Origin of the sequence: Nocardia sp. NPDC051990, assembly GCF_040680755.1 — a bacterium.
Taxonomy (GTDB): Bacteria; Actinomycetota; Actinomycetes; order Mycobacteriales; family Mycobacteriaceae; genus Nocardia.
The window spans coordinates 1-56,799 of record NZ_JBFAXH010000005.1 but is presented as its reverse complement, the minus strand read 5'-3'; the positions used below and the strand labels follow the sequence as shown (position 1 = coordinate 56,799).

Here is a 56,799-nt window from a genome sequence, read left to right as displayed (position 1 = left end):
CCACCTCCACCGCCGAATACCGCACCGTTCCCGGCGCGACGGTGGTAACCATGCCGGGCGTCGGCCACTCACCCCAGGTCGAGGATCCCGCCCGAACCGCCGAAATCCTGATGTCCTTCACCGGCATCCACGTCTACTGAGCCGGACCGAGCGCCGTGACCGTGCTGGCGAGAACCGCGGCGCATCCGCCGTGGTCGAACTCGAGGCCATGGCGCGGAAAGGACGATGAGAGTGTCGTGGCTCGGTCGCACCCGCTCGACAGATATCTCACCGGAAAAGGCCGAGCGCTGCCGAACAACCTGACCAAGGGCCCCAGCCCTCAGCGGCGAGTACCTGCTCGGCGACAGCTATCTGCTGCTCACGGGTGGCTTTGTCGGCAGTCGGCCCATATGCGGCACCGCCATATGCAGCCCATGTGCCCGGCGTGAACTGCAGGCCGCCCTGAAACCCGTTGCCGGTGTTGATATTCCAATTACCGCCCGACTCACACGCGGCAAGGCTGTCCCATTCCTGATCGGTAGCGGCGGAAGCTTGGCCAACGTATGCCATGCTGGCCCCACCGATGATCGCGCTGGTGGCGACGATCTTTTTGAGTGGCGTACCCAAAGCGCTCATATCACAGTTCCTTTCGAGTCAGCAAACCTGTAAAGGTGTCCAAGCATGAAAGGTGATCACTGGATCTTCGAGCCCGTTCGAGTGTGTGCTGGGCGCGGTGAGCTGAAGTGAAAGTCCTCGATATCGTGTCCACATCGAAATACAAATCCATGTCGTGCGTGAATCCATTTGCAGCCATCGGTCGATCGAAAAGCTGCGGCGACCGGCCAGATGAATGGCGGTGTGCACGCGCGGTAATGCCATTTATCGAGCGTTTCCACGACAGCATTCGGCAACTGACGTGAGTCGAACGGGAATTCGACGGTCGCCATCGCACATGCCTACGCCGGACACACCGCCCGCGGCACGGCATAAGTAAATGCCACGTTTACCTATATCACCCCGAGCATCGTCGAGATCGCCGGAGCGCTTCCGCCGCTGACCGGTGAACCGCACCCGCTGTCTCGGGACCCTCGACATCCGCCGGCCCCGAGACAACGGCGACGCAAGGCGAGCACATGCGGTCAGTTTTGTATCTATGGACACGAACTCATCGCGTGTTCGCTGCAGATTCTGTCTCAGTAGATGCATTTCGGCACAAACCCGTTACGAACTCCCCCCCGTTGCGCTGCCAATACAGCTTTCCGACACCGCATTTCACCGACTCGTAGACACCCCCGACGTCGAGAAGGCGATTGTGGTCAATGACGCTCTGGGCCTTCTGATCCCACCGCATACCGCGCCCCATGGCATAGCCCTAGCTAACCCACCGAATCCAGCCGACTCATATACTGAACCGACCTGCCCACCACTGGCACATACCGGCTTGGTGACATCGTGGCGCGGATGGGCAAGCCTGGCAGCCTGGAGAACGCCGAGCAGGAGCTGCGAGTGTCGAAGTGGCTCAACGGGTCCGGCATCCCAACGGTTGAAGCGGTATCGGAACTGCCTCAACCGATCGTTGTCGACGACCGCCCCGTCACCTGGTGGCATCTCAGTCCGGACCATCGGCCGGCCACCCCTGCCGAACTGGGAGCAATGCTGCGCGCGCTTCATTCCTTGGCGTCGTCGACCGATTTCGAGCTGCCGAGTTACGGCCCGTTCGGTGATCTTCGCGAGCGGTTAGCGGCCGTGGGCGCGGCGGACGAAAATGACCGAATGCGGCTACTGGCCCGGTACTACGAACTACGCCAGCAGTATGACAGGCTGCCGGAACCGTTGCGGCTCTCGGTGATTCATGGTGATGCTTGGCAAGGCAATCTGGTCGTGCGCCATCGGGTATCCCAACAGTGCTGGACCTCGATAAGGTGTCGCTTGGCCGACCGGAATGGGATCTCATCCAACTCGCCGTTGACTGTACGGACTTCGCGCGAGTTCCCGAGGCCGACCACCAGTCCCATGGCGGTGGGAGGCACTCTAGAGCGAAATCTGTTCCTGCCATCGTTCGCGACCGCGAACAACACCATTGCTATGGGCTAATCGATCTCGTTCAAGTGCACAATGACGTTGACGTGGCCCTGGTCATCGCGTCGGGCAACAGCATGCCCGGACCTTTCGACGCCGTCCAGCTTCAGCGAGATGGGGCCACCCGCGCCGAGAAAGTTGCGCCACCACCTCTTCTGGTCGGGCATACCGACCGCGATGGTGACCTCGTCGCCAGAGCGTCGAAAGCCCACCGGCGTGCTGATGGTGCGTCCAGAACGTCGGCCGACGTAAGTGATCTCGGTGATCGCCCGGCCCACCCGAGGCCCGATCCATGGCGCCTTGGTCAACGCCATCACGCCCGCGTTGAATCCGCGCGCAACAGGCCCCAGCACCGCTTTGAGCTCCATCACATCTCCTGATCGCCGAACGGGGTATCAACCACAAAACTAGCGGACTGCCGTGCGTTCGGCGGGGCAGCGATGGCGGCACGAACTCCCGAGGTTCGGTCAGCAGTGGGCCGGTTTCGGCGGCCACTTCCGCGGCTTGGAACAACCGCAGCTGCATGTGGGCCATGCGTTCAGGTGGGCCGGTCGCGATCTGTTCGGCGAGTCACTGTTCGTCATCGGCGATGATTCGCTCGATGTGGAGGACACGTAGGCAGAGGCCCGACTATTGCTGATCTCTGGAACTCGTCGCCCCTATGGCAGCGTCCGTCAATAGTCGAGGGCATGTTCCGGTTGACAGACGTGCATGGGAGACGGCAGATACCGGACGACGGCGTCCAGGAGCGGGGCGATGTCGTCACTCCACGGCGCCGCATCACACAGGACGGGCACAACGTCGCCTAGGCGCGTGAGGCCGCGGATGCGCTCGTGCAACTGCTCGGGTGCGATCTCTCGCAGGCCGAGGGCAGCGTCCGTATCTGCCGCGTCCCGTTCGATCACCGTGGCCACGAGGTTGCGATACCACTGCTCGGCGACCTTCCAATGGCTGCCGTAGAACTCGACGGCCATCGGTTCTAGCGCCCACATCGGGACCAGATCGATGACGCCTTCGAACTCGGTGCCGATGCCGATAGGAATCTGCAGCGTCAACGGCACCGCCCCGCGCGTCTCGGTGATCGTGCGGACGCAGCGGTCGAAGTCGGCAGCGCGATGATCGAGTCCGGTCACCAGACATAGCCGTGCGACCTGATGGTCGTCGGCAAGCCGCAGTATCGTCCCGAGTCGCGGGGTGCTCTGCACGGCAGCGCTCACGACCGCGATCATCCCGTCGGCTACCCGGATGGACCGCTCGAGTTCCGCGATGGGCGCGTCGCTCGACAGCTCGGCGATATGGATAGTGTGATCGACGCAGCCCGTCACCCAATGGACGGTGGCCGCCGCGCTGGACCCGGTCCCGGCGAAACGGCGGAACAGGCGGTGGACGACCCGTGTCGTCTCGTCGGGGTCCCCGATGATCGTGACGTTGCGGATCGACTGCGGGTCAATGGCTTTGGTGCCCATCGGCGTTGTGGTACTCCAGGTCGACTCGAGGGTCTCGTCGCGTCCTCGATCCGCACTCACCGTACCTCCGCGCGTACATCGCCGGAGCGAATTTCCGCCCCAAAATAGAACGTGTTCCTATAGCGTCGGGTCTGTGCAGAAAGAACAACGCCCCGCGGTGGCAGATTGGTTCACTGCGGACGACGACGCGGTACGTCTCGTGGGAAGTCGCTGCAATGTCTGCGGCACACCGTATTTCCCGCGGAACACGCTGGCTTGTCGCAACCCGCAGTGTGCGAGTCCGAAGGACGGCTCCGAGCTGGTCGAGTACCTGTTCTCCACGCGTGGCCGGATCTGGTCATACGCGGACGCCCGGTACAAGCCGCCCCCGCCCTATGTCTCGCCCGATCCGTTCGAGCCGTATGTCGTCGCGGCGGTGGAGCTCGAGGTCGAGCAGATGGTGATTCTCGGACAGGTCGTGCGCGGCCTCACGGTGGACGACCTGGCCATCGGCATGTCGGTCGAACTGACCCTCGGCGTGCTGTACGAGGACGAGGAAGCGGAGCACACGGTGTGGATGTGGAGGCCGGTCGATGCCTGACCCGAATAATCGCGACATTGCCGTCCTCGGTGCGGGCATGCACCAGTGGGGCAAGTGGGGGCGCAATTTCGTCGAATACGGGCTGGTCGCGGCGCGCGCGGCGCTGGCCGATGCCGGGGTGGACCACCTCGACGTCGGCTACATCGCCGGTGCGGACACGATCCGCAACGGATACCCCGGTTTCGTCTCTGGTGCGACATTCGCCCAGGCGTTGGGCTGGTCGGGTGCGCGGATCTCGAGCAGCTACGCCGCCTGCGCCTCCGGTGCGCAGGCCATCGCCAATGCGCGCGCCCAGATCCTGGCCGGGTTGACCGATGTAGCGCTGGTGATCGGCGCGGATGCCGCCCCGAAAGGCTTCTTCCAGCCGGTCGGCGGTGAACGCCGCGACGATCCGGACTGGTTGCGCTTCCACCTGCTCGGCGCCACCAACCCCATCTATTTCGCGCTCTATGCCCGTCGCCGGATGGCGCTGCACGGTGCCACGCTCGACGATTTCGCCGCGGTCAAGGTGAAGAACGCCAAGCACGGCCTGAACAACCCGTACGCCCGCTATCGCAAGGAGGTTTCGGCCGAGGAGGTCGCGGCCTCGGCGATCGTCTCGGACCCGCTGCGGCTGCTCGACATCTGCGCGACCAGTGACGGCGGTGCGGCACTGGTGCTGACGTCGATGGAGTACGCCCGCCGCCACGGCGTCACCGACCCGGTCCGTATCCGGGCGCTGTCGACGGTCACGCCGACATTCCCGAAAACCGTCCTCGACCTGCCCGATTTCGCGACGGACTCCGCCGTGGCCGTCGAACCTCCGCCGCACGCGTTCCGTTCCGCCATCGCGCACGCCGCATACGAGGAGGCCGGGCTCGGGCCCTCCGACCTGTCCTTCGCGGAGGTCTACGACCTCTCGACCGCTCTGGAGTTGGACTGGTATGAGGACATCGGGCTCTGCGACACCGGCGGCGCCGAGGAACTATTGCGCAGCGGCGCAACAACTTTGGGTGGACGTGTGCCGGTCAACCCCAGTGGTGGGCTGGCCTGCTTCGGTGAGGCGATCCCCGCGCAGGCGATCGCTCAGATCTGCGAGCTCACCTGGCAATTGCGCGGCCAGGCCGACGGCCGCCAAGTGGAGAACGCCCGTGCAGGCATCGCGGTGAATCAGGGCCTCTTCGGTCATGGCTCGGCAATCATCGCCACCCGCTGAACCGAGGCCGATGCACGCTGCGCGGACAGTACCGCAGGCACTACTGGTCCGGTCGTCTGTACCGCCCAACCCTTATGGACGCGAACTCATTGCGTGCTCGCGGCGGTTGCTATGTCAGTAGACGTAGACCACCGCGTTTTCGCCGCCGGTGCAGGTGACCAATTGGCCGTCCGGGATGCAGTTCATGGTGTAGGTCCGGCCGGTGACTGGACTGGTTGCTACTACTGAGCGCGATGAGCGGGAGACGTTTGTGGCGGCGGATTCGGCGTAGGCCTTGCGGACGGCTTCAGCGAAACCGCAACTAGTGACCGCGGATCCGGTGGCGGATTGGGTGAAGCTGCCTGCGACGGGTTGGCCGTTCGCGCAGTTCGTCGCGCCGGCGGGCAGGGTGACCGAGGTGGGGGCGGCCTTGGTGGTGGAGGTCGACTGCGGGGCGGTCGCGCGGCCGGTGGTACCGGTCGCGGCCGTTGTGGTCACCTGCGCGCCCGCTTGAACATCCGCGGATTTGCCAGAACCGAGCATTTGCCAGCCGATGGCACCGCCGACCGCCAGCACCACGATGACGAAGACGGCGACCATGATCGGCAAGAGGACCGATCGACCCTGATCCGCGGCGGAATCGTGTGCGTAGTAATCGTCTTCGTAGTCGGTCTCGGCATACTGCGGCGAGTACTCGGCCGATTGTGCTGACCGGTAGGGGTCGGGCACCGCATGGGCGGGACCACGCGGCGGCTCGAACGGCGGCGTGCCGGAGAAAGGTTGCGGTAACGGGACGCGTCGCGTTTCCGCAGCGGGTGAATCCTGTTGCGCGCCATACTTTTCCGGATACCCGGCGTCTGGATGATGCGACTCCGGATACCGCCGGGTCTGCTCGGCCCGCGACGCCTCCGGATGCTGCTGCACCGCATCGGGGTACTGCGGTTGTTCCGGATAACGCCGGGTCGGCGGCGCCGCCGGATCACCCGGGTACCGCGGTGACGGCAAGTGCTGCGGAACCTCCGGCGGCGACTCCTCGTACAGATGCGCATCCGGGAACGGTCGCACCGGCCGACCGGTCCGAGGCGTCCCAGGCGGCGGACCGGCGGGCTGCTGTGGCGGCAAGGGCGTGAACTGTAGATCGGCGGCTGAGACCACCGTCGGCCCCGTCGGATGGATCACCGCCGGAATCGTGCCCGTCGACTCCGCTGGCGACGCCGCACTGCGGTGCACCACAGCCTGATCCGACGGCGGGCGCGATGGATCGGGCGGGCGCACAATCAATGTCGGCATATTCGCGGCCGGCGCGGTGCCGAGGGCGGCTCTGGCCGCGCGCGCCAGGTCGCTCGCGGTCGGGAAGCGATCAGCGGCCTCCTTGGCCATACCGCGGGCGATCACCTCGTCCAGCGCCGCGGGAATTCCCGGTCGCTGCGCGCTCGGTCGCGGCGGCGGCTCGGTGAGATGCGCCCTGATCAGCACACTCATGCCCCCGGCAGGGAACGGTGTTACCCCGGTGAGGCATTCGTGCAGTACACAGGTGAGCGAGTAGATGTCGGCGCGACCGGTCACCGGTCCGGAACCGAATCGCTCCGGCGCCATGTAGGTGTAGGAGCCGATGGCCATGCCCGCCTGGGTCATCGCGCTGTCGCCCTCGGTGTGGGCGATGCCGAAGTCGACCAGATAGGCGAAATCCGCTTCGGTGACCAGGATATTTGCCGGTTTCACATCGCGGTGTACGAGACCGTCGGCGTGCGCGGCGTCCAGGGCGGCGGCGATCTGCTCGATGATGCCGATCGCACGCTCGGCGCTCATCGGCCCCTGATTGCGGAGGATCTCGCGCAGATCGGTACCGGGCACCAGCCGCATGTCGATGAACAGCACACCGTCGATCACGCCCCAATCGTGGATCGGGATGATGTGTGGTTCGGCCAGCCGGGCGGCCGCCTGCGATTCGCGACGGAAGCGCACCTGGTAGCTGGGATCCCTGGCGAGTTCCTCCGACAGCAGTTTGACCGCGACCACGCGGTCCTTCACCGTGTCGTACGCCTCGTAGACCTCGCCCATCCCCCCTTTGCCGAGCAGCGACCTGAGCTCATACGGCCCGAACCGACTACCGAATCTCCATCCAGGTCCGTCCACCCCGTCATTCCTCCACATCCCGGGCACGATCGCCCATCACCAGCTCCGGTATGCGCGATCCGGCCGCCCGATTGTCCTGGTGCGACCACCCCGTGGTCAAACGCAAACACAATCGCGGCGGCTCGGTCCCGCAGCTCCAGTTTGCCGAATATTTGTCCGACATGACTCTTGCCGGTGATGGATTCCTCACCACCAGCAGAAGACCCTGTTATCACACGCCCGCCCCACCACACCGTTGCGCCGCAGCCGTACGGCACGTGATTACAGTGGCGCTGCGTCCCACCATGCAGTAAGTGCATCCTGGGCCGAAGGTGTCGGCGGCACGGTTTGCACCGCGCCGACGGTGCCGTGGTTGCTCACGTACACCAGGAAATTCGAGCGGACCGGATCGGCTTCGAAACTCACCGCCAGTTTAGCGGTGTGATAGAGGGGCTGGAGGGAGCCGGGTGGGTCGTCCACGACCCAGCGATGGGTGTTCATCGCGACGCCGCTCTTCTTACCGGCCGTCGCGACATTGGCAGGTAATGCCTGCACGGCGGCTCGGGCGTCAGCGGCGGAGGCGTATTCGAGGATGGTGTAGCTCATCTTCGTGGTGGTCTGGGTTTCGCGATGGCATTTCCATGCGGTGATCCATGCGCTGGATTTCAAGGGTTCGTCGTCGATCCCCAGCGGCTCACCGGCCTTTGATGCCATGCAGCGCGCGTCCTGATAGGCCTCGCCGAAGTCGTCCTTGCCCTGCGGCACCAGACTCGGAAACAGCCTGCGGCTCGTGGCCAGCGCATCGGACGGAGCGGCCACCGCGGTCGAGGTGACGGGTGGCGGTATGGCTGCATCGTGCGGGCCTTCCGAATCCCACCCCACAACCACTAGCGTCCCCACTACAGCGATCACCGCGACCACGATGCCGACGGCGATCCAGCCGACCAGCACCGCTGTCCTCCGCCCATGGTCCGGCCTCCGCTGCGGGGCAACGGTATTCGGCCCGAATGAGGGCAGCGCACTAGGCGGCGGCGATTGCGTCGACCGGCCTGGTATCGGTGGCCCCTGAGCCGGTTGGCCCGGAATCGGCGAGCCCGGCGCCGGTGGTGCCTGCATCGGTTGGCCCTGCGCGGGCGCCCCCTGCTGCGGCGCAGCCGGATAGGCCGCAGCCTGGGGTGGTCCCTGCATCGCCGGTGCACCCGACTGTGCTGCTTGCGCCGGATAACCCGCAGCCTGCGCCGCCAGCGGCTGCTGTGGATAACCCTGCGGCGGCGCGCCATATCCAGCCGGTCCGGCCGCCTGCGCGGCCTGCGCGAAGGCGGCCTGATCCGCGAATGCACCGAATCCCGGTGCGGGCGGCTCGGATCCAACGGCCGGTCCCGGATACACCAGGGGGAAGCCGGGATTCACCTGCACGGCGGCAGCCGGCGGCGCGGTCAATGCCTTGCGGGCCGCCGCGGCGAATTCGACACAGGTCACGTACCGATGCTCGGGATGTTTGGCCATCGCCTTGGCCAGCACCCCGTCCAGCGCGGGATTCAGCCCCTGCCGCCGGGCCGCCAATGGCGCGGCGACATGCTGTAGATGCCCACGGATGATGTCGTTCGGATCGGGCGCGTCGAATGGCGCCATCCCGGTGAACAGCCAGTACAGCGCGCACGCCAGCGAATACTGATCGGTGCGGTTGTCCAGTTTGGCGCCGGTCATCTGCTCCGGCGAGGCATAGGACAGGGTCGCGCTGAACATCCCGGTCTGGGTCAGGTGGGTGGAGTCCTCGCGCAGCCGGGCGATGCCGAAGTCGGTCAGGAAGACCCGCTCGCCCTGTCCGCCGCTGGACCGGGCCAGCAGGAAGTTGGCGGGCTTCACGTCCCGATGCAGTATGCCGATGCCGTGCGCGTAGTCCAGTGCCGCCGCGACCCCCTCGATGATCTGCACCGCCCGCTCCGGCGGCAGCGTCATCGGGTCGACGGTCGCCGCGTCGACGCCGTCGATGTACTGCATGGAGATCCAGAGCTGATTGTCCTCGGAACCGCGGTCGTAGATGGCGACGATATTCGGATGGTCCAGATGCGCCGCTAGATCGGCCTCCCGCTCGAAGCGGGCACGCACTTCGGCATCGGTGAACAGCTCCCGATTCAGCAGCTTCAGCGCAGTGTGCTTACCGAGGCGGGGGTGTCTGGCCAGGTACACCGAGCCCATACCCCCCTGGCCGAGCAGCCGCTGCACAGTGAACCCGGCGAATACCTCACCGCTGTTCAGCAACGCGACCCCCTTCAAGTGACTGCGGCCCTCGGACATCGGTCGTCCGAGCGCGTAAACAGAGTTGTGAGCCTACCGGGTAGCCCTTTGGCCACGCCGTTTCGAATTCTCCGGGAAAATCGGCGAAACTATCATCAGGGCGTTAGTACCGTGTCAGCTCCTGGCATGATCCGGTGCTGATCGCACGACGTCCGGTCACCGACCGGGCGGATGTGACGAGGATGTTTTTCGCACCGCCGACGGAACACCGGGTGTCAGGTTGTGGTGGTGGGAGAACGCGGCGGTGAGGTCTACAAGAACGATGGTGAATTTTCGGGTGGCGCTGCGCAGCGCGGCACTCACGGTTTTGGTCACACTCACCTCCTGTTCCCTCCTTCCAAGCACCCACGACGCGCCCGCGGAACCGACGCTACCTGTCGAACGGCCCGGATCCTGGCATCCCGGCTGGTCGATCTCGCGGCCCGATTCCCTGGCCGCCGATTTCACCCAGCTGCAGCCGAATCTGCCGGGGCAGGTCGGGATGGCGATCATGCCGGTCGGCGGCGGCCGAATGACCATCTTCGGCGACTGGACCAGCGGTATCGCCTGGTCCACCATCAAGGTGCCGCTGGCCATCGCGGCGCTGCGGCACGACCCGATCGGTGTCGTCGACTACGCGCACGAGGCGATCACCGTCTCGGATAACGATGCGGCCGAAGCACTCTGGGAGTCGCTCGGTGACGGCGAAGAGGCGGCGCGGGCCGTCCAAGAGGTCCTCGACGAGGCCGGCGACGCGCTGACCAATACGCACGGACCGAAAACCAGCATGGAATCCCTCGCATTCGGCGCGACCGAATGGACGCTGGCCAATCAGGTGCGCTTCGCATCGCAGCTGCCGTGCCTGCCCGAGACCAGCACCGTGATCGGTCTGATGGAACAGATCACGCCGGAACAGCGCTGGGGCCTCGGCAATATCGAGGGCACCGAATTCAAGGGTGGCTGGGGCCCCGACGACGAAACCGGCGTCTACACGGTCCGCCAGTTCGGCATCGTGCCGACTCGGTCCGGCGGCGTCGCGGTCGCGCTTGCGGCACAGGCCGATTCGGGCACGTTCGAGGATGCGACCGCACTGCTCGACCGGCTGGCCCGGCTGCTCTCGCGACACCTCGACGATCTCAACGGCGGTAAGTGCCAGCCGCCGCCACGCTAACCCGGGGTGACCAGACCGGATTCGTAGGCGAGCACGACGGCCTGTGCGCGGTCGCGCAGATTCAACTTCGAAAACACCTTGGAGACATGGGTTTTCACGGTCTGCTCGGCGACGAACAGCGCGTTGGCGATTTCGGTATTGGACATGCCCTTGGCAATCAACTCCAGCACCTCGCGTTCGCGCGGCGTCAATGACGCCAGCGCCGGTGTGGGTTTGACGCGGCTCGTGGTACGGCGGCGGGTCACATCGGCGATCAGGCGACGGGTGACCGTCGGGGCCAGCAGTGCCTGCCCGTCGGCGACCACGCGCACCGCACGCACCAGTTCCTCGGCGGGCGCGTCCTTGAGCAGGAATCCGCTAGCGCCGACGCTCAGCGCCTCGTACACGTAATCATCGATGTCGAAGGTAGTCAGCATGAGCACTCGCACCGGTGGGTCGAAGCCGGCGGCGAGGATGGCGCGCGCGGCGTCGAGTCCGTTCATCTCCGGCATGCGCACGTCCATCAGCACCACATCCGGGCGCAGCCGCTTGGCCTCGGCGACGGCGACCTTGCCGTCCGGCGCGTCACCGACCACGCTGATATCGGATTGGGCGGCGAGCAGGGCGCCGAAACCCTGACGCACCATGGCCTGGTCGTCGGCGATCAGAACAGTAATTGCCACCAGCACACCCTAATTGGGTGGCGAACGAGGCCGCAGCCCGGCCGCACCGCACTCGGACACTCGGACCACTCAGACCTCGGTACCGGACCCGATCCCGGCCGTAGATATGGACCCGAGGTCGGATGAGCTGATGGGCAACCGGGCCCGGACCTCGAAGCCGCCGTCCGCACGTGGGCCCGCCGATACCTCGCCGCCGACCGCGAGCGCCCGAGCCCGCATGCCGGCGAGGCCGTGACCGCCATTGCCGACCGGACGGGCGACAGTGGCACTCAGCGCATTGCCGACTGTCAAGTGCAGCGCGTCGGTGTCGACGACAATCGATACCTGCACCGGCGCACCCGGAGCGTGCCGCGAGGCGTTGGACAGCGACTCCTGGACGATTCGGTACAGCGCGAGGCCAGCCGAATCCGGGACCGGGTCCAGCAGTCCGTCGATGGTCCAGTCGATGCGGACACCGGCGCGGCGGGCGCCCTCGAACAGGCCGAGCACATCGGCGGCCTTCGGTTGTGGTGCGTGTTCGGGCAGTTGACCGTCACTGCGCAGTACGCCGAGCATGCCGCGGATCTCGTTCAATGCCTCGCGGGCGGTCGCACCGATGGATTCGAATTCCGCGCGGGCTGCGGGAGTCACCTCCTCGACCCGATAGGGCGCGGTCTGGGCCTGCACCACCACGAGGGACATGTGGTGGGCGATGACATCGTGCAGGTCACGGGCAATGCGGGCCTTCTCCTCCAGAATGGCCCGCCGGGCCCGCTCCAGTTCGTTCTCCTCCTCCTGGACCAGCAACTGTTTGCGCGACTGCGCCAGCCAGCGCACCAGCAGCGCGAACAGCACGACCGCGGCGAAGGCGAGGGGCCAGGCCCACGCGGCGCTGGTAACAGCGCCATCGCTGGTCATCGTGGTGGCCAGCAGCAGCGAGGTCGCACCCCAGGCGACCACGATGATCGGGACCGCCGCGCGCAGAGCCACCGCGAACAGCAGCGCGAACAGGCACAGGATGTGCACGACCTGGATCGGGATCTCATTACCCGACTGATGCGGGATGGCCAGGGCGATGGGCAGCGCCGAGCCCGCTGATATCGCCCAGCCCAGCGCCGGGTTGAGCCGGATCAGCAGGATCGGGAATGCGGCGAGTGCGGCGATGAACGGCTGCACCGCGACCGGTACGTCATGGGTGAGGTGCAGGGTCGGCCACGCGACGGCATAGAAAATCACCGCGATCAGCACGGTGAACGCGTCGAACCACATCCGCGCGTTCATTCCCGTGGTCCAGCTACGACGTTTTTCGGGCATGGCTACAACAGTAGGAAGCGCAGCGGTCGGGGTCCTCACACCCACGGGTGACTTCCGCTCCAATACCGCAGTGGGAGGACTCGCGCGCCCTCCCCCGGCGGCATGGGCCGGGAAACCGGTCCGCGGCGTGAGGTGGCGCAGCGGGATGGATTCCTAGCGTCGAGCACCATGAGCACACCGACCATCGATGCCGGCGCCCGAGCCCGATCCATCCCACGACGTTGTGCCGCGTTGACGGCGACCGCGCTGACCACCATGGCGGCCACCATCATGCTGGCACCCATGGCGCATGCCGGCACCGTCGACCAGCCGGTGGAGAATGCTTCGGCCGGTGCCGCCGTGGTCGAGCTGACCTCGGGTGGGCCGGGGTCGGCCGCCGTGATTCCCGCCGATTTCGCCCAGCGGTTCGGTTATCGTCCCGCCGTTGTCGATGGGCTGCTGGCGAATCCCAAGGGGGACTGCTCGTCGCCGGTGACCTTGCCGAGTGAATTCGAAACCGCTTGTAAAGCACACGATTTGGGGTACGACCTGCTGCGCTATGCGGGCGAGAATCGGCAGCCGCTCGGCGGGTGGGCCAGGCAGGCGCTGGATGCGACGCTGGCCGTGCATATGCACGAGGCGTGCGCGGCTCGCGAGGACGGATTCTCGCGGGCTCGGTGCCATGCGATGGCGAGTGTTGCCAATACGTTCATCGATCTGAATTCGCGACGGCAGGACTATGGGGTGCCGGTGGTCGAACCGGCGCTCGAGGCAGCGGGTTCCGGGCGCGTTGGGTGGCTGGGTTGGGTCGTCGGCGTTGGTGCGATCGGACTGGGCGCGGCCGGGTTCCTGCCGTCGGTCAGGCGGCGGCTCGATGCGGGGGCGCGACGTCGGTGTCCGGCATCGGTGTCGAAGGTTTCGAGTGGCGCTCTGGAGGTTCAGGTATGAGCACGTTGACCACGACCAGATCGGTGTCGGCCCAGGACAATTCCGGCACATCGTCCGATCCGAGTTTTTCATCTGGTCGCGGGAATCAATGGAAGACGCTCGTCACCAAAGGGTTTCACCGCGCCGCGCATCCTCGGATCGGTACGACGCTCGGAATCGGCCTCGGCACTCTGATATCCCTTGCTCCCGGCCTACTTCCGCGCACACCGAGTGCGCAGGCCGTGTTGACCGGGCTGCTTGCCGCTGCCGCGTTGGCCGGTGCGGGATTCCTTCGATTCGCGTTGCTGCGCTGGGATTTCGATATCAACCGTCGGTGGGATCGATTCCGCACACCTTTGCTCGGTTCGACTGTGCTCGTGGTCGTCGGCATGGTCGCGCAGGCAACCCATTGGCAGAACCGGTTGCGTATGGCGATGGATACGGTGCTGATCGGTCCTGATTATTGGCTGCGCTGGGCGCTCGTATCCGTTGTGATCGTCGCCGTACTGACCGGAGTGGTCCGCGTGGCCGGGTGGTTCGCGCGGAAGCTGGGTTCGGTGCGCAGTATCGCGGTGGGTGTCGTGGCGGCGTCGGTGCTCTACCTCGTCGGGATACCCGCGGCCGTCGACTGGCGGCAGAGTGCCTATGCAGCTGCCAATGCGACGATCGATCCCGAACTGGTGCAACCGGTTTCCTACATTCGGTCCGGAAGCGCCGAATCCGCGATCAGCTGGCCGTCGCTGGGCGCCCAGGGCCGCAAGTTCGTTACCGGATCACCCACCGGACCGATCCGGGTGTATGTCGGACTCGACTCCGCGACCGACATCGATTCCCGTGTGGCCCTCGCCATTCGAGAGCTGGAACGGTCCGGCGGATTCGAACGATCGAATATCGTGCTCGCGGTGCCGACCGGGTCCGGATGGATCGATCCGGATGCGGTTCGCGGCTTCTCCGAACGCTTCGGCACCGATGTCGCTCTCGTCGGGATGCAGTACTCCTACGCCCCCAGTTGGGTGACCTTCGTCTTCGGACGCGACACCGCGGTCGCCTATGCGCGAGCGCTGTTCAATGCCGTGGAGCGCCGCATCGGTACGCTCGACCACAAGCCCGAGCTCTATGTCTATGGTCAGAGCCTCGGCGCGCTCGGCGGCAGCTCGATATTCGCCGACGATGCCGACCAGGACCGCCGGACCTGTGCGGCACTCTGGGCGGGTCCGCCGGCCGGTCAGGTGCATCGGGCGGGGGCGACGGTATTGGCCAACAGCTCGGATCCGGTGGTGCACTGGTCGCCGTCGCTGCTGTGGCGCGCGCCCGAACTCCGCGATGTCCGGGTCGACGCCCCTGTGCCGCAATGGCTTCCGGTGGTCAGCTTCCTGCAGACCAGCGCCGATCTGCTCGCCGCGCTGAACGCGCCGCCGGGCCACGGCCACCGCTACGGCACCGATCAGGGCACCGCCATGGGCACCTGCTGAACGGCGATTTTGCTGCTGAGAGGCTTGATCAGCTATAGAACATGTTCTAATTTGCTAACCATGCCCTTTGTCATCGATGCCACCGTCGAGATCGACGCCCCCGCCGAACTGGTGTGGCAGGTGATCACCGATCTCCCCCGCTACGGCGAGTGGAACCCCTTCTGCATCGAATGCCGCAGCACCCTCGTCCCCGGCGAACCGATCGATATGCTGGTCGCGCTCTCCGGCTCCAAGCCACGCCGCCAGCGCGAATGGATGGTCTCGCATACCCCGGGCACCGAACTCAGCTACTCGATGAAGCCGGTCCCCCTCGGCGCCCTGCACAGCCTGCGTACGCACCGCGTCACCCCGCTCGGCCCCGACCGCACCCGCTACGAATCCCACTTCGAACTCGACGGCTGGCTGCACCCGCTGGTAGTGGCCGCCCTCGGCAAAAACCTCCAGCGCGGGTTCGCGGGTATGACCGAAGGCATCCAGAAGCAAGCCGAATCCCTCGGCGCCCACTGACCGCGAGCCGCGCTGGTCCGGAAACCTGCGCGGCTGCCGCACACGATGCGAGCACGTCGCACAGTAACATGCCGCCCGACGCGCCGATTCCTATACGCGACGAGGCACACGGTCAGGCCCCGAGGTGAGCCAGGGCGGCTTCGAGGGTGGCGTCGGCGTAGGAGTCGGTCAGGCCGGGCAGGCCCAGCGACCAGCGGGATTGGATGGGACCGAGGAGCAGATCGATGGCGAAGTCCGGATCGAGGTCGGGGCGGAGCTGTCCGGCTCGGACGGCAGCGGACAGGCGTTCGGCAATGGCGGCCCGCTGTGGCAGCAGCAGTCGCTCACGGTAGACGACGGCGAGTTCCCGGTCCTGTTGGATCTCGATGTACATCGCGCGCAGGAAGGCCTCGAAGCTCGGATCGGTGAGTTCGGCGATCGCACCGCGGAGCAATTCGCGCAGGTCCGCGCGGATGTCGCCGGTATCAGGAAGGACGAGACCGTCCGGCCCCGAATCGAGCTCGAGCATCGCGTCGAAGACGACCGCGCCCTTCGATGGCCACCAACGATAGATCGTCTGCTTGCCGACGCCGGCGCGGGATGCGATGGCCTCGACGCTCAACTTCGGGTAGGGCAACTCACGAATCAGTTCGGTGGCGGCACCGAGAATTGCGGCACGGGCACGTTCGCTACGCCGGGCTGCGCTGGGTGTTTCGGGCATGACGAGACCCTACCAAAAACGAGACGCAACGTCTCGTCTTGACATGGCCGGATTCGATTGGCATCCTCATCGAACGAGACGGAGCGTCTCGCGACGAAAGGATCGACAATGACCAGAACCTGGTTCATCACCGGCGCGAACCGCGGGCTGGGGCGGGCGTTCACACTCGCCGCACTCGCCTGCGGCGACCGCGTTGTCGCGACCGCTCGCGATCCACAGTCGATGGCCGATATCGACGACAACCGATTGACAGTGCTGCCCTTGGATGTTCGCGACCGTGACCGCGCGATCGCCACGGTGCACGAGGCATTCGCGATCGCGGGCAGCATCGAGGTGATCGTGAACAATGCCGGATACGGTTTGGTCGGCGCGGTCGAGGAACTGACCGAAGCCGAGATCCGAGCCCAGATGGATACCAATTTCTATGGTGCGCTGTGGATTTCGCAGGCCGCGGTGCCGCACTTACGCAAGCAGGGCTCGGGGCACATCGTGCAGATCTCCACCGTCGGCGCGGTCGGCAGCCTGCCGCTGTTCAGCATGTACAACGCAAGTAAATGGGCGCTAGAGGGTTTCAGTGCATCACTTGCGGATGAGCTGCGCCCCTTCGGAATTCACGTCACGCTGGCACAGCTCGGCGGGTTCGACACCGATTGGGCGAAGTCGAGCATGAAGTTCGCGACGGCACTGCCGGCATACGACGAACTGCGCACCGGCATCCTGGGCAGGCCGGACTACCCGGACCCGACCGCCGCACCGCCGGTGACCGAGGCCGAGCCCGAGTGGGTGGAAGCGGCCCCGGAAGTCGCCGCGGCGGAGCTGATCGCGCTGGTGAATATGCCGAACCCACCGGTGCGCAAGGTAATCGGACCCGGTGCACATCAAATGGTCGCGATGGCATTGGATCAGCGGCGCCAGGACTACCTCAGTGATCCGGAGTTCGTCTGGCCCACATAGGGATGTCCTGAGCGCCCCTTCCCGCATGACGGGGATGGGCGCTCAGGCCAACACTTCTCAGGCGATCGGCCCGCGCGCGGCCTCGTACGCCGCACCGACGCGGTACAGCCGATCATCGGCGAGCGCGGGAGCCATGATCTGCAGACCCACCGGCATCCCGTCGTCCTTGCTCAATCCGGACGGCACCGACATCGCCGCATGCCCCGCCAGATTCGTGGGCAGCGTGCACAGATCGGACAGGTACATCGCCAGCGGATCGTCGACCTTCTCTCCCAGCTTCCACGGGGTGAACGGGCTGGTCGGAGAGACCAGGACATCGACCTGCTCATAGGCCTTGTCGAAGTCGCGGGCGATCAGCGTGCGCACCTTGAGCGCCTGACCGTAGTAGGCGTCGTAGTACCCGGCCGACAGCGCGTAGGTGCCGATCATGATGCGGCGCTTGACTTCCGGGCCGAATCCGGCGGCACGGGTCGCGGCCATGACCTGCTCCGCGCTATGGCTACCGTCGTCGTCGACGCGCAGTCCGTAGCGCATGGCGTCGAAGCGTGCCAGGTTGGAAGACACCTCGCTCGGCAGGATCAAATAGTAGGAGGCGAGCGCGTATTCGAAGTGCGGACAAGACACTTCGACGACCTCGGCACCCAAATCCTTCAGCACGCCGACAGCCGCATCGAAGGATGCGATGACGCCCGGCTGATAGCTATCGGAGCGCAGTTCCTTCACCACACCGACTTTCACGCCGCGTAGATCACCCTTGGCGCCCTCGCGCGCAGCGGCGACCACCGGCGGCACCGGCACATTACGGGAGGTGGAATCGCGTGGGTCGTATCCGGCGATCACCTCGTGCAGCAGCGCGGTATCGAGTACGGTGCGACCACACGGTCCGCCTTGATCCAGCGAGGACGCGCACGCGACCAGACCGAACCGGGAGACGGTGCCGTAGGTCGGCTTGGTGCCAACGGTCGCGGTCACCGCGGCGGGCTGCCGAATCGAGCCGCCGGTGTCGGTACCGATCGCCAGCGGCGCCTGATGCGAAGCCAGCGCGGCCGCCGAGCCACCGCCCGAACCACCCGGAATCCTGGTGGTATCCCACGGATTCCGGGTCGGGCCGAAGGCCGAGTTCTCGGTGGAAGAGCCCATCGCGAACTCGTCCATATTGGTCTTGCCGAGAATCGGGATGCCCGCGGCCCGCAACCGGGTGGTCAATGTCGCGTCGTACGGCGCGACCCAGCCATCGAGAATCTTCGAGGCACAGGTAGTCGGCATATCCGTGGTCGTGAAAACGTCCTTGAGCGCCAACGGAACTCCGGCCAGCGGCGAGGCGGGCGCATCGCCCGCAGCGAGCGCGGCATCCACCGCGGCGGCCGCGCCGAGCGCCTCGTTCCCGGCCACGTGCAGGAAGGCGTGGTACTCACCGTCGACGGCGGCGATCCGATCCAGATGCGCCTGGGTGACCTCCACCGAGGTCACCTCGCGGCTGTGGATCTTCGCCGCCAATTCGGCGGCCGACAGCGCGGTCAGGTCGGGCTCACCCGTCGCCCGACCGCCACCCCCCAGGGAATCGCTACGCGATGCTGAACTCATTCGCCCTCTCCCAGAATCTGCGGAACCAGGAACCGCTGGTCCTCGACCGCCGGAGCACCCGAGAGCGCCTCCTCCGGGGTGAGGCACGGGATGACCCGATCCGGACGCGTCACATTGGTCGCCGGATTCGGCGAAGCGGTCGCCGGCACATCGGCGGCGGCGACCTCGGAGATGGTCCGCACGTGACTCAGGATCGAATCCAACTGACCGGCGAACTGATCCAGTTCGGCTTCGGACAGAGCGAGCCTGGACAGCCGGGCGAGGTGTGCAACCTCGTCGCGGGAGATGGCGGGCACCGCGGACCCCTTTCGGCATGATTGAGCTTGGTGAACGGCCACCGAACAGCCTAGCGACTCCCCACCACGCACCTTGCACAGGAGCCACGAGGGCGACGACACACCCCGCCCGCTAGCGCGACACGCCGCGCCTACGCAAATTTGCTCTGTGATATTCGTCACTGACCGACCTTCGAGTCGATAACCGGGACTCGGGGGTGTAAGTATTGCGTGACCCGGGTATCCGTTCATAGCCTCGGCCGTCAAGGAAAGGAACGCGCGTGTCTTACCTGCTCCGCGTGCAACTTCCGGATCGACCGGGAAGTCTCGGTGCGCTCGCGCTCGCACTGGGCTCCGTCGGCGCGGACATCCTCTCTCTCGACGTGGTCGAGCGGGGTGCGGGATTCGCCGTCGACGATCTAGTCGTCGAAGTGTCGCAGGGTGCGTTACCGGACACCTTGATCACCGCCGCCGAATCAATCGGCGATGTGCACGTGGACTCCATCCGCCCGTACTCCGGCGTGCTGGATACCCATCGTGAACTCGAACTGATCGATCAGGTCGCCAGCGCACGCGACGATCGGATGCAGGTGCTCGTGGATGGAGTGCCGAGAGTGCTGCGGGTCGGCTGGAGCACCATCATGAATTTGGGGCCGCAGGGCGCCTATCGCGTCGTCGGCAGCCAGAGTGCACCACAGACGCAGGCGGGCTCGGCACCGTGGATGCCGCTGGAGAAGCCCGCCGTCCTGGACCCCGAGGGCGATTGGGTGCCGCAGATCTGGCGCGATATGGACACCAAACTGGCCGCCGCGCCGCTCGGCAATGCCAGCAAGGTGCTGCTGCTCGGACGACCCGGCGGCCCCGACTTCCGGCCATCGGAGGTCGCGCGGCTCGGCTATCTCGCCGGGATCGTCGCAACCGTATTGGGCTGAGACCGATCAGTCGGTGAGATCCAGCCGGAGAACCGACAGCCACTCGCCCACCTCGGTCCGCCAATCCCGTTCCGGCGCAGGGACGAAACCGAATCGGTCATAGATCCGCCGAGCGTCGACCATGGCGGGCATCGTGGTGAGCACTACTGCGGCAAAGGATTCGGCGCGTGCGGTCTCTATGACGGTGCGCACCAACGCCGTTCCCGCACCGAGCCCGCGCGCCGACTTCGATACAGCGAGCATACGGAACTCCAACTCCCCCGGTCGGGCGATCTCGGCATACGGCGTGCCGGGCCGGGCCACCGCCAGCGAGCCGACCACCCGATCGTCGTGCACGGCGACCAGCACCTGCGCCGCACCCGCGCGATGGGTGATATCGGCGAGTTGGGTGACATACGGGCTGCCAGGGCGAACATAGCCCTCGCCGACGTAGACCTCGACCGTCAAGTCACCGACCGCGTCGTATTCCTCTGGGCGAGCGTTCCGAACGACGACCTGGGAGTCCTGCAAAGCCATACCGGCATCTTCCCACCGCCCGAGCGGCCACTCCGCAACACCCGGTCGGTCGACCGACCGACGCGACTCGGCGCAGGGCCGCCGACTCGACGCACGCTCGCCACCGAGACGGTCAGTCGGGTTGCTGCCCGGCGGGATGTCGTAGGTGGCGGCCTCGAGGCACAGACTCCGGTCACTCGATCCATGGCCCGGCGCACGGCAGGGAACTCGGCGTGGACACTGCCCCTGCGATCGTGTGCGGACATCGCGGCCGGTCAGGACCCGAGGCCCGGACGCGCGCCCGGATGCGAGACCTGCCAGCGTTCCGGCCTACCGGAGGGGTAGACGACCGGAATCAGATCCCCGATGGCGGGCCAGTTGTTCACGTCCCACACCATGCGGCCGTACACCACAGTGCCGGGCACCGACGGACCGGCCAGATTGCCAGTGATGGTCACGTACTGCTCGTCCGTCGCGTCGGGCCGGGGGCTCACCCCGGTGACATACAGCGTCCCCGTCTCCGGATTCGCCAGCCGGACGCCACTGCGCCCACGCAGGTAGAGCATGACCATCGCCACCAGCGCGCCGACCATGATCACCAACATCCCGAACTGCACCATGGCACCCATGCTATTGGTCCAGGCCCGCATACCGCGGCGCCGCTCGGCACGGCAGCGACCACGGCCCAGGTGGCCGATGCCGCGGACTACAGCGCGGCGAGCTCGCTTGTGCCGTGCTCAGTGCGGCGGATCTGCCAGACGGCGGTGCGGGTGCGCTGCGAGCGGCCGTTCGTCCGATCGATCAGTGAGCGGCTATTCGTGGTGAAGATCAGTTGCGCGCCACGGGAGTTGGTCTCGGGATTCTGAAACAGCTGGATCAGCCGATCGGTCTCCTCGACCGGCAGGTGCGCGCCGATATCGTCGATCGCGAGTACCCGGCCGGAGTCCAGCGCGTCCAGCATGGTCGGCAGTAAGCGCAGCATGGAGAGGGTGGCGGCGGATTCGTCGGTGATTTCGAATGCGGAGTCGATCCCGGCGTGCACCAGACCGAGACCGACACCGCGACGCTCGACCATCCGGGTGTAGAGGGCATCGCGTGCCGCCTTCAGAGTGCTCAGCTCGCGTTCGAGCATGACCTCGGTGATGCCGCTTTCTCGCAGCAACTGGTCGGCATGTCCGGGCGAGGTCGCACACAAGTCCACCTGTTCGGCCGTCCCCGCGATATCGGCATCGAGTTCGCGCAGATAGTCCGCGTACATCGGATCCGGGTCGGCGATCAGCAGATCGGTAATGCCGAGTTCGGCGGTGCGCAGCAGCATGAGCAGCCGCACCGCATGGTCCGGTGCCGCCGACAGATGACTGCCGAGGCGATGCGCGACGGCCGTCGCATCCGTCGCGCCGTGCTGCACGTCGAGCATCGCGGAGAACCACCGATATGCGGGCACCAGCGCCTCGGCGTACATCTGCCCAGCGAGACTGAGCAGCAACGCATTCGGCCGCACCAGCGGCATCAGTGCCGCGATACCGTAGCGCGCGGCCTCGAACATCGGACCGATCTTGATCTGTTCACCGTTGCGCTCGAACACAATTCGCTTGCGTGAGCGCGGATGTGTGTGGAGCCATTCGGCCGTCACATCCGCATTGTCCAGGCGGAACCCATAGGTGTACGGCACCCCCTCCGCGACGAAGTTCGCCACGAATTCCGAAGGGCGATCCGGGAATCCGCGGTGCGGCGCGCGCAGCGGTCCCGCGTAGGGATCCCAGCCGGTCACCGAATTCAGCACCGCATCGCGCATCTGCGCCAGCCCATCGATCAGGCTCGTCTTGCCCGCGGCACTCGCACCGTGCACCGCTGTCACCGGTACCGCGACCGGTCCGCTCCCCCGGCTCAAACGCAAGTCCTGCCGTTCGGCCATCGATCTGTGATTCGTCACCTGAAAACTGCGCAGCATCCCGCCATCCTGTCGGTTCGCCCGCCCGACCGCGACACCGCACCCGCGTCACCGGCCGAAACAGGCACCGCCCGTGGGCTTCCGGCGGACAAATGCGCACGTCACGCGATACCATGCAGGCGCCGCGGCTATCCGCTGGCATCTGCCGGAAATGTTTTGATGAGGGATGGTTCACCGATGGAATCAACGATTCGTCGTCTAGTGGCCCGCAGCTTCGTAGCGGCCGCGCTCGTACTCGGCCCGCTGGTCGTACTCGGCCCGCCGCAGGCCGCCGCCGAGGCGCCCTGTCCGGACGGTACCGCCCGGATCTTCTTCCACGACGAGACCAACACCTGCCAGAGTGGCGGCACCTACAGCTTCGACGGCAAGCCCGCGCTGGTGAAGGTGTGCTCGGTGGGCCGGGTCCAGGTCATCGTCGACACCACCATCCAGAAGAGCCGGACCAAGACCAGGACCGCCCATCTCGATCTCAGCAATGGTCAGTGCGGCCGGATCGAGGTCGGCGGCCAACTCGACTCCACCGTGAGCATCAGCCCCTCCTAGCGCAGGGACCGAACAACAATGCGCTGTCGCCGAACTCGTGCCAGAGATAACCGGTACCGAGGGCGGTGGCATACGCCTCGTGGACGGTGGCCTCACCCGCGACCGCGACGAGTAGATCCAGATGCGATGCGCCGGGTGCGTGCCAGCCGGTAATGATGCCGTCGACCACCCGGGCCGGATGTCGTGTTCCGAGGACCAGTTCGGTCCACCCCCGGGCCGGATGCACGATGCCGTGCTGATCGGCGGTGGTCTCCAACGCTCGCGTCACGGTGGTGCCGACCGCGATGATGCGCCCACCCGCCGCCTTCGTGTCGTTCACCAGACGCGCGGTCGTCGCCGGAACCGCGAACCGCTCCGGGCTCGGGGGTTCGCCCGCCTCCGGCGAGGAGATCCCGGTGTGCAGGGTGATCGGTGCGATCGCGACGCCCGAGGTCACCAGATCGAGCACCAGTCTTTGGGTGAACGGGCGTGCCGCACTTGGCATTTCGGCGCTGCCGGGAATTCGACCGAAGACTGTCGTGTAGTACGACGGCGACCAGCGTTGTGGCACATACGAATATCCGCTGCCACCAGCATCCGGACCTCGTCGCGAGCCAGGCCACGCGCTTCCGGTGGGGCGGTGGCATTGCGCTCGGAGGGCAGGATATCGGCCCATTCGTTCAAGGCGGTCAGCCCACCCGTCTCTCGGCCAACACCCCTCATCGAATCGCTTCGCGATACTGCCTTCATCTGCCGACCACCGCGGTGAAGTCGGCGACGGTATAACGGCCGTTCCTGGGTCGCTGCTCGATCAAACGCAGCAGCGCGGGCACGACGGTCTCGGGTTCGGGGCGATCGGAGATATCGTCGCCGGGAAATGCCGCCTGATGCATTTCGGTGCGCATATCGCCGGGATCGAAGGCGTAGATCGACAGCTCCGGATGTTCGGCGGCCAGGATGGCGGTGAGTTGATCCAGGGCGGCCTTCGAGGAGCCGTAGCCGCCCCAGTCCGGATACGGTTCGACGCCAGCGTCGGAGCTGATATTTACCGCAACACCATCCGGATCGAGCAGCGGCAGTGCGAACTGCAGGACCGCGAGCGGGGCAATGACATTGGTCCGATAGACCAGTTCGAGCTGATCGAGTGGATAGTTCGCCAGGCGTGGCAGCGGACTGGGCCCGAGGCTGCTCGCATTGTTCACGACCAGGTCGAGGTGTCCGAATTCGCCCGCGGTCTCGGCCAGTTCGGCGCGGTGCGCCGGATCGGCGATGTCGCCCGGCACCGCGAGAAATGCTTCGCCGAGTTCGGATCCCGCCTGGACGAGCCGGTCGGCACGGCGAGCGGTGCCGATCACCCGCCAGCCGCGCCCGATGAGCGAACGCGCAAGAGCCAGCCCGAATCCCGCCGAAGCACCGGTGAGCAGAGCGGTAGAACGGTGAGTCATTTCGAATCTCCTGATAGTCACCTACCAGTCGATCGTCATACCTGAAGTTGGGTTCAGGTCAAGGATCATTCGCCGACGGCATATCTACTCCTCGGCTTCGGCATCCTCCGCGACCGTCTCCGGCGTCACCGCCGCCGGGCCCTCCTCGAGCAGCTTGCGGAATCCGTCCTCGTCGAGGATCGGCACACCGAGTTCCTCCGCCTTCGCGGCCTTGGAACCCGGCGCATCACCGATCACCACGAATGCCGTCTTCTTCGAGACCGAACCCGCGGCCTTACCGCCGCGCACCAGGATCGCCTCCTTGGCGCCGTCGCGGGAGAATCCTTCCAACGACCCGGTTACCACGATCGATAGCCCCTCGAGCGTGCGCTCGATGGAGTCGTCGCGTTCATCGGCCATCCGCACGCCCGCGGCGCGCCATTTGTCGACGATCGCGCAATGCCAATCGACGGTGAACCATTCGGCGACGGCGGCGGCAATGGTCGGGCCGACGCCGTCGGCCGCGGCCAGTTCCTCGACGGCGGCATCCTGGATCCGATCGATACTGCCGAATTCCCTGGCCAATACCCGCGCCGCGGTGGGGCCGACGTGCCGGATGGACAACCCGACCAGCACCCGCCACAGCGGCCGATCCTTGGCGGTCTGCAGGTTCTCCAACAGTCGCTTGCCATTCGCGGACAGGCCGCCGTCCTTATTGGCGAACAGCGTGGTGGTGAGCAGCCGCGCCTCGTCGAGGTCGAACAGATCGCCCTCGTCGGTGATCGCGCCCGACTTCAGCAGATCATTGGCGGCCTCGTAGCCGAGCGATTCGATATCGAACGCACCGCGGCTGGCCACATGGAACACCCGTTCCCGCAGCTGCGCCGGGCAGAACTGCTGGTTGGGGCAGCGGATATCGGCGTCGCCCTCCTTCTGCGGCGCCAGTTCGGTGCCACATTCCGGACAGTGCGTGGGCATGACGAATTCGCGTTCGTCACCGGCCCGCGCATCGACCACCGGGCCGAGCACCTCGGGAATCACATCACCGGCCTTGCGGATGGTGACGGTATCGCCGATGAGCACGCCCTTGCGCTTGACCTCTGAGGCATTGTGCAGCGTGGCCATAGCGACCGTGGAGCCCGCGATGGACACCGGCTCCATTACCGCGAACGGGGTGACCCGGCCGGTACGGCCGACATTGACCTCGATATTCAGCAGCTTGGTCGTGGCCTCTTCGGGCGGGTATTTGTAGGCGATGGCCCAGCGCGGGGCGCGCGAGGTCGAGCCGAGCCTGCGCTGCAGCGCCATTTCGTCGACCTTGATGACCTGGCCGTCGATTTCGTGCTCGATATCGTGACGGTGTTCACCCCAATAGTTGACGCGCTCGATCACCGCGTCGATGCCCTGCACCAGTTTGGTGTGCGCGGAAACCGGCAGACCCCATGCGGCAAGCGCGCGGTAGGCCTCATGCTGTGAGGCCGGGGTGTAGCCCTCGATGCGTCCGAAACCGTGACAGATCATCCGCAGCCGCCGCCGCGCGGTTACTGCCGGATCTTTCTGGCGCAGCGAGCCCGCCGCGGTATTGCGCGGATTCGCATAAGGCGGTTTGCCCTCGGCCACGATCGCCGCGTTGAGGGTCTCGAAATCCTCCAGCCGGAAATAGACCTCGCCGCGCACCTCGAGCAGCTCCGGGACCGGGAACTCCGCGGTCGCGGTCAGCTCGCTCGGAATGTCCTCGATGGTGCGCGCGTTGAGCGTCACATCCTCACCGGTGCGCCCGTCGCCGCGGGTCGCGCCGCGTACCAGCCGCCCCTTCTCGTAGACCAGGTTCAGCGCGACACCGTCGATCTTCACCTCGCACAGATAGTGCAGATTCGACCCGGTCTCGGCCTCGACCCGGCTCGCCCAGGCGCGCAGCTCGTCGAAGTCGAAGACATTGTCCAGTGACAGCATTCGCTCGAGGTGGTCCACGGCGGTGAAATCCGTCGCGAATCCGCCGCCGACCAGCTGCGTCGGCGAATCGGGCGTGCGCAGATCCGGATGTGTGTCCTCGAGCGCCTGCAGTTGCCGCAGCAGCTCGTCGAACTCACCGTCGGAGATGATGGGCGCGTCCCGCACGTAATACCGGAACTGGTGCTCCCGAACCTCGTCCGCAAGCCGCTGCCACTCCACCCGCTGCTCCGCCGTAGCCGGGTCCGCCGCAATGTCGCTGTCACTCACCCATCGCACATTAGTCGAGCCCACCGACAAGTTACCGCCACATTCCCGCACGTCGCGACGGACTATCCGGGCAGCGGAACCGGTCCGAGGTGACGTTGCCCATTGATCGCCCCCGCCCGCACCGCCGCGAATCCGTAGTCGATCATCGCCATTTCATCCGCACGCAACGCGGTGCTCGAATCGGCGTACCGGCGTGTCAGGAGAAGTCGAGCGATTCCGGGTCTTCGGCGTAAGCACGGGCCACTTCGGTGGCGAGGCGCAGGGCTCGGCGGGCCCATTCGAGTGGGGCACCGGCCAGGCCACAGGCGGGGGCGACCAGGATCTGGGTGGCCAGCACGGAGCGACGCAGGCCGAGGCGGTCGATCAGGCGGACCCCGGGTTCGGCGATATCGCGCCAGGTCGGAGGTTCGTCCGGCGGCGTCGTCGGAACCAGACCGAGGACCAATTGCTTTCCCGCGTCCAGGGTTTCGCCGATATCGTCGAGTGCGCGGGTGGTGATGGTGGCCATATCGAAGCCGATGGCGGTGGCCGCGCTGCCGCGCAGGAAGGATAGGGCGGGCGCGTCGGGGCAGGTGTGGATCAGAACGGGAGCAGACTGAGCGGTAATGACCGCATCCAATACCGCCAGTGCCTCCGGTTCGGGGACCGCGCGCACCGTGTCGAGCAGGCTGACACCGCGCAGCGAGCCGTTCAGCACATCGGTCAGCGATGGTTCGTCCAGTTGCAGAACGACTTCCGCCCCGAGGCGTTTGCGCACCTCGTCCACGTGTTGGGCCAGACCTTCGGCGAGGGATTCCGAAATATCGCGCACCGCACCGGAATCGGTCAACACGCGGTGCCCGACGGGGAGTTCGAGCCGGGCCGCGAGCGTCAACGGGCCAGTGGCCTGCAGTTTGACCGTGCCCGCCGAACCCGCTGTCGCCCAGCCCTCTTCGAGCGCGTCCAGATCCGACCTGAGTAGATCGCGCGCACGCCGCGAGACCGCGCCGGGCCGAGCCGTCAGCCGATAACCGCGCGTGGTGGTATCGAATCGCATATCCACCAGGAGCGCCGAGACCCGGCCGATCATGTCCGAACCCACACCGCGCCCCGGCAATTCGACCAGATGCGGCAGATCCGGCAATTCGCCGAGAATGGTGGCCGCGGCCTCCCGCGAATCCGTACCGGGCCACGATCCGACCGCCGACGCGATCCCACCGGGAATGCGCGTCTTCGCCTCGATCGCGCCCGATTCCGCAGCGAATTCGGTCACTGCGCAGTGCCCGCGCTCGGCACCGATTCCGACACCGCGCGCAACGTACCGGAGATGGTGCCGCTGCCGATCACCTGATCTCCCAACGCATCCGGGCGATACAGCACAACGGCCTGGCCGCGCGCGACCCCGGTCAGCGGCTCGCGCAGCCGCACGATCAGCCCTTCGCCGACCGCTTCGGCCACCGCCGGTGCGGTACCGCCGTGCGCGCGGACCTGCGCCACGCATTCGATCGGCCCCTCCGGCGTGGCACCGGAAGTCCAGATGGCGCGGTCGGCCTGGACGGTCCACACCTGCAGATCCTCGGCCGAACCGACGCGGACGGTGCCGGAGTCGGGATCGATCTCGGTGACATAGCGTGGCTTACCGTCGGCGGCCGGACCAGGCAGTCCGAGCCCCTTGCGCTGGCCGATGGTGAACCCGTGCACGCCTTCGTGATTCGCGAGCACGTGCCCGTCGGCATCGACCACCGCACCTGGCCGGATGCCGATCTTCGCGCCGAGGAAGGCCCTGGTGTCACCGGACGGGATGAAGCAGATGTCATGGCTGTCGGGCTTGTTCGCCACCGCGAGCCCGCGCTCGGCAGCCTCGGCGCGGATCTGCGGCTTCGGGGTGTCACCCACCGGGAACATGGCCCGCGACAGCTGCTGCGCGGTCAGCACCGCGAGCACATAGGACTGGTCCTTGTCGGCATCGATGGCACGGCGCAGCACACCGTCCTCGAGCCGCGCGTAATGACCGGTGACCACGGCGTCGAAGCCGAGTGCCACCGCGCGGTCGGCGAGTGCGGAGAACTTGATCTTCTCGTTGCAGCGCAGACACGGATTCGGGGTCTCCCCCGCGGCGTAGGCGGCGACGAAATCGTCGATCACATCTTCGGTGAAGCGGTCCGCGAAATCCCAGACATAGAAGGGGATGCCGAGCACATCGGCGGCCCGCCGGGCGTCGCCCGCGTCCTCCTTCGAGCAGCAACCGCGCGAACCGGTGCGCAGGGTGCCCGGTGTCGCGGACAGTGCCAGATGTACGCCGACCACCTCATGACCGGCGTCGACGGCACGCGCCGCCGCCACCGCCGAATCCACACCACCACTCATCGCGGCGAGTACCCGCATCAGACACCTCCCTTCGCACCGGCCAGACCCGCGGCCCTGGCCCTTTCCACAATCTGGGGCAAGACATTCAGCAACGCGTCCACATCGGCGCGAGTCGAGGTGTACCCCAACGAAAAACGCAGTGAGCCGCGGGCCTGCCACGGCTGCACGCCCATGGCGATCAGCACATGACTCGGGGTGGCCACACCCGCATTGCAGGCCGACCCGGTCGAGCATTCGATCCCCGCCGCATCGAGCAGCATCAGCAGCGAATCACCTTCGCAGCCGGGGAAAGTGAAGTGCGCATTGCCAGGCAACCGTCGTGCACCGTCCGGACCGTTCAGCACCGCATCCGGCACGGCATCGCGGATGCCCTCGATCAATTCGTCCCGCAGCTCGCTCAATTCCTTTGTGCGCGTGGGGAACTCGGTCACCATGTAGTTCAATGCAGCGGCGAGACCGACGGCCGCGGCGGTATCCGAAGTCCCGGAGCGCAGATCACGCTCGTGTCCGCCGCCGTGCAGGAGCGGCACACACGACACCTGCCTGCCGAGCAGCAGCGCACCGACACCGTGCGGCCCACCAACCTTGTGTCCGGCGAAACTCGCCGCCGAAAGCCCACTGGCCGCGAAGTCGATCGGCAGCTGCGCGGCGGCCTGGATCGCGTCACTGTGCATGGGCACGCCGAATTCCTGTGCCACCGCCGCCAATTCGACGATCGGCGCGATGGTGCCGACCTCGTTATTGGCCCACATGATGGTCACCAGCGCGACCTCGTCGATATGTTCGGCCAGCGCCGCCCGCAGCACCCGCGGCGACACCACACCTTCGGAGTCGACCGGCAGCCAGGTCACCTGCGCGCCCTCGTGCTGCTCCAGCCACTCGACGGCATCGATGACGGCGTGATGTTCGGTCGAACCCGCGACAATCCTGGTCCGGCGCGGTTCGGCAGCGCGGCGGGCCCAGTAGATGCCCTTGATCGCCAGATTGTCGCTCTCGGTCCCGCCGGAGGTGAAGATCACCTCCGATGGCCTGGCGCCCAGATCAGCGGCGATCGACTCGCGTGCCTCCTCCAGCTTCCGCCGGGCGGCACGTCCGGAACCGTGCAGTGACGAGGCATTACCCGTCATGCCGAGGGCGGCCGTCATCGCCTCGATCGCGGCAGGCACCATCGGAGTGGTCGCCGCATGATCGAGGTAGACCGTCCGGGGCGCCCCATGGACCGAACCCGCAAAAGCCGACTTCATGACTGATCAAGCCTATCCCATCGTTGACCTGCGCATCCTTGGGGTATCACCCGGCCGTATACGAAATCTCTACGATTCTGCGCACGATTGCGGCCAACGACCGACCGCTGACCGATATTCCCTGAGGCCACGTTCGGGCACGTCACGTGCGGACGGACGGTTCATCGAGACACCGCCCCGAGCCCTCGACCCGTCTCGCCTCGGTACCAACCGGACGCTCGGCCGATATCACTGCACTGCACCCGCCCCGGCAGATATCCCGGGAAATCCGGCGAAGCCGATCAGCCATCAGCCGGATCCTCAGCGACACACACCGGATAGCAATACCAGCTGGCATCGCCGAGGTGACATGGCGATGACGCACGTGCGAGGCGGATCCTGAGCTCCTCCGAGAACCCAAGTCTCGCAGGTCCTGCTGGCGATACCGGGTTCGCCGGGTATGCCCGCGACCGTCCGGATTTACGACGGCAACGGCGACCGGCTGGTCGCGCTTGTTGGGGCAGCGGTAGTTATCGAAATCACTCAGCGTGACAGGTGAGATCAGCGGCAGGCAGACTACCGTCGCGAAGATAGGTGTCGACAGCCTGGCTCACACAGCTGCTCGGGACGGTGAACACACCGTGGACGATGACGTCTTGAAGTGTCACCAGCCGTGACGCGGTCATGGCTCGGTGCAGACCGACGCCTTCTTGGTACGCCGCGATGGGGTCACCGGTGGCCTGCAAGATGAGCACGGGCGCGGCATTATGCACCTCTACACGTGGTTCGACGGGCGCGGGCCAGAACGCGCACGGGGAGATGTTGTTGACCAGTGGCCCGAATACCGGCTGGTCGGCGCGGCGGGCTTCGACGTTGCGCCAGTACCACGCGGGGTCACGCGGCGCGCTCACGTCACCGCACACCACAGCGGTCGAGGATTCCGCGGATGCGATGGCGTCATCGGTTGTCGCGGTCAATAATCCACTCAGCATCTGCGCCAAGTCAGCGCTGGGCTCGGCCAGCTGTCCCGCGGCGGCGTCCGCCAGCTGCCGAATAGCATTCGCCGCGTCCTCGAAGTGGCGGGAGTCCTGCACGTAGCCGAACAACACCGACGGTAGCCAATGATCGTCCACGTCGTAGCCGCCGACCCGAATCGGTTGACGGGCAGCCTGTTCGATCAGGCCGGACACTACTGCACGAACATCGGAACGAGTAGTTCCCAGCCGATACTGATCGGCTCTGGCGGCGGTCCAGTCGGCCAACGCGTCGAGCGCTTCCTCCAGTGGCGCTCCCTGATCCTGGATCATCACGTCGCTGCCGTAGCGTGCCGGATCGACCGCGCTGTCCAGCACCATTCGGTCGGTGCGATCGGGAAACATCTGCGTGAAGACAGCTCCCAGATAGGTGCCGTAGGACATCCCGAAATAGTTGATCCGGTCTTCGCCGAGCAGCGTGCGAATGAGGTCGATATCCCGTGCTGTGTTGCGAGTCGTGATGTGCGGCAACATACCGTTGTCGGCGGCGAGGCACCGTGCCGCCAGATCGGCTTGGGTAGCAACGGATTCGCCGAACCTGGCCAGATCCGCTCCCGCAGATTGAAACGAGTCTCCGATCGGCCATCCGCAGTCGACCGGAGTTGATCGACCGACTCCGCGCGGGTCCATACCGATCAGGTCATAAAGCCCCCATGGATAGGACGGCGCCGCTCGGCTGAGTCGCACCGGCAAGTCGAGACCGCGGCCGCCGGGCCCACCCGGATTCGACAGCAAGATCCCACGCCTGTGGGTCGAATCGGTCGCCCGTACTCGTGAGATCGCAACGGAAATGGTGCGTCCCCGCGGTTCAGCGTAGTCCAACGGCACCGTCACATTCGCGCACTGCGCGCCGGCTCGATCCAAGAGATCGCTTTCGCAGGAACCCCATTCCAACTGTTGATGGGTGAAATGATCCAGGGCAGCGGCAGCAGACGGATCTTTCGGCGCAGTTCTGGCGATACCGATTCCAGCCACGGATCCGATCAGAACTACCGCAGCAGCGAGCACCAGAACACCGCTACGCCTGTCGGCAATCGCCGCACTCGGTCGAAATCTCTTTGCCAACAGTATGTTTCCCCTCGTCACCACTTTACTGAAGTTGCCCTCGCGATCATGATAGGCAGGCAGCGCACCCGCGCCTATCCGGCAAAACCCCGATTTCGGTGCGGCTTCGCTCAGGGGTCGGCAAAGGTGTGGATTGTTGTAGGTTCGACCTGCCGTCCGGCAGCACGTTCCGAGTCAGCGCGCGATCGGCTTGCTGCGGCGCCCACGCAGCGTCATTGGGCGCAGCCGCCGCACGGGCCGTCGGGCCTGCGGTCCGACGGTCGCGGTCGCGGTCGCATCGGGGTCCTGCACCCGGGTGGTGGCTGCCGCGATCCACTGCTGAGCGTCCACCGCGCCGTGCCGCGACAGTTCCCTACCACGCACGGCGCGTTCGCACCGCAGTGCCAACTCGCGACGATCGGCACCGGGTTGCTCCTGCGGTTCCAACACGATCTCGACGACCAGCCCCCGGGACCGCAGCACCCGGCCCGCCGAGGCGGCGAACGAGTCCGCACCGACGAATCCCGGCACGGTGCACTGGATCCCGTGCCGATCGTGATACCGCAGCCGCACGGGCTGCACCGGGGTTCCGGTATCCACCGCCGCCTGGAAGAGTGCGGGCCGCATGGTGCCGTAGGCGCGGCCACACCAGGTGGTCCCCTCCGGAAAGACCGCCACCCGGTCCCCCGCCGCCAGCCGTTCACCGAGAAGCGCCACCACACCGGGCAATTCGCGCAGCCGCTCACGCTCGATCGGAATGACCCGCATCAATTTGGCCAGCCCACCGAGCAACGGCCAATCAACCATATCGGCACGGGCCACGAAGCCGAGTGGCTGCACCGCGGCCATGACGACCACATCGGTCCAGCCGATATGTCCGGCCACGATCAGCAGCCCCGCACCCGAAGCGCCGAAGCGCGCATCTGCCGACTCCCCCGCATCGGCTCGGTTGTCGACAATGCGCAACCGAATCCCGAGACAGCCCAAAATCGTTCGCGCATACCGCCGCTGCAGCTGTTCGCGCCGTCCGCGCGGCGTCACGACATTGACTACGGGAAAGCTGATCAACAGCCCGGCCACACCGAATAGTCGGCCGATCACCCGCGCGGTGCCGCTCTTATCGACCGGATCGATACAGCCGGGCCCACACGGACTCGACGGCATCCAGGCGTGCGCGGTGCGGTGTGCGGGCGGCGCGTCGAACACCATCTGATTCACCGTCCCCCGTCGAATGCATTGGCAGCGTCTTGTAAGCGGTTGAGGTAGCGAGTGTTGATCGTGTCCAGGCCGAGCAGCGCGACGAAATCGGCGACCGCGAAGTCCGGATCGTGCGCGGGTTCACCGCAGATCTCCGCGCCCAGGCGCAGATAGCCGCGCAGCAGCGGGGGCAGCTTCGGGCGCCTGGGTGGTGTCATCTCCGCCAGCGTCAGCCCGTCGACCACCACCGGGCGGTACGGGTGCACCCGCCGCTCGGGATCGGATCCGTGCCGACCGAGCAGCATATCCCGCACGCCACGCACATTCACCCCGGGCGGATCGGCGGGGGTGTCCTGCATGGGCACCGAGACGCAGCCCATCACCCACTCGTATCCGGTGAGCTGGATGTAGTGCAGGATGCCCGCCCACATGAGGGTCAGCACCGAGCCGTTGCGGTGGTCGGGCACCACACACGCACGGCCCATTTCCACGATCCGGTTGCCCTCCGGATCCAGTTGGGCCAGATCGAATTCGGTGGCCGTGTAGTAGCCCCCCGCGGCAGTCACCTTGTCCGGCGGCAGCATTCGGTAGCAGCCGACGAATTCCTCGGTCCGGTCGTCGCGGACCAGCAGGTGATCGCAGTGCTCGTCGAAGTGGTCCGCGTCCAGACCCGTTCCGTTGTCGGGAATGTGGAAGCCGGGCTCACTGGCGAACACGCCGTAGCGCAGGCGCTGCGCGGCCAGCCGGTGCGCCGAATCGGACGAGACGACCAGCGAATACCGAGACCGTTCCGACCCGGAGTCCGTCGGCCGAGCTGGGGCTGTCAACACGGACGAAATAGTCATATCCGTGATGAAGCCAGCCCGAAACTGCGCTGGAGCGACCTCGAAGTGTCGCCTCGATGCCGGTTCGGTGAACGAGACGATGATCACACCGAGCGTTCATCGAACTGTCGCGTCGTGTTCCGTGTCCCGCATCGCTATCGCCGTCATTTGCCTGATTCGTTACCTTTTCGCGGCGATAGCTCAGGCGGCGTCGCGCTCCGATATCCGCACGGGATCCCGCACTGCGTCCGCCTCGTCGAAACCGGGACGACCCGTGCCGATAAAGGCGATGAGCCACGACGCAACGGCGGCGAAGCGATTGCGGAACCCGACCAGGTACAGCAGGTGCACGGCAAGCCACATGGTCCAGGCGATGATGCCACGGAAGGTGATGTGCTCGTTGAGTTTCACCACCGCGCTGAACCGGCTGATCACCGCCATGCTGCCCTTGTCCCAGTACCTGAACGGGGTGCCGGGCAGCTTCTTGCGGCGAATGATGTCGGCGGCGTGCCTGCCCTCCTGCATGGCAACCGGCGACTGGCCGGGATAGCCGTTGAGCGAGGTCATATCGCCGATGGCATAGATATCGGCGTGCCCACCGACGGTCAGGTCAGGATTGATCAAAAGCCTTCCGGCCCGGTCGGTTTCGCAGCCGGTGGCCTCGGCCAAGAGCTGCGCGAACCCGCCCGCCTGCACACCTGCCGACCAGACCACCGTCTCGGCCGCGATCCGGCGCTCGATGCCCTGCTTGTCCTTGACGGTCACCTTGCCGAATTCGATATCGGTCACGAAGGTGCCGAGCAGCACCTCGACGCCGCTCTTGGTCAGCGATTCCTTCGCGTATTCCGACAGTCCGCCACCGAAGGGCGGCAGCACCTCGCCCGCACCCTCGACCAACGTCACCGAAACCTCTTGATGGTAATGCCGTTTCGCGAGTTCCTCGAGCTGACCGGCCACCTCGACACCGGTCGCACCCGCGCCGACCACCACGAAGCTGAGCAGTCGCTTGCGGGTCTCCGCATCCGCGCCCTTGGCCTCGGTGAAGACGCGTTCGATCTGTGCGCGCAGCAGCTTCGCATCATCGATCGTCTTGAGCGAGAACGTCTTATCGGCGAAATCGTCGCGGCCGAAATACGACTGCGAGGCGCCGGTGGCGGCGATCAGCGAGCCGTAGCGGATCTGCGTATGCGCGCCGTCGTGCTCGTAGGTGAGCACCGCAGTATCGGCGTCGATGGCGACGACCTTGCCGAGCCGGACGTCCGCTTCCTTATGCCTGCGCAGCACCGAGGCGATCGGCGGTGCGATCTCGTGCGAGCCCAGCACACCTGTCGCGACCTGGTAGAGCAACGGCTGGAACAGATGCTCCGGAGTGCTCGAGATGAGAACGTAATCAATTCCCGATTTGGCCAACTGCTTAGCGGCGGCAAGCCCCCCGAATCCCGAGCCAACGATAACAACATCTGCGTGTTCCATAACAGCCTCCTTCTCTCATTACTAACCGTCATTCGAACCGCAGATATTTCAGGTGTTCAGGCGCATAATAGATATGACTATTATCTGGATTGCTCATGAATTGGAGATCACGTGGAGCTTCGCCAGCTCACCTACTTCGTCGCGGTGTGCGAGGAGCTGAGTTTCAGCCGGGCCGCGGCCCGCTGTTACATCTCCCAATCGGCGATCAGCCATCAGATCGCCCGGCTGGAGCGTGACCTCGGCGTGCCCTTGTTCGAGCGCTCCACCAGGGCCGTTGTACCGACCGACGCGACCATGCGGCTACTTCCCCTGGCTAAACAGATGCTCAGTCTCGAGTCCGCCATCCGCGCCACCGTGCGCACCTCCGGTCACCGCATCCGGCTGGCCGCCAATATGTCCTTCGCGACCCGATCCCTGTCCGCGATCGCGGGCGCGCGCGCTACGCATCCGGATGCCGAGATCGAATTCGTCATCAAACCGTTCCGGCAGCGGATCACCGCGGTGGCCGACGGTGACTGTGATCTCGCGCTCATCCGCGGCAGTGTCGACGAGCCCGGTCTCGCGGTCGAGAAGCTGTGGATCGAGGACCTCGTCATCGCCACTTCCGCTGCCCATCCGCTGGCCACGCGCGAGCAGGTGACGCTGTCGGATCTGAGCCAATATCCGCTGCTGCTCCCGCCCGAGCAGGAACAGGTCCTGCTGCACAATGTGATTCGGGCAGCCTTCGCCGATCTGGCGGCGGGCCCCACCTTCGGTCCGCCGATTCCACCGGACCACACGGCGACCATGGAACTGATCAATCGGCCGGACGCCTGGACCGTGCTCTACGCCGACAGCCCTACCGAAGGCCTGGTCGTGCTGGAGCTCGCCGAAAACCGACTGCGCATTCCGGTCTCCGCGGTCTTGCGCAGCGATACCCGCCGCTCCCCGATCCTCACCACCCTGCTGTCCGGATTACACCGCCGCTGAGATCTGCCGCGACCGAGCAGATCTCAGCGGCCTGGGTGTCAGGCGTTCTCGCGGGTGAAGCTTCGTGCGCCGATCACCATCGCCACCGCCGCGACGGCCAGGGTGAGGCCGGTTCCGAGGTATACCTCGGACGCACCGTAATCACCGCGGAACAGGGCACGGGCCGCATCGACAGTGTGCGAGAACGGATTCACCTTGCCGATCGTGCGCAACCAGCTCGGCCCGACGCTCAGCGGCAACAGAATGCCGGACAGCAGCATCAGCGGCACCGCGAGACTATTGAGCATCGAGGCGAGCACATCCTCGGATTTGGCCCACAGCCCAAGCGCATACGACGCGGCGGCCAAACCTGCCGCCATGACCGCGATCAACACCACAGACAGCACCACGCCGAGCGGATCCGGCCGAACCCCGAAGGCCGCCATGGCAACCCCGACGAGCACCAGCGCTTGAACGACCAGCACCACCATATCTTTGAGCACACGCCCGGTCAGCAACGCGCCTCGGCTCGCGGGCGTGACCCGCTGCCGTTCGACGACCCCGGCGCGCAATTCCGCGACAATGTTGAATCCGACATAGATGGCACCGAACAGTCCGGTTTGGATGACCAGCGCGGGTGTGAGCAGCTTCCATGGGTCGGCATCCGCGCCGAGCGCCGGTGCGATGCCTTTGACCAGCGGCCCGAACAGCACCAGATACAGCACCGGCTGGGACAGACCGATCAGGACCCAGACCGGATTTCGCAGGTTGGCCCGCAGTTGGGACCAGAAGATCAGTCCGGTCTCGCGCATGAATCTCATGAATGACTCGCCTCCCGCAGCGAACGCCCCGTAATGGTGAGAAACACATCGTCGAGGCTGGGACGTTTGACAGTGAGCGCACCCGGCACGAGACCGCGCTCGCCCATGGCACGTAATAGGGGGACGACCGCGGCGTCGCCGCGATCCACGGTGAGATGCACCAGCGTCGCCCCGATCCGGCCCGCACCCGCATCCTCCGAGCGCACCAGCGAGCGCACCTCGAGCACCGACTGGGCGACCTGGAGTGCGAGATCGGCATAGCCGTCTTCGATTTCGAAGCTCACCACATCACCGGAGATGCGGCGCTTGAGTTCATCGGGTGTACCCTCGGCGACGATGCCGCCGTGGTCCATGATCAGCAGGCGATCGCATAGCGCGTCAGCCTCGTCCAGATAGTGGGTGGTGAGCACGACTGTGGTGCCCCGCGCACGCAGGCGCCGGATGTGCTCCCACAGATTCGCGCGGCTCTGTGGATCCAGGCCGCTGGTCGGCTCGTCGAGATAGATCAGCGTCGGCCCGTGCACCAGGCCGAGCGCGATATCGACGCGGCGGCGCTGGCCACCGGAGAGCTGGTTGCATGTGCGCCGACCGAGTCCGTCCAGGTCGAGCGCGACGAGGAGTTCTTCGGCATTGTCGGTCGCCTGCGCCTTGCTCAGCCCGAAAAGCCTTGCCTGCAACACTAATTCGTCGATGACCAGGGCATCATCATTGGTCATTCCGCCCTGGGCGACGTAACCGATACGGGACCGCACGGTCCGCTGCTCGGCCCGTAGATCTGCGTCGGAGATGACCGCCTCGCCCGCGGTCGGGGCGATGAGGGTGCTGAGCATGCGCAGCGTCGTGGTCTTGCCCGCACCGTTGGGACCGAGCAGACCGAGGATCTCACCCTCGTAGACATCGAAGTCGAGGCCCGTAACCGCTTGGACGGGGCCGCTTTTGGTTTCAAACGTTCGCGCCAGCCCGCGCACCCGGATCACGGAGGCGCTGGTGCGATCGCGAACAGAGTCGATCGTTTCCACCAGAACAACGGTAGAAACGACCGACCAAATAGTCAAGCTTTACTATTCAGACTTGATCAATCGATGGTGGCGCTCCGGCCGTCCAGCCGCTTCGCGAACCGCTCCCAGACCTCCAACTCGCCACTTTCGATGCGCTCCAACGTTTTCTGCGACCACCGCAGATCGGCCCGGATATGTTCGGAGGCCAACCGGATCGCGTCGGCGACATGATGCGGTTCGGTCTCCGCCGGATCGCCGCTACCGGCCATGATCCGGCGCTCCTCTCGAATCAACTGGTCGAGTTCGGCCTCGAATTTCTTGATCCGGCTGCGCAGCGCGGCGATGACTTCTTCCCTTGGCGCATACGGCAACAGCGCGACCGCCGCGGCGTACGGATGCTTCGGCTGCTCGGCATCCCACAGTGCGTCGCGCAGCATCTGCGCAAAGACCTTCTCTCCCTCGGCGGTGAGCCGGTAGGTCGTGCGCTCCGGCCGCGCCCCGTCCTGTCCGACGCCATCCACCGCGATGAGCCCGTCGCGCTGCAAGGTGTTCAGCGCGCCATACACCGAGCCCGGCTTCACATTCGCCCAATTGTCCGCCTGCCAGGACAACAACTCCCGCCGAACGTCGTAACCGTGCACCGGCGCCAGCAGCCGCACCACGGCAAGTACCAGCATCCGAGTCGAAGGAACAGCCATATCCGCAGGTTATCGCACCTGGAAACGGTCGCATGAAAACGCAAGTGGTCCCGGTTGTTATCAGCCTGGGTCAGGCGAACAGTGCGCTATCAACCCTTGCGGACCTTGACCCCACCGTGATCGCAAGCCGATTGAGGTTCACCCCGAATGGTGGACAGGGGTTCAAGCAGCTTTCGCTGTGACTATCAGGGACTGCTCGTAGCGAACGGGGCTGACTGAGCATCCCGATGGCTGAGTGCCGCCGGTCACACCGGGGTTATAGCAGCCGTTAAGCTCCGGGAGAGTGAGTAGCCCCGGAAATACCCGTGGCCCCGGCTGTTTCAGCCGGGGCCACGGGAGCAGCAGTGCGCTATCAGCCCTTGTGCGCCTTCACAGCTTCGGTCAGCTGCGGGGCGACATTGAACAGGTCGCCGACGATGCCGTAGTCCGCGATCTCGAAGATCGGGGCTTCTTCGTCCTTGTTGACCGCGACGATGGTCTTCGAGGTCTGCATACCGGCACGGTGCTGGATGGCGCCGGAGATGCCGAGGGCGATGTACAGCTGCGGGGAAACCGTCTTACCGGTCTGACCGACCTGGAACTGGCCCGGGTAGTAGCCCGAATCGACCGCGGCACGCGAGGCGCCGACGGCGGCACCGAGGGAATCGGCGAGCGCCTCGACGACCGCGAAGTTGTCGGCGGACCCGACACCGCGACCACCGGAGACGACGATGCTCGCCTCGGTGAGCTCCGGACGGTCACCACCGACGACCGGCGCGCGGGAGATCACCTTCACGACGCCCTCTTCCTGCGCGGGCACCTCGACGGTCACCTTCTCGCCGGCACCCGCCGAGGCAGTGGCCTCGACGGCGCCCGGACGCACCGAGATCACCGGCACATCGCCGGTGGCCTTGGCGTCGACGGTGAACGCGCCACCGAAGATGGAGTGCACGACCGAACCGTCGGACTTGACGTCGATGACATCGACGAGCAGGCCGGAGCCGATGCGCGCGGCGAGGCGGCCCGACACCTCCTTGCCCTCGGCGGTGGCGGCGACGATCACGGCGGCCGGGGAGACCGACTCGACCAGACCGGCGAGCACGTCGACCTTCGGGGTCACCAGGAAGTTCTCGACATCGTCGGATTCAGCGATGTAGATCTTCGCGGCACCCGCGGCGGCCAGCGCGTCGGCCAGCTTCTCGCCGGTGCCGGCCGGGCCGGTCACGACGGCGGCGGGCTCACCCAGCGTGCTCGCGGCGGTGAGCAGTTCGGTGCTGACCTTCTTGATCGCACCGTCGGCGTGCTCGACGAGCACAAGTACTTCTGCCATTTGTGTTCTCTCCTAGTCCGATTTGCGGTGCTCGCTACGCCCTGCGTGGTTACGCTTCGCTACCTCGGCGCTGAGCTCACACCGCGGGAATCCGATTTGCGGTGCTCGCTACGCCCTGCGTGGTTACGCTTCGCTACCTCCTCCGGGCGCTGAGCTCACACCGCGGGCGCAGTCTCGGGCGGGATCAGATGATCTTCTGACCGACCAGGTACGCGGCGATCTTGGTGCCGCCGTCGCCCTCGTCCGCGATCTTCTCGCCCGCGGTGCGCGGGGGCTTCGGGGTGGCCGCGGTGACGGCGGTGCCCGCGTTGGCGACACCGACGGTCGACGGGTCGACGCCAAGGTCGGCCAGCGTGAAGGTCTGCACTTCCTTCTTCTTCGCGGCCATGATGCCCTTGAAGGACGGGAAGCGCGGCTCGTTGATCTTCTCGGTGACGCTGACGATGGCCGGGAGGGTGGCCTCCAGCTTGAACACGCCCTCGTCGGTCTCCCGCTCGCCGGTGATCTTGTCGCCGTCGACGGTCAGCTTGCGCAGGTGCGTCAGCTGCGGCAGGCCGAGGTATTCGGCGATGATCGCGGGGACAGCTCCGGAACGACCGTCGGTGGCCTCATTGCCCGCGATGACCAGCTCGACGCCCTCGACCTGACCCAGCGCGCTGGCCAGCACCCAGGCGGTCTGCACGGCGTCGGAGCCGTGGATCGCCGGATCGTTGATGTGGATGGCCTTGTCGGCGCCCATGGACAGCGCCTTGCGGATGGCCTCGGTGGCCCGGTCTGGACCGGCGGCCAGCACGGTGACCTCGCCGCCCTGGGCCTCCTTGATCAGCAGCGCTTCTTCGACGGCACGCTCGTTGATCTCGTCGAGGACGGCGTCGGCGGCTTCTCGATCGAGGGTGAAGTCACCGTCGGTCAGCTTGCGCTCGGACCAGGTGTCGGGTACCTGCTTGATGAGTACGACGATGTTCGGCATCGGTCTTCGTCGACCTCCTGTTCTGGTTACACGTGTGTGGTGGTCGCACGAACTCGGCCGTACGTCCTTGTTAGTAGCTCAGGGCGTGACACTACCCTACGTTAAGTTACCCATGGGTAACTTAATTGCTACTCTCTCACAACAGCGGTCCTGGCGATAATGTGCGCCCGCCGTACCAGTAACGTCGGAGCGATGAGCGAGGCTGTGATCCCTGCCGCAGTAGGCCCAACCCCGGGCATTATTGCCGAGTCGGCCATGGAGCCGTTGCCACTGACCGGCGAGCGGACCGTACCCGGCATCGCCGAGGAGAACTACTGGTTCCGTCGGCACGAGATCGTCTATGCGCGCCTGCTCGAGCGATGTGCTGGAAAGACCGTGCTGGAGGCCGGATCCGGGGAGGGGTACGGCGCGAACATGATCGCCGACGTGGCCACCAAAGTGATCGGTCTGGACTACGACACCAGCGCGGTCGAGCACGTGCGCGCCCGCTACCCGCGCGTCGAGATGCTCCAGGGCAACCTCGCCGCTCTGCCGGTGGAGGCCGAGTCGGTCGACGTCGTGGTGAATTTCCAAGTGATCGAACACCTTTGGGACCAGGGCCAATTCATCCGGGAATGTCGGCGAGTGCTGCGCCCCGGTGGCGAACTGCTGATCAGCACACCCAACCGGATCACCTTCTCGCCGGGCCGCGACACTCCGCTCAACCCGTTCCACACCCGCGAACTCAATGCCGATGAGCTCACCGAACTGCTCGTCGACGCGGGTTTGCGGGTCACGCTTATGACCGGTGTCCATCACGGGCCGACCCTAGAGGCGTTGGACGCCAAACACGGTGGCTCGTTCATCGATGCGCAGATCGAGCGCGCGCTGGCCGGGGAACCGTGGCCCGCCGAGCTGATCGCCGATGTCGCCGCGGTCGCGATCGACGATTTCACCCTGCGCACCGAGGATATCGATGCGAGCCTCGATCTGGTCGCCATCGCGGTGAAGCCGTGAGTGTTCCCGGCCAGTTCACACTGGTCCTGCATTCCCATCTGCCTTGGCTGGCCCACCACGGCCGCTGGCCGGTCGGCGAGGAATGGCTCTACCAATCCTGGGCCGCCTCTTACCTTCCGGTCGTCGATGTGCTGAGAACCCTTGCCGCGGAAGGTCGTTCACATCTGCTCAGCCTCGGCATCACGCCGGTGCTCGCCGCCCAGCTGGACGATCCGCATTGCCTTGCCGGCATGCATCATTGGCTCGGCAACTGGCAGCTGCGCGCCGACGAGGCCGCGATGGCGGGCAATATCACCCTCGGCAGACATGAGCACCGGCTGGCCGCCGCGGGGCTTGCGGAATTCGAACGGCACTGGCGCCACGGCGCGGCACCGGTATGGCGGCAGCTCATCGACGCCGAGGCCATCGAACTGCTCGGCGGTCCGCTCGCGCATCCGTTCCAGCCGCTGCTGCACCCGCGACTGCGCGCCTTTCAGCTCACCGAGGGCCTCGCCGACGCCAGGCAGCGCTGGGGCCACACCCCGACCGGCATCTGGGCACCCGAATGCGGTTACACCCCCGGCATGGAGACCGGATACGCGGCCGCGGGTGTGACACATTTCATGGTCGATGGACCGGCACTGCGCGGCGATACCACCCTGGGCCGTCCGGTTCGGGAATCGGATGTGGTGGCCTTCGGGCGGGATCTGCAAGTGAGCTACCGGGTTTGGTCGCCCAAGTCCGGCTATCCAGGCCAGAGCGCCTACCGTGACTTCCATCACTATGACCACGCGACGGGTCTCAAGCCCGCCCGCGTCACCGGCAAAACGGTAGCCGGTCCGGACAAGGCCCCATACGACCCGGAGCTGGCGGCCGCGGCGGTGGTTCGCGATGTCGACGATTTCGTGCGTACCGTGCGCGAACGGCTCATCGACGAATCCACGCGTATCGGGCGTCCGGCCCTGGTCGTCGCCGCATTCGATACCGAACTGTTCGGGCACTGGTGGCATGAGGGTCCGCAGTGGCTCGCTCAGGTGTTGCGGGCATTGCCCGAGGCTGGCGTCACGGTCGGCACGTTGGCCGATGCCAGGGCGCGCGGATTCGTCGGCGAGCCGGTGCCGCTGGCCGATTCGTCCTGGGGTTCGGGTAAGGATTGGCGAGTGTGGGCCGGTGACCAGGTCAAAGATCTGGTAGAACTGAACGACGACATCGTCCGGCTCGCCCTCGATACGGTCGATAAAACACGGGCCGCGAACAGCGGTGCCGCGCTGCGCGACCCGGTTGCCGATCAGCTGCTGCGCGAGGCCATCCTCACCGTTTCCAGTGACTGGGCCTTCATGGTCAGCAAGGACTCCGCGGCCGGCTACGCACGCGACCGCGCGCACCGACACGCCCACGCCGTGCGGGAAATCGCGGCTGCCATGGGTGCGGGACATGTCGCCAAAGCACGCCAATTGGCGGCAGGATGGGGGGCGGCCGACGGGTTCTTCCCGAGTTTGGACGCCCGGCGACTGGCGATCGCGGACCGAGACTCGGCCTGATAAGGACATTCATGAAGATCTTGATGGTGTCGTGGGAGTACCCACCGGTTGTGGTAGGTGGGTTGGGCCGCCATGTGCATCACCTGGCGGTCGAACTGGCCGCGGCCGGTCACGAAGTGGTCGTGCTCGCCCGCCGCCCCTCCGGCACCGATTCCTCGACCCACCCCACTCATTCCTTCATCGCCGAGGGCGTGCTGGTGGTCGCGGTCGCGGAGGATCCGCCGTGCTTCGACTTCGGCGAGGACATGCTCGCCTGGACGCTGGCCATGGGCCACGCGATGGTCCGCGCCGGTGTCGCGCTCGGCAAGCCCGGCATCGGCGACGGCTGGGTTCCGGATGTCGTGCACGCACACGATTGGCTGGTCGCGCATCCGTCGATCGCGCTGGCCGAGTACTACGACGTGCCGCTGGTGTCGACCATCCATGCCACCGAGGCCGGGCGGCACAGCGGTTGGGTCTCGGGTCGGGTCAACAAGCAGGTGCATTCGGTCGAATGGTGGCTGGCCAATGAATCGGATGCGCTGATCACCTGCTCGACGTCCATGCAGGACGAGGTGGAGCGGCTCTACGGGCCCGAGCGGATTCCGATGACGGTGATCCGCAATGGAATCGATGTGGGCGCGTGGACCTTTCGGCCGCGTGCACCGCGCACCGGTCCGCCGCGGCTGCTCTATGTCGGTCGGCTGGAGTACGAGAAGGGCGTGCAGGACGCGATCGCCGCGCTGCCGCGCATTCGACGCGCCCACCCCGGCACCACACTGACCATCGCCGGTATCGGCACCCAGTTCGAATGGCTGCGGGAACGCGCCAGGGTGCATCGGGTCGCGCGGGCGGTGACCTTCGCCGGTCAGCTCGATCACGAGGAACTGCTCGGCTGGTTGCACGGTGCCGATGCCATCGTGCTGCCGAGCCGCTACGAACCCTTCGGCATTGTCGCGCTCGAGGCCGCCGCCGCAGGCACCCCGCTGATCACCTCCACCGCGGGTGGTCTCGGCGAGGCCGTCATCGACGGCGTCACCGGCGCATCCTTCGAACCGGCCGATGTGGACGGCATCGTCGAAGCCGTGCGCGCCACCCTCGACGATTCGGCAGCTGCCCAGGACCGCGCCTACGCGGCGCGGGAACGGCTCACCGCCGACTTCGCCTGGGATGTCGTGGCCGCCGAAACCGCCCTGGTCTACTCCTCGGCCAAACGCCGCGTCCGCAACCCCCTCGGCCGTCCCACCATCGTGGAACGCCCACTCCCCGAACGCGATCCGAAGTAGCGCGCCTAGCTCCCCATCTTCTTGACGATCTTCTGGATAGTGAGCCAGGTGCGGGTGGTGATTTCCTTGCTGTAGGTCTTCTCCATCCAGGCCATGAAGTTCGGGGTGCGCGGTTCGGTGTTGTCGATAACCGAGAGGACGACGCGGGCAGCGGAGTCATAGCCGACGATCCGGACGCCAGGTTCGGTGTGCTTGCGCAACTCTTCGGCGACATTCGGCGGGGGCTGTTTGAGGAAGGTCGCGGTGAGGTAGGTGCCGCGACCGTGGGTGAGGCCAGGAAATGGATCGGTGTCGAGCAGGTCTCGCAGTTCGTCGTTGGTGCGCACGATGGTGCCGCCCGGAATGCCGAGTTCGCTGTTCAGCGCGTCCTGGATGCGGGCTTCCAGCTTCGCGATATCGGTATCCGCGGTGCGGAAGACGACATTGCCACTGGCCAATACCGTGGCCACCTTCTCGAATCCGAGCCCCTCGAACACCCCGCGCAGCTTCTCCCCCTTCATATTGGGGTTCGTCGGCATGATCCCGCGCAATAGCGCCGCGTACCTGTTCATGCCGTGACCGTACCGACTGGCACCGACGCGCAGCGGCCGACTCGACGTCCGAGATGGCACGAGTCCCTGGGTCCAAGCCGGATCCCGGGTCGGTGGCGCTCATGCCTACGCCTCGCTGGCGCTCGGCTCCGGCATGACCGCTCGGGCGGCTGTGTTGTCTGTTCGCTCACTGCGTTCGCTCATGCCGACTGCGTGGCGCCGTTCTTCTTGCGCTCGATATCTTCCAGCGCGGCAATGTATTTGGCGCGCTCCTCGGCACCGGCCTCCCAGGTCGCCTTGCGATTCTTGACGACCTTGGCGGGCGCGCCGACGGCGATGCTGTAGTCCGGGATCTCGCCCTTGACCACCGCATGCGCACCGAGGACGCAGCCGCGGCCGATGCGGGTTTCGCGCAGCACGGTCACCTTGGCGGCGATCCAGGTATCCGGGCCGATGCGGACCGGGCTCTTGACGATGCCCTGGTCCTTGATCGGCATGGTGATGTCGTCCATGCGGTGATCGAAGTCGCAGATGTAGCACCAGTCCGCGACCAGCGTGGATTCACCGATCTCGATATCGAGGTAGGTGTTGACCACATTGTCCTTGCCGAAGACGACCTTGTCGCCGATGCGCAGCGAGCCCTCGTGGCAGCGAATGGCATTGCCGTCGCCGATATGGACCCAGCGGCCGATCTCCATCCGCCCCAGTTCGGGGGTCGCGTGGATTTCGACCCGTTTGCCGAGGAAGACCATGCCGCGCAGCACGATATGCGGATTGGCCGCCTTGAATTTGAACAGCCGGTAGTACCGCACCAGGTACCAAGGCGTGTACGCCTTGTTCGCGAGGACCCAGCGCAGCGACGCCAGCGTCAGAAATCGCGCCTGCTGCGGATCCCGGCGGCGCGAGCCGCGCCACCGCGAGCGCAACGGTGCGCCCCACATGCTCGTCACGAACTCATCTCCTGTCGTGGTCCTGCCATGGCGACCGTCCCGGTCGCGACGGCTAGAGCTTAATCCCTTCGGAAAACACCGCCGGGACCCGTACAACGTCGACCGACCCTCCCGTACAGTGACTGCTGCGCCGCCGACGGCGGCGGCGAACCTCCACGCGGGCAACCCGACTTGGGTGGTGCGCGTACCGGGGGACGACACGCTTTCGGTCACGTCCCGAGCGGGCGACGACGACAGGAGTGCAGCAGGTGCGAAGCGGCGGCGTACTGGCCAATCCGGCGCGCGTGTCCCGGCTGCGGGCGGCGACCGTAGCGGCGATCGGCGCACTGGCATTGACAGGCTGCGGCACCGACGTCGACGACATCACCGTTGGATCGGGCAAAGGCTGGACCGCGGCACACAACGACGGCCGCAACAGTGGTGTCAGCCCGGTCACCGGCTCGCGCAAAGTGTCGTTGAGCTGGTCGCGACCGGTCGGCGGGCCGATCGAGGAGGGCGTGACGATCGGCCCGGACGGACAGTTGTTCGTTACCACCCTGACCGCCGGCAACTGCGCCATTCTCTCGCTGCAGATGCCGACCGGCCGCAAGCGCTTCTGCAACCCGCTGGGACCGAACGCGATCTCCGCGCCCTCGGTGGTCGACAGTGGCACCAACGTCTACGTCGGCGATGACAGCGGGGTCAATGCGTTCAACTCGATCGGGCAGCCGCGCTGGCGGACTCCTGTTGCGGGCGTACCGGTTTCGGTGCAGTTCACCGGTGACGGGAACATCCTGACCGTCACCCAGTCCGGTCAGATGGACGTGCTGAGCCGCCAGACCGGTGAGCGCGTCGTCAGCACCACCCAACTGCTCGGCGATCCCGATTTCCTCGAGTACCCGAATCTCACCCGCCCCGCGTCGGCGCAGGGGCTCGACGACTGCGCGATCGGCGGACCGCAGTGCCCGGTCGCCAATATCTCACCGATCGAGGTGTCCAGCGGTCGCTTCTTCGTCACGTTGTGGACGCCGGGCAAGCCGATCGCCGCACTGGTCGCATTGCGTTACGCCGACAACAAGATCCAGCAGCAATGGAGCGCGGACCTACTCACCGAGGGCAGCGCGACCAGCCCGACACTGTCCGCAGACGGCAGCACCGTCTATGTCGGCGATAACTCCAAGCGCCTCATCGCGGTCGACGCCGCCAACGGTCGAACCAAGTGGGTGCAGCCCCTGGACTGGGCGCCGCGCGGTGGCATCTCGGTCTCCAGCGACGGCCTGATCATCCCGGCCGGTGACGACGGCCATCTGCTCGCCCTGCGTGATAAGGGCGACGCCGCCGAAATCGTCTGGGAGCGCAAGGATCTCACCCTGCGCGGCACCCCCGTCCAGTCCGCGGGCGATACCGGCTACACCGCCGCCGCCATCGGCGACGGCATCAACCTGATCACATTCGACACCAAGACCGGCACAACCGTCGACTCCGACGTCCTCCCGAATGCCAAGGGCACCACCACCGGCACCTCCATCGGCCCCAAGGGTGAGGTGGTCGTCGCTACCCGCATCGGCGAGGTCTTCGCCTTCAAGCCCGAGCGGTAGCCCCCTTCGCGGCAGCGGCACTAAGAGCAGTTCGCCTTCTCGACTGCCGTGTGCGGATCGGTTAGTGGACGGGTGGGATTGGGGCGCAGAGGAAGGCGGCGGCGGTGCGGGACAGGCGGGTGAGGATGAGGGTGTAGGGGTGGGTGCCGCGGAGTTTGAGGCGTTTGCGCAGGGCGTCGGGGTCGATATCGAGGCCGCGGACCCGGATTTCCAGAGTGCCGCAGTTGCGTCGGGACAATTCCTGACGGAGGGTTTTCTCGCGGAATTCCAGGCGGTCCAGGATGCGAAAGCCGCGGACACCGTCGGGGACGGTATTGCCGGTCAGGTAGGCGATCTGCGGATCCAATTGCCAGAGGCCGTGTTCGGCGGCGTAGTGGCGCACCAGACCGGCGCGGACGATGGCGCCGTCGGGGTCGATGATCCACTCGCCGGGGGGCTGTTCCGGAATCTGGTCGGGGGCGGCATCGGTGTAGGCGACGGATTCACCGCGGGCGGTGAGAACGGTCGCGCGGCGGGTGACGCCGGTGTCGGACAGGCCCGGCGACCACAGGCAGGCCTCGCGGACCGCACCGTCGAGAGAGACGACCTCGACTTCACCCGGCCAGTTCAGGCGGTCGAAGTCCAGCCCGGGAGCACACTTCACGGCTAGGTCGCGGCCGGGATAGGCGGCAAGCAGATCCGGCAGCGGGGGTTGCAGTTTCGCCGGATCGTGGGTGCGGCGGCCGTCCGCGCGGCGAGCCGGATCGGCGATGACGACGGTGCCGGTGCTGCACGGGACGAGAGCATCGGCCTTGGCCAGCAGGACATTCCGGGATGCGGCGAGGTTGTGTGCGGCCATGGACAGGCGCACATCATCGAGATCGCTGCCGAGTACCGACGGGCAGGTGCGAGCCAGCTCGGCGATTTCCGCGCCGATAGAGCAGGTTACATCGTGCACGGCGCGCCCGGACAGGCGCACGGCGCGGTGGCGGGCCACCAGCGTCGGTGTCGCCTGTTGCAGTGCGTCATCGGTGAACAACCACTGCTCGGTGTCGATGAGTTTGGCGGCGGCGCGACGGCGCAGGCGCACAGTTTCCACGAGTGCGCCGGAGCGCTCACCGAATTCGCGACGCACCCGCGCCAAATCGCGCAGATGCGTCGCGGGAGTGAGCTCCAGCCGGTCCACCTCGGTCAGCGCGGCGCTACCCGCCGCGCTGCCGAGGAAGGCGACATCCTCGCGGCCGAAGCGGTAACTCACTACTTGCCGGCAGCGCCCGGCTTCACGCCGGTGATCATGGCGTTGTAGAAGAACTGGCGCGGCACCACCCGACGCATGACGTTCTCGTCCAGCCAGCTCAGCCGCAGCCACGCGCGGTACATGGCCATCCGGTAGCCCATGGTCAGCTTCTCGTCCGGCACGGCCGCCTCGAAGGTGCGCACCGGCCAGCCCCACAGCGCCGCCGCGAATTCCTCGGTGGTCGCCTTGACCTCGGTGGCACCAGCGCGCCGAGCCATGGCCTCGAGGTCGCTCGGATCGAAGGTGTGCAGGTCGACGACCGCCTCCAGCGCCGCGGCGCGCGAGGACTCGTCCAGTTCGGCCTGCGGCCGCCGCCACCCCGACAGTGCGGGCAGCTTGGTCACCGTGGTGGTGGCCTTCCAGGTGATGCGGCCGAGCCAGCGGGCATAGAAGTTGCCGGCAGTGGTCGGTTCACCGGCGAAGACGAAACGCCCGCCTGGCTTCAGCACGCGCAGGCACTCCTCGAGCGCCAGTTCCACATCCGGGATGTGGTGCAGCACCGCGTGGCCGACGACAAGATCGAAGGTGTCGTCCTCGTACGGTATGGTCTCGGCGTCGGCGACCCGGCCGTCGACATCGAGTCCGAGGTGCTCGGCATTGCGCAGCGCGACCTTCACCATGCCCGGCGACAGGTCGGTGACCGAACCGGACTTCGCGATGCCACCCTGCATGAGGTTCAGCAGGAAGAAGCCGGTGCCACAGCCCAGTTCCAGCGCACGCTCGTACGGCAGCGGCGCGGGCCCGACCGCGGCATCGAACCGGCCGCGGGCATAGTCGATACAGCGCTCGTCATAGGAGATCGACCATTTGTCGTCGTAGGTCTCGGCTTCCCAGTCGTGATAGAGCACCTGAGCGAGCTTCGTATCCTTCAGCGCTGCTTCGACCTCGGCCTCGGTGGCGTGCGGGTTCGGCGCCGGGTCATCGGGGTGGACCGTCATGGTGGGCAAGCCTAGCCAACCCTCCACCACACGTTTGCAGCGGACCGGTGCGTAGGAACCAATTTCGCCCCACCATTCCGTCCCCCCGAGACTCGTTCTGGTTCTGGCCCTGCCCACTGGCCTCGCCGCGCACCCCGATGCCCATTGGATGCAGCCGGCGAGCTGGGGCTCGAGCCGAACGCACCATCATCGAATGCCGTGGAAGTCCTACCACTCGCCACCCAGGAACGTGTTCCTGTTTATGGTTCCGATCCACGCTCGGACGCACCAATCCCCACCGATCCGATCGCTGCGACGCAGATCCTGAGCTACCGTCCAGTAACCGACAAGCTGGGCGCCCCCGAACCGTCAGCCGGACACTTCGACACCGATGTACCGGCGGTCCAGCCACCGCGCGATCGGGTCCGGCTGGCCGATCGGCCGCAAGCCCGACGAACGCCACCTTCCGAATATCTGTCACCGCAACCACCAGGCGGCCCGCGCGCGGACCGACTCGGTCCAGCAACGGCGCCATCGAGCCGGTCCGGCCTGTCAACGCCCGGCGAAAGCCGCCGAGCCTGGACCGTCGGCCAGATAGGACTCCGTGCCGATCTGGCGGTCTTCGGTGGTGAAGAGGGTGGTCCATTCGGTGCGGGCGCGGTCGAGGCCGTGCGGGCCTGCTTCGAAGACTGCCTTGGCAGCGGCGAGGGCGCGGGTGGGGCCGTCGGTGAACTGTTGGGCCCAGCGCAGCGCTGCGGTGTAGACATCGTCGGGGGCGACGACCTCGTCGACCAGTCCGAGGGCGCTGGCCTCATCGGCGTCGACGAAACGGCCGGTGTAGACGAGATCTTTGGCGGGGCCGGTGCCGATCAGCAGTGCCAGGCGGCGAATGCCCGCGAGCGGGATGAGACCGGCTTTGACCTGCGGCAGACCGAGTTTGACGTTGTCGCCGATGATGCGGCGGTCGGCGGCGAGGGCCAGTTCCAGGCCACCGCCGAGGCAGTAGCCGCTGATCGCGGCGACGGTGGGCTGGGGCACCTTGGCCAGGCAGCCCAGTGCCGCCTGCAGACCGGCGGCCATGGCTTCGGCTTGATCCGGGCCGAGACCGGCGAGTTCGGCAATATCGTCGCCCGCGCAGAAGACCCGCTCGTCGCCGTAGACGACCAGTGCCGCGACCCCGGGCCGCGCGGCGACATCCGCCGCCGCCTCGGCCACCTCCCACACCAGCTGCGCGTTCAGCAGGTTCAGTGGCGGGCGGTCGATCCGGAGGACAGCGACGCCACGGACGGCGGGATCCTCGGGCAACTCCAGGGTCACGAATTCGGCCATGGCAGGAAACCTACTGCCTCACGGACGCGTGGATCCCCGGAGCCGGCTGGTATCCGGCAGTCCGGCGAAATATCGCTGGTTGTCCGGGAACTGGAGCACCTGCCGCCCGTTGTCACCGGCGAGCACCGGCATGATCGGTTCGATCACCCGGTCGACGGCCAGAATCTCCGCGGTGGAAGCGAATTCGGCAATGGCATCCAGCTGCGACCAGGTCGGCGGCAATAGCACGTCGGTACCCGCGCGCCAGCGCTCGAGTTCCTCCGCCGCGGTGCGCCACTGCACTTCGGCGGCCTCGGAGGTGGCGCCGTCGGCGCGCTGCCCCTGCGGCAGCACCGCGACGAAGAATCGGGTGTCATAGCGCCGCGGCTCGATCACCGGGGTGATCCAATTCGCCCACGGCCGCAGCAGATCCGCACGCAGCACCAGCTTCTCCTCGGCGAGAAAGGTCGCAAGCGACACCTCGCGCCGCTCCAACCGCCCCCGGGCCTCGTGATAGCCGGTGGTATCCGAGACGACGGTTTCGGCGGTCGGCCCGGCCAGCAGCACCCCGCATTCCTCGAAGGTTTCGCGCACGGCGGCAGCGACCAGCGCCTTGGCCCTCGACTCGGTGGTGCCGAACTTGTCTGCCCACCAAGCGGGTTCAGGTCCGGCCCATTCGATATCGGCGGTCCCGTCCGACGGATCGACACCGCCGCCAGGGAAAACGGTCATACCAGCGGCGAAGGCCATGGCCCCGACTCGGCGCTGCAGGAACACCTCCGGTGCGGTGGCACCGTCACGCACCAGCATCACCGTCGACGCGTCCTTCGGCGACAGAATCGGCTGCGGTGCGTCCTTCGTCTCGCTCACGACTGCGCCTCGCTGACGCTCGGCTCCGTCGTGCGCGATGGCGCACTGTGCTGATGGTTCACTCGCTGACGCTCGCTCACGACTGCACCCTAACCCGGGTTTGGTTTACGGCGTAATCCAGACCACTGGACCCAGCTCAGCGCGAACGGTGCCGCCCCAAGCGCCGCGCGCGCCGCGCGAAGTACCGACCATCGACGCGATCCAGCGCAATCGACTGGCGGAAGGCCTCGCTCAGATTCTCGGCGGTGAGCACATCCGGCAGCAAACCCTGTGCGACTACAGCGCCCTCATTCAGCAGCAGACCGTGGGTGAAGCCCGGCGGAATCTCCTCGACATGATGGGTCACCAACACCATGGCGGGTGAATCGGGATCCGCGGCCAGATCGCCGAGGCGTTCCACCAACTCCTCACGACCGCCCAGATCCAAGCCGGCGGCGGGCTCGTCGAGCAGCAGCAGCTCCGGATCGGTCATCATGGCGCGGGCGATCAGCACCCGCTTGCGCTCGCCCTCGGACAGGGTCCCGTAGGTGCGATCGGAAAGATGTTCGGCGCCGAGGCTTTCGAGCATATCGATGGCGCGGTCGGTATCGATATCGTCGTAACGCTCGCGCCAGCGACCGAGGACCGCGTAACCGGCGGAGACCACCAGATCGCTGACCTTCTCGTCGCGCGGAATCCGGCTGGCCACCGCGGCCGAGGACCAGCCGATGCGCGGTCGTAGCTCGTTGACGTCGGTTTTACCGATCACCTCACCGAGCAGATGGGCAATGCCCGAGGTCGGATGCACTTCGGCGGCGGCCATGCGGAGTAGCGAGGTCTTGCCCGCGCCATTGGGTCCGAGGACCACCCAGCGTTCGTCGAGCTCGACCTGCCAGGTGACCGGGCCAACGAGGGTGTGACCCGAGCGTCGGATGGTCACGTCGGTGAAATCGATAAGCAGATCGGGATCCGGTTGCGGCACGGGCTCCATCTTGGCTCAAATGCGCGGTGTTCGTATGACCGACCCTGGCCGGTAGCCACGACGTGGCCATTCGGCCGCGACGACGCGCCGCCGCAGACGGTGCGCGCACCACTCCCGGTGGATTCTTCGGCGGCTCGTCGGTCCAGCGGAAAATCTGCGCGACGATGAGCGCCAGCGGAATCGAACAACCTACCCAAACGGCGAGTATCGCCAGCAGCGCCGTCATCATGCTGGCATCCGGCGTGTGGCGTGCGGACAGTCCTCGTGCGTCGAACGTCCCCAGATCGGCCCGGGTGAATCCCCGTATGCCGAACAGCGAAACATCTACATCGCGTAATCGCTTGTGGGACTGGCAATGTGAATGATGTGAGCCAATTCACCTGGGGCGCGGCGTCGGCGCAGTCAGTGTTGTCCCGATTGTCCGGGTACCGCAATCACGGTTATCGAACCGGGCGCGACCTCGGTGAAACCGGCGTCGCGCACCGCGACCGCCTGTCCGCGCGACACTTGTTCGCACAGCCGCGCCCACCGCTGCGGTCCGGATTCGCGTACCGCGCAGCGGAACTCGCGCTGCGACCACCGCAGGGCCTCGTCCGCGGTGAGCGCGCCGGCGAGCAACATGCTGGCGTGACCGACCTGGGCCGCGGCCTTGCCGAGCGTCATGCCGAGTTTCGAATTCACCCACAGCACTGGCAAGTCGGGATTCGCGGGTCCGGGATCGTCATGTTCGAGGTCCGTGCCGTTGATCTGCAGCCGCCTGACCCGTGGATCGACCTCACCGACCGGTCCTGGCACGAATGCCCGCGCCTGCGCACCGTCCACCTCGACGGTCACCCCGTCGACCTCATTGACGGCCAGCCACTGCGCACCGCGCGCCCGCCGCGCCACCTTACGGATCCGCGACCGCTTCCAGGCCAGGAACCGCTGCTCCCAGACCCCTTCGGGCCCGACTCGCTCATCCAGGCACAGCGCCACTGTTGCCGCCGCCGCGGCCTCCAGCAGCGCGCTGCGCCGCGGCGGATCGACCTTGGGAATGTGCAGCACCATCTGCATGGCCTGCACCATCGCGGGGTCTTCGGGATCGCCGAGACCGCCGTAGCCGCGCGCCAGCTCGACATGTCTAATGCGGAATCCCTCAACACCCGTGGACAATTCGGCCTCCGGGATACTCGACATCACGCCACCTCGATCGTCAACGAAAACCGCCGCGCAGGCGCGACACCACCGGCGAGCCTACCGACCGCGCCGCCGTCACTCAGCTGCCGACGAGCGGGACGCGGCGGATTCCGCCGTCGCGGGCATCGGCGGCCTCCACCTCGTCGCGGGTCACGCCGAGGATGAACAGCACGGCGTCCAGGTAGGGGTGCGACAGGGCCGCGTCGGCGACCTCGCGCAGCGCGGGCTTGGCATTGAAGGCGACGCCGAGTCCGGCCGCATTGAGCATGTCGATGTCATTGGCGCCGTCGCCGACGGCGACGGTCTGCTCCATCGGCACCCCTGCCTCCGCCGCGAATTTGCGTAGCGCGGTGGCCTTGAAGGCACGGTCGACGATTTCCCCGACCACCCGGCCGGTCAGTTTGCCGTCCACGACTTCGAGCGTATTCGCCTGCACGAAGTCCAATTCCAGTTCATGCGCAAGCGGTTCGATCACCTGACGGAAGCCGCCCGACACCACACCGCAGCGGAATCCGATGCGGCGCAAGGTCCGAATGGTCGTGCGCGCGCCCGGAGTCAGCTCGATCCGGTCGGCGACCTCCTCGATCACCGATTCGTCCAGCCCCTCGAGTGTCGCCACCCGCTGACGCAGCGATTCGGCGAAGTCGATTTCGCCGCGCATGGCCGCCTCGGTGACCTCGCGGACCTGATCCTCCACCCCCGCGTGCGCGGCAAGCATCTCGATCACCTCGCCCTGGATCAGGGTCGAATCGACATCGAAGACGATGAGCCGCTTGGCCCGGCGGGCCAGTCCGGCCCGCTCCACCGCGACATCCACCTGTTCGGCGACCGCGACCTCGGCCAGCGCCGTGCGCAGCCGAGCATCGGAATCGGGGCCGGTATCGGTCGCGGTGACCAGGAGTTCCATACCGGTCACCGGATAGTCGGCGATGCCGCGGATGGTGTCGATATTGGCTCCGAGCGCGGCGAGCTGACGGGAGACCGAACTGAATGCGTGCGCGGTCACCGGCGCACCGAGGATGACGACCGCATGGGTGGACATCGGCTGCCTGCCGATCTGCGCGTCGACCTCGACATCGACATTCATGCCGACGGTATTCATCGCCTCTTCGAGCTCGTCCTGCAGCGCCTCCGGATCGCCGGGGCAGGTGACCAGCACGCCGAGGGTCAATCGGCCACGGATGACGACCTGCTCCACATCCAGCAGGCTCACGTGATGCCGCGACATCGCCGCGAGCAGCACGGAGGTCACACCGGGCCGGTCGGGCCCGGTGACGGTGACGAGGACGGTGGTGTCGGCCAACTGAGGTGCTCCAAGTTAGTTGTGTGCCGTAGCTGTGCTGGACCCCGATGTCGCAACGCTTCGGTCGGTGCTTCTCCCACAAATGAGTGTGCACCCACTGACGAACAGCAGGTGCACACTCATCATGGTGACGCTACTGCATAGCCGGGTACCTCTCGGCCAGCGACGTAGTTGCTCACTCGTCTGGGAGGGTTCCCGCTATGCGCGCTCGGACGGACGAATGTCCGGCCACCGCCTAGTGCTTTGCCAAGGCGCCTTCGTGCACGTCGGTGGCATGCTTGCCCGAACCCCAGCCCACATGCGCCTCAGCCCGCATCCGCTCGACCATGTGCGGGTAGTGCAGCTCGAAGGCGGGTCGTTCGGACCGGATGCGCGGCAGCTCGTAGAAGTTGTGCCGCGGCGGCGGGCAGGTGGTGGCCCACTCCAGCGAGTTGCCGTAGCCCCATGGATCGTCCACGGTGACGACCTCACCGTAGCGGTAGCTCTTGAAGACGTTCCAGATGAACGGCAGCATCGACGCGCCCAGG

52 protein-coding genes and 4 pseudogenes (1 of these 56 only partly in view) are annotated in these 56,799 nt (G+C 66.4%); 17 read left to right on the top strand and 39 right to left on the bottom strand.

The window, feature by feature from the left end; all coding sequences use genetic code 11:
• Positions 1-140, top strand: partial view of an alpha/beta hydrolase gene (locus tag AB0L63_RS11955; protein WP_364498418.1) — the final stretch only. Its footprint begins 853 nt before the window's first position; only the last 140 of its 993 coding nucleotides appear in the window; its start codon lies off the left edge, out of view; its stop codon occupies positions 138-140.
• 136 nt (positions 141-276) lie between these two features.
• On the opposite strand, the pseudogene AB0L63_RS11950 reads toward AB0L63_RS11955, so the two are convergent.
• Positions 277-615 (bottom strand): annotated as a pseudogene (locus AB0L63_RS11950) (transglycosylase family protein); the annotation flags it as partial.
• 825 nt (positions 616-1,440) lie between these two features.
• Here AB0L63_RS11950 and AB0L63_RS11945 point away from each other — a divergent pair.
• Complete coding sequence (locus AB0L63_RS11945) at positions 1,441-2,073, top strand: phosphotransferase (RefSeq protein WP_364498416.1); 633 nt, start codon at positions 1,441-1,443, stop codon at positions 2,071-2,073.
• On the opposite strand, the gene AB0L63_RS11940 is transcribed toward AB0L63_RS11945, so the two are convergent.
• Entirely contained in the window at positions 2,070-2,426 is a 357-nt protein-coding gene (locus AB0L63_RS11940; RefSeq protein ID WP_364498413.1) for a nitroreductase/quinone reductase family protein, read from the bottom strand. The two genes, AB0L63_RS11945 and AB0L63_RS11940, sit on opposite strands and share 4 nt — an antisense overlap.
• A gap of 52 nt (positions 2,427-2,478) precedes the next feature.
• Between AB0L63_RS11940 and AB0L63_RS11935 the strand changes: the two genes are divergently transcribed.
• The gene (locus AB0L63_RS11935) at positions 2,479-2,676 is read left to right on the top strand and encodes a hypothetical protein (protein ID WP_364498409.1); all 198 of its coding nucleotides are present in this window, start codon (positions 2,479-2,481) and stop codon (positions 2,674-2,676) included.
• Positions 2,677-2,732: 56 nt separating this feature from the next.
• Here the strand turns inward: AB0L63_RS11935 and AB0L63_RS11930 are convergent, their stop codons facing one another.
• Positions 2,733-3,584 carry a GTP-binding protein gene (locus AB0L63_RS11930; RefSeq protein WP_364498406.1) on the bottom strand — a complete coding sequence of 284 codons (852 nt, stop codon included), beginning with the start codon at positions 3,582-3,584 and terminating at the stop codon, positions 2,733-2,735.
• 97 nt (positions 3,585-3,681) lie between these two features.
• Between AB0L63_RS11930 and AB0L63_RS11925 the strand changes: the two genes are divergently transcribed.
• Together AB0L63_RS11925 and AB0L63_RS11920 are read left to right on the top strand one after the other, a co-directional pair.
• Positions 3,682-4,104, top strand: coding sequence for an OB-fold domain-containing protein (locus tag AB0L63_RS11925; RefSeq protein WP_364499167.1), 423 nt, complete (start codon positions 3,682-3,684; stop codon positions 4,102-4,104).
• Positions 4,097-5,299, top strand: a complete 1,203-nt coding sequence (locus AB0L63_RS11920) for a lipid-transfer protein (RefSeq protein ID WP_364498403.1) — start codon at positions 4,097-4,099, stop codon at positions 5,297-5,299. The genes AB0L63_RS11925 and AB0L63_RS11920 overlap by 8 nt, the downstream gene beginning before the upstream one ends.
• Before the next feature lie 114 nt (positions 5,300-5,413).
• Here the strand turns inward: AB0L63_RS11920 and AB0L63_RS11915 are convergent, their stop codons facing one another.
• The 3 genes and pseudogenes from AB0L63_RS11915 to AB0L63_RS11905 form a co-directional block, all read right to left on the bottom strand.
• Positions 5,414-7,414 (bottom strand): protein kinase, encoded by a 2,001-nt coding sequence (locus AB0L63_RS11915; RefSeq protein WP_364498401.1) that lies wholly within the window; start codon positions 7,412-7,414, stop codon positions 5,414-5,416.
• A gap of 68 nt (positions 7,415-7,482) precedes the next feature.
• Positions 7,483-7,593: pseudogene (locus AB0L63_RS11910) on the bottom strand (DNA-binding response regulator); the annotation flags it as partial.
• 82 nt (positions 7,594-7,675) lie between these two features.
• Positions 7,676-9,655: a protein kinase gene (locus AB0L63_RS11905; RefSeq protein WP_364498398.1), complete on the bottom strand. Its 1,980-nt coding sequence runs from the start codon at positions 9,653-9,655 to the stop codon at positions 7,676-7,678.
• Between the two features lie 298 nt (positions 9,656-9,953).
• Here AB0L63_RS11905 and AB0L63_RS11900 point away from each other — a divergent pair, with 298 nt between their 5' ends.
• Positions 9,954-10,841: a hypothetical protein gene (locus tag AB0L63_RS11900; protein WP_364498395.1), complete on the top strand. Its 888-nt coding sequence runs from the start codon at positions 9,954-9,956 to the stop codon at positions 10,839-10,841.
• Here AB0L63_RS11900 and AB0L63_RS11895 read toward each other — a convergent pair.
• Entirely contained in the window at positions 10,838-11,503 is a 666-nt protein-coding gene (locus tag AB0L63_RS11895) for a response regulator transcription factor (protein WP_364498391.1), read from the bottom strand. The genes AB0L63_RS11900 and AB0L63_RS11895 overlap by 4 nt on opposite strands.
• A gap of 69 nt (positions 11,504-11,572) precedes the next feature.
• Positions 11,573-12,763 (bottom strand): histidine kinase, encoded by a 1,191-nt coding sequence (locus AB0L63_RS11890; protein WP_364499164.1) that lies wholly within the window; start codon positions 12,761-12,763, stop codon positions 11,573-11,575.
• Between the two features lie 201 nt (positions 12,764-12,964).
• Between AB0L63_RS11890 and AB0L63_RS11885 the strand changes: the two genes are divergently transcribed.
• From AB0L63_RS11885 to AB0L63_RS11875, 3 genes are read left to right on the top strand one after another with little or no spacing between them, the layout of a single operon-like run.
• Positions 12,965-13,723, top strand: coding sequence for a hypothetical protein (locus tag AB0L63_RS11885; protein ID WP_364498388.1), 759 nt, complete (start codon positions 12,965-12,967; stop codon positions 13,721-13,723).
• Positions 13,720-15,174, top strand: a complete 1,455-nt coding sequence (locus AB0L63_RS11880) for an alpha/beta-hydrolase family protein (protein ID WP_364498385.1) — start codon at positions 13,720-13,722, stop codon at positions 15,172-15,174. The genes AB0L63_RS11885 and AB0L63_RS11880 overlap by 4 nt, the downstream gene beginning before the upstream one ends.
• A gap of 60 nt (positions 15,175-15,234) precedes the next feature.
• Positions 15,235-15,681 (top strand): SRPBCC domain-containing protein, encoded by a 447-nt coding sequence (locus tag AB0L63_RS11875; protein ID WP_364498382.1) that lies wholly within the window; start codon positions 15,235-15,237, stop codon positions 15,679-15,681.
• Between the two features lie 112 nt (positions 15,682-15,793).
• On the opposite strand, the gene AB0L63_RS11870 is transcribed toward AB0L63_RS11875, so the two are convergent.
• Complete coding sequence (locus AB0L63_RS11870; RefSeq protein WP_364498380.1) at positions 15,794-16,381, bottom strand: TetR/AcrR family transcriptional regulator; 588 nt, start codon at positions 16,379-16,381, stop codon at positions 15,794-15,796.
• A 108-nt stretch (positions 16,382-16,489) separates the two neighbouring features.
• On the opposite strand from AB0L63_RS11870, the gene AB0L63_RS11865 reads away from it, so the two are divergent.
• Positions 16,490-17,335 (top strand): SDR family NAD(P)-dependent oxidoreductase, encoded by an 846-nt coding sequence (locus AB0L63_RS11865; RefSeq protein WP_364498377.1) that lies wholly within the window; start codon positions 16,490-16,492, stop codon positions 17,333-17,335.
• Positions 17,336-17,392: 57 nt separating this feature from the next.
• Here AB0L63_RS11865 and gatA read toward each other — a convergent pair whose 3' ends face one another.
• Positions 17,393-18,919 carry an Asp-tRNA(Asn)/Glu-tRNA(Gln) amidotransferase subunit GatA gene (gene gatA / locus AB0L63_RS11860; RefSeq protein WP_364498374.1) on the bottom strand — a complete coding sequence of 509 codons (1,527 nt, stop codon included), beginning with the start codon at positions 18,917-18,919 and terminating at the stop codon, positions 17,393-17,395.
• Entirely contained in the window at positions 18,916-19,215 is a 300-nt protein-coding gene (gene gatC / locus AB0L63_RS11855) for an Asp-tRNA(Asn)/Glu-tRNA(Gln) amidotransferase subunit GatC (RefSeq protein ID WP_364498371.1), read from the bottom strand. Before gatC ends, gatA begins: the two co-directional genes overlap by 4 nt.
• Positions 19,216-19,475: 260 nt before the next feature.
• Here gatC and AB0L63_RS11850 point away from each other — a divergent pair, with 260 nt between their 5' ends.
• The gene (locus AB0L63_RS11850; protein WP_364498368.1) at positions 19,476-20,126 is read left to right on the top strand and encodes an amino acid-binding protein; all 651 of its coding nucleotides are present in this window, start codon (positions 19,476-19,478) and stop codon (positions 20,124-20,126) included.
• A gap of 6 nt (positions 20,127-20,132) precedes the next feature.
• Here the strand turns inward: AB0L63_RS11850 and AB0L63_RS11845 are convergent, their stop codons facing one another.
• The 3 genes from AB0L63_RS11845 to AB0L63_RS11835 all read right to left on the bottom strand — a co-directional run bounded on the left by AB0L63_RS11845 (position 20,133) and on the right by AB0L63_RS11835 (position 22,572).
• Entirely contained in the window at positions 20,133-20,642 is a 510-nt protein-coding gene (locus tag AB0L63_RS11845; RefSeq protein WP_364498366.1) for a GNAT family N-acetyltransferase, read from the bottom strand.
• A gap of 254 nt (positions 20,643-20,896) precedes the next feature.
• Positions 20,897-21,241, bottom strand: coding sequence for a hypothetical protein (locus AB0L63_RS11840; RefSeq protein ID WP_364498363.1), 345 nt, complete (start codon positions 21,239-21,241; stop codon positions 20,897-20,899).
• A gap of 86 nt (positions 21,242-21,327) precedes the next feature.
• On the bottom strand, positions 21,328-22,572 hold the full coding sequence (locus tag AB0L63_RS11835) for an ATP-binding protein (protein WP_364498360.1): 1,245 nt from the start codon (positions 22,570-22,572) through the stop codon (positions 21,328-21,330).
• 177 nt (positions 22,573-22,749) lie between these two features.
• Here AB0L63_RS11835 and AB0L63_RS11830 point away from each other — a divergent pair, with 177 nt between their 5' ends.
• On the top strand, positions 22,750-23,115 hold the full coding sequence (locus tag AB0L63_RS11830; protein ID WP_364498357.1) for a hypothetical protein: 366 nt from the start codon (positions 22,750-22,752) through the stop codon (positions 23,113-23,115).
• On the opposite strand, the pseudogene AB0L63_RS11825 reads toward AB0L63_RS11830, so the two are convergent.
• The 10 genes and pseudogenes from AB0L63_RS11825 to AB0L63_RS11780 form a co-directional block, all read right to left on the bottom strand.
• A pseudogene (locus AB0L63_RS11825) lies at positions 23,102-23,674 on the bottom strand (S-adenosylmethionine:tRNA ribosyltransferase-isomerase); the annotation flags it as partial. The gene AB0L63_RS11830 and the pseudogene AB0L63_RS11825 sit on opposite strands and share 14 nt — an antisense overlap.
• 166 nt (positions 23,675-23,840) lie before the next feature.
• The gene (locus AB0L63_RS11820) at positions 23,841-24,539 is read right to left on the bottom strand and encodes an SDR family oxidoreductase (RefSeq protein WP_364498354.1); all 699 of its coding nucleotides are present in this window, start codon (positions 24,537-24,539) and stop codon (positions 23,841-23,843) included.
• Positions 24,540-24,623: 84 nt separating this feature from the next.
• Entirely contained in the window at positions 24,624-26,723 is a 2,100-nt protein-coding gene (ligA, locus tag AB0L63_RS11815; protein ID WP_364499161.1) for an NAD-dependent DNA ligase LigA, read from the bottom strand.
• 211 nt (positions 26,724-26,934) lie between these two features.
• Positions 26,935-27,942, bottom strand: a complete 1,008-nt coding sequence (locus AB0L63_RS11810; protein WP_364499158.1) for a methionine synthase — start codon at positions 27,940-27,942, stop codon at positions 26,935-26,937.
• A 44-nt stretch (positions 27,943-27,986) separates the two neighbouring features.
• On the bottom strand, positions 27,987-29,102 hold the full coding sequence (mnmA, locus tag AB0L63_RS11805) for a tRNA 2-thiouridine(34) synthase MnmA (RefSeq protein WP_364498351.1): 1,116 nt from the start codon (positions 29,100-29,102) through the stop codon (positions 27,987-27,989).
• On the bottom strand, positions 29,102-30,328 hold the full coding sequence (locus AB0L63_RS11800) for a cysteine desulfurase family protein (RefSeq protein ID WP_364498348.1): 1,227 nt from the start codon (positions 30,326-30,328) through the stop codon (positions 29,102-29,104). The genes mnmA and AB0L63_RS11800 overlap by 1 nt, the downstream gene beginning before the upstream one ends.
• Positions 30,329-30,846: 518 nt before the next feature.
• Positions 30,847-32,076, bottom strand: coding sequence for an alpha/beta hydrolase (locus tag AB0L63_RS11795; RefSeq protein ID WP_364498345.1), 1,230 nt, complete (start codon positions 32,074-32,076; stop codon positions 30,847-30,849).
• A 504-nt stretch (positions 32,077-32,580) separates the two neighbouring features.
• The gene (locus tag AB0L63_RS11790) at positions 32,581-33,594 is read right to left on the bottom strand and encodes a lysophospholipid acyltransferase family protein (protein ID WP_364498342.1); all 1,014 of its coding nucleotides are present in this window, start codon (positions 33,592-33,594) and stop codon (positions 32,581-32,583) included.
• 5 nt (positions 33,595-33,599) lie between these two features.
• Complete coding sequence (locus tag AB0L63_RS11785) at positions 33,600-34,427, bottom strand: GNAT family N-acyltransferase (RefSeq protein WP_364498340.1); 828 nt, start codon at positions 34,425-34,427, stop codon at positions 33,600-33,602.
• A gap of 180 nt (positions 34,428-34,607) precedes the next feature.
• Positions 34,608-35,879: an NAD(P)/FAD-dependent oxidoreductase gene (locus tag AB0L63_RS11780; RefSeq protein ID WP_364498337.1), complete on the bottom strand. Its 1,272-nt coding sequence runs from the start codon at positions 35,877-35,879 to the stop codon at positions 34,608-34,610.
• A gap of 111 nt (positions 35,880-35,990) precedes the next feature.
• Here AB0L63_RS11780 and AB0L63_RS11775 point away from each other — a divergent pair, with 111 nt between their 5' ends.
• On the top strand, positions 35,991-36,848 hold the full coding sequence (locus AB0L63_RS11775) for a LysR family transcriptional regulator (RefSeq protein WP_364498334.1): 858 nt from the start codon (positions 35,991-35,993) through the stop codon (positions 36,846-36,848).
• A 38-nt stretch (positions 36,849-36,886) separates the two neighbouring features.
• On the opposite strand, the gene AB0L63_RS11770 is transcribed toward AB0L63_RS11775, so the two are convergent.
• From AB0L63_RS11770 to AB0L63_RS11750, 5 genes are all read right to left on the bottom strand, one after another.
• On the bottom strand, positions 36,887-37,648 hold the full coding sequence (locus AB0L63_RS11770; RefSeq protein WP_364498331.1) for an ABC transporter permease: 762 nt from the start codon (positions 37,646-37,648) through the stop codon (positions 36,887-36,889).
• Positions 37,645-38,667, bottom strand: coding sequence for an ATP-binding cassette domain-containing protein (locus tag AB0L63_RS11765; RefSeq protein WP_364498328.1), 1,023 nt, complete (start codon positions 38,665-38,667; stop codon positions 37,645-37,647). Before AB0L63_RS11765 ends, AB0L63_RS11770 begins: the two co-directional genes overlap by 4 nt.
• Before the next feature lie 56 nt (positions 38,668-38,723).
• The gene (locus AB0L63_RS11760) at positions 38,724-39,344 is read right to left on the bottom strand and encodes a PadR family transcriptional regulator (protein ID WP_364498325.1); all 621 of its coding nucleotides are present in this window, start codon (positions 39,342-39,344) and stop codon (positions 38,724-38,726) included.
• 352 nt (positions 39,345-39,696) lie between these two features.
• Entirely contained in the window at positions 39,697-40,653 is a 957-nt protein-coding gene (locus tag AB0L63_RS11755) for an electron transfer flavoprotein subunit alpha/FixB family protein (protein ID WP_364498322.1), read from the bottom strand.
• A 184-nt stretch (positions 40,654-40,837) separates the two neighbouring features.
• Positions 40,838-41,623 (bottom strand): electron transfer flavoprotein subunit beta/FixA family protein, encoded by a 786-nt coding sequence (locus AB0L63_RS11750; RefSeq protein WP_062984976.1) that lies wholly within the window; start codon positions 41,621-41,623, stop codon positions 40,838-40,840.
• A gap of 255 nt (positions 41,624-41,878) precedes the next feature.
• Between AB0L63_RS11750 and AB0L63_RS11745 the strand changes: the two genes are divergently transcribed.
• From AB0L63_RS11745 to AB0L63_RS11735, 3 genes are read left to right on the top strand one after another with little or no spacing between them, the layout of a single operon-like run.
• Positions 41,879-42,619, top strand: a complete 741-nt coding sequence (locus AB0L63_RS11745; protein ID WP_364499155.1) for a class I SAM-dependent methyltransferase — start codon at positions 41,879-41,881, stop codon at positions 42,617-42,619.
• Positions 42,616-44,139, top strand: a complete 1,524-nt coding sequence (locus AB0L63_RS11740; RefSeq protein ID WP_364498319.1) for a glycoside hydrolase family 57 protein — start codon at positions 42,616-42,618, stop codon at positions 44,137-44,139. Before AB0L63_RS11745 ends, AB0L63_RS11740 begins: the two co-directional genes overlap by 4 nt.
• A gap of 11 nt (positions 44,140-44,150) precedes the next feature.
• Positions 44,151-45,404, top strand: coding sequence for a glycosyltransferase family 4 protein (locus AB0L63_RS11735; RefSeq protein ID WP_364498316.1), 1,254 nt, complete (start codon positions 44,151-44,153; stop codon positions 45,402-45,404).
• A gap of 5 nt (positions 45,405-45,409) precedes the next feature.
• Here the strand turns inward: AB0L63_RS11735 and AB0L63_RS11730 are convergent, their stop codons facing one another.
• Positions 45,410-45,955 (bottom strand): DUF1697 domain-containing protein, encoded by a 546-nt coding sequence (locus AB0L63_RS11730; protein ID WP_364498313.1) that lies wholly within the window; start codon positions 45,953-45,955, stop codon positions 45,410-45,412.
• A 179-nt stretch (positions 45,956-46,134) separates the two neighbouring features.
• The gene (locus tag AB0L63_RS11725; protein WP_364498310.1) at positions 46,135-46,884 is read right to left on the bottom strand and encodes an acyltransferase; all 750 of its coding nucleotides are present in this window, start codon (positions 46,882-46,884) and stop codon (positions 46,135-46,137) included.
• Positions 46,885-47,123: 239 nt separating this feature from the next.
• Between AB0L63_RS11725 and AB0L63_RS11720 the strand changes: the two genes are divergently transcribed.
• Entirely contained in the window at positions 47,124-48,461 is a 1,338-nt protein-coding gene (locus tag AB0L63_RS11720; protein WP_364498307.1) for a PQQ-binding-like beta-propeller repeat protein, read from the top strand.
• Between the two features lie 61 nt (positions 48,462-48,522).
• Here the strand turns inward: AB0L63_RS11720 and AB0L63_RS11715 are convergent, their stop codons facing one another.
• The 8 genes and pseudogenes from AB0L63_RS11715 to AB0L63_RS11680 all read right to left on the bottom strand — a co-directional run.
• Positions 48,523-49,698, bottom strand: coding sequence for a class I SAM-dependent methyltransferase (locus AB0L63_RS11715; protein ID WP_364498304.1), 1,176 nt, complete (start codon positions 49,696-49,698; stop codon positions 48,523-48,525).
• Positions 49,698-50,675, bottom strand: coding sequence for a class I SAM-dependent methyltransferase (locus tag AB0L63_RS11710; RefSeq protein ID WP_364498301.1), 978 nt, complete (start codon positions 50,673-50,675; stop codon positions 49,698-49,700). The genes AB0L63_RS11715 and AB0L63_RS11710 overlap by 1 nt, the downstream gene beginning before the upstream one ends.
• Before the next feature lie 531 nt (positions 50,676-51,206).
• Positions 51,207-51,983, bottom strand: a complete 777-nt coding sequence (locus AB0L63_RS11705) for an enoyl-CoA hydratase-related protein (protein ID WP_364498298.1) — start codon at positions 51,981-51,983, stop codon at positions 51,207-51,209.
• A gap of 18 nt (positions 51,984-52,001) precedes the next feature.
• On the bottom strand, positions 52,002-52,772 hold the full coding sequence (locus AB0L63_RS11700; protein ID WP_364499152.1) for an NUDIX hydrolase: 771 nt from the start codon (positions 52,770-52,772) through the stop codon (positions 52,002-52,004).
• 196 nt (positions 52,773-52,968) lie between these two features.
• Positions 52,969-53,802 (bottom strand): ABC transporter ATP-binding protein, encoded by an 834-nt coding sequence (locus tag AB0L63_RS11695; protein WP_364498295.1) that lies wholly within the window; start codon positions 53,800-53,802, stop codon positions 52,969-52,971.
• 393 nt (positions 53,803-54,195) lie between these two features.
• Entirely contained in the window at positions 54,196-54,969 is a 774-nt protein-coding gene (locus AB0L63_RS11690; protein ID WP_364498293.1) for a peptidyl-tRNA hydrolase, read from the bottom strand.
• Between the two features lie 79 nt (positions 54,970-55,048).
• Entirely contained in the window at positions 55,049-56,272 is a 1,224-nt protein-coding gene (gene serB / locus AB0L63_RS11685; RefSeq protein WP_364498290.1) for a phosphoserine phosphatase SerB, read from the bottom strand.
• Positions 56,273-56,507: 235 nt separating this feature from the next.
• Positions 56,508-56,799, bottom strand: a pseudogene (locus AB0L63_RS11680) (cytochrome ubiquinol oxidase subunit I); the annotation flags it as partial.

What these genes read in the sequence shown, in the direction of transcription:
- AB0L63_RS11820 (WP_364498354.1), bottom strand. Translation starts at nt 24,539, where the DNA reads ATGACTCACCGTTCTACCGCTCTGCTCACCGGTGCTTCGGCGGGATTC.
- AB0L63_RS11750 (WP_062984976.1), bottom strand. Translation starts at nt 41,623, where the DNA reads ATGCCGAACATCGTCGTACTCATCAAGCAGGTACCCGACACCTGGTCC.
- AB0L63_RS11945 (WP_364498416.1), top strand. Translation starts at nt 1,441, where the DNA reads ATGGGCAAGCCTGGCAGCCTGGAGAACGCCGAGCAGGAGCTGCGAGTG.
- AB0L63_RS11710 (WP_364498301.1), bottom strand. Translation starts at nt 50,675, where the DNA reads ATGACGGTCCACCCCGATGACCCGGCGCCGAACCCGCACGCCACCGAG.
- AB0L63_RS11790 (WP_364498342.1), bottom strand. Translation starts at nt 33,594, where the DNA reads ATGGTGTTCGACGCGCCGCCCGCACACCGCACCGCGCACGCCTGGATG.
- AB0L63_RS11835 (WP_364498360.1), bottom strand. Translation starts at nt 22,572, where the DNA reads ATGCTGCGCAGTTTTCAGGTGACGAATCACAGATCGATGGCCGAACGG.
- AB0L63_RS11920 (WP_364498403.1), top strand. Translation starts at nt 4,097, where the DNA reads ATGCCTGACCCGAATAATCGCGACATTGCCGTCCTCGGTGCGGGCATG.
- AB0L63_RS11770 (WP_364498331.1), bottom strand. Translation starts at nt 37,648, where the DNA reads ATGAGATTCATGCGCGAGACCGGACTGATCTTCTGGTCCCAACTGCGG.
- AB0L63_RS11760 (WP_364498325.1), bottom strand. Translation starts at nt 39,344, where the DNA reads ATGGCTGTTCCTTCGACTCGGATGCTGGTACTTGCCGTGGTGCGGCTG.
- AB0L63_RS11940 (WP_364498413.1), bottom strand. Translation starts at nt 2,426, where the DNA reads ATGGAGCTCAAAGCGGTGCTGGGGCCTGTTGCGCGCGGATTCAACGCG.
- AB0L63_RS11875 (WP_364498382.1), top strand. Translation starts at nt 15,235, where the DNA reads ATGCCCTTTGTCATCGATGCCACCGTCGAGATCGACGCCCCCGCCGAA.
- AB0L63_RS11745 (WP_364499155.1), top strand. Translation starts at nt 41,879, where the DNA reads ATGGAGCCGTTGCCACTGACCGGCGAGCGGACCGTACCCGGCATCGCC.
- AB0L63_RS11780 (WP_364498337.1), bottom strand. Translation starts at nt 35,879, where the DNA reads ATGGAACACGCAGATGTTGTTATCGTTGGCTCGGGATTCGGGGGGCTT.
- mnmA (WP_364498351.1), bottom strand. Translation starts at nt 29,102, where the DNA reads ATGCGGGTACTCGCCGCGATGAGTGGTGGTGTGGATTCGGCGGTGGCG.
- AB0L63_RS11865 (WP_364498377.1), top strand. Translation starts at nt 16,490, where the DNA reads ATGACCAGAACCTGGTTCATCACCGGCGCGAACCGCGGGCTGGGGCGG.
- AB0L63_RS11735 (WP_364498316.1), top strand. Translation starts at nt 44,151, where the DNA reads ATGAAGATCTTGATGGTGTCGTGGGAGTACCCACCGGTTGTGGTAGGT.
- AB0L63_RS11755 (WP_364498322.1), bottom strand. Translation starts at nt 40,653, where the DNA reads ATGGCAGAAGTACTTGTGCTCGTCGAGCACGCCGACGGTGCGATCAAG.
- gatA (WP_364498374.1), bottom strand. Translation starts at nt 18,919, where the DNA reads ATGAGTTCAGCATCGCGTAGCGATTCCCTGGGGGGTGGCGGTCGGGCG.
- AB0L63_RS11695 (WP_364498295.1), bottom strand. Translation starts at nt 53,802, where the DNA reads ATGGAGCCCGTGCCGCAACCGGATCCCGATCTGCTTATCGATTTCACC.
- AB0L63_RS11830 (WP_364498357.1), top strand. Translation starts at nt 22,750, where the DNA reads ATGGAATCAACGATTCGTCGTCTAGTGGCCCGCAGCTTCGTAGCGGCC.
- AB0L63_RS11700 (WP_364499152.1), bottom strand. Translation starts at nt 52,772, where the DNA reads ATGCTGGTGCGTGACGGTGCCACCGCACCGGAGGTGTTCCTGCAGCGC.
- AB0L63_RS11870 (WP_364498380.1), bottom strand. Translation starts at nt 16,381, where the DNA reads ATGCCCGAAACACCCAGCGCAGCCCGGCGTAGCGAACGTGCCCGTGCC.
- AB0L63_RS11885 (WP_364498388.1), top strand. Translation starts at nt 12,965, where the DNA reads ATGAGCACACCGACCATCGATGCCGGCGCCCGAGCCCGATCCATCCCA.
- AB0L63_RS11880 (WP_364498385.1), top strand. Translation starts at nt 13,720, where the DNA reads ATGAGCACGTTGACCACGACCAGATCGGTGTCGGCCCAGGACAATTCC.
- AB0L63_RS11690 (WP_364498293.1), bottom strand. Translation starts at nt 54,969, where the DNA reads ATGTCGAGTATCCCGGAGGCCGAATTGTCCACGGGTGTTGAGGGATTC.
- AB0L63_RS11800 (WP_364498348.1), bottom strand. Translation starts at nt 30,328, where the DNA reads ATGAAGTCGGCTTTTGCGGGTTCGGTCCATGGGGCGCCCCGGACGGTC.
- AB0L63_RS11845 (WP_364498366.1), bottom strand. Translation starts at nt 20,642, where the DNA reads ATGGCTTTGCAGGACTCCCAGGTCGTCGTTCGGAACGCTCGCCCAGAG.
- AB0L63_RS11890 (WP_364499164.1), bottom strand. Translation starts at nt 12,763, where the DNA reads ATGAACGCGCGGATGTGGTTCGACGCGTTCACCGTGCTGATCGCGGTG.
- AB0L63_RS11900 (WP_364498395.1), top strand. Translation starts at nt 9,954, where the DNA reads ATGGTGAATTTTCGGGTGGCGCTGCGCAGCGCGGCACTCACGGTTTTG.
- AB0L63_RS11730 (WP_364498313.1), bottom strand. Translation starts at nt 45,955, where the DNA reads ATGAACAGGTACGCGGCGCTATTGCGCGGGATCATGCCGACGAACCCC.
- AB0L63_RS11705 (WP_364498298.1), bottom strand. Translation starts at nt 51,983, where the DNA reads ATGGCCGAATTCGTGACCCTGGAGTTGCCCGAGGATCCCGCCGTCCGT.
- AB0L63_RS11785 (WP_364498340.1), bottom strand. Translation starts at nt 34,427, where the DNA reads ATGACTATTTCGTCCGTGTTGACAGCCCCAGCTCGGCCGACGGACTCC.
- AB0L63_RS11840 (WP_364498363.1), bottom strand. Translation starts at nt 21,241, where the DNA reads ATGGTGCAGTTCGGGATGTTGGTGATCATGGTCGGCGCGCTGGTGGCG.